We start from the raw sequence: 45000 nt of genomic DNA on the forward strand, positions 1-45000 counted from the left end.
AGGCTTTATTAACGTGAAAGTTAAAGGTGGTTTCTCAATTCGTGAGCTGGAATTATACAAGGAAGATGCTTAAACAAACATAAAATTTGTTCAAGCATGTTAAATTTTATTGAAAAATAGATTTTAGGGATAGATTTTCGTTAAAAATCAAGTCTTGCGTTCTTTTATTATATTTAAAAATAGTTACGTATTTGCCGCCGTTCTCTATAAATAGTCCGCCGTTTACGAGCATGGCATCTACCCCATCTTTTTCCTCTCCGCTACCGAATATAAACGCGCCAGGCGTCGTATCAAGCTCGATTTTACCGCTAAAATTTATAGCAGTCGGGATATTTTCGAGCAGATTTTGACTATCTATCCCGTCCGGATCGATAGAAATCTCAAAATTTGATATATAACTCTTGCCAGCTGCATTTTTAAAATTCAAATTTTCAAATGTAAGTTTCGGCGCTCTTTTTATAAGTTTATCAAGCGCTTGCATTATGGCCGTAAGTTGAGCTTCAGGCTCTCCCTTTGCGTTAATAACATCTTCAAACGCACCTTTATCTAAATTTGAAAATTTCGTTTTGATCAAAAAGTCTTTAAATTCATACTTTCCATATTTTATTTTCTCTATAGTGCTAGTATCATCCTGCGTTAAAGTATCGCTTAGTACCGTTAGTTTTGAGTCGCTCGTTATCTTTCCGATCTGTAGTAACTCGGCACCAGAGATCACATCTATCCCGCCAAGCTCAAATTTATAATTGCTATTTACGAGTGCTTTTGAGATCATTTTCGGCTCTATTGGCGTTTCATACTTCACGTCATAATCGATGTTTTTTATCTTTATAGCAATATCTTCTTTACTAGTAAAGTCAATGAAATCATTTGCAAGAGAGACTCCGGTTATTTTCTTTTCGCCGTTTATGTCAAAATTTAAAAACGATTTGGCGAGATTTAGCTTATTGCCGTCTTGTTCTTTTTGCACTCCGACTAGCTCAAAGACGAATTTTTTATCTCCGCCCGAAGCGCCGTCCGCGTGAAATTTGATAGGTCTAGTCGTATCAAATATCTCTTTTATGAAATTTTTATACGGGTCGTTTAAAAACTCCGCATCGCCCGCAAGCTCAAATTTGCCTAGCAAACTGTCAAAACCGTGCGAGATATTCATGTCGATTTTTATAGTTAGGTCCTCTGATGGTTTGTAGTCTTCGCCAAGAGAAATGATCTCGTCTATGTAACCTTTAGATAAAACTACATCGTAGTTTGCGTGCGACTTTAGTAGACCGCTCTCAAATACGCTGTTTTTGACCTCCATACCGTTTGCTTTGATTAGGTTCAAAGCCTCGTTATACTTTTCTTCTACCTTGTTTGCGTTAAATTTTAGCCCGCCAAAAACCACGGCTGCTATAATCACCAATGCAATCAGTAACTTTTTCATTCCGACCTTCCTTTCTTTTTTGTTGCTTCTTGTAGATATACCCAGATGAGCGTCAGTAGCGAAAACATCGTAACCGGCATCAGCCAGCCGTTTTCGCCCATAAAATCCCACGCCCGCTCAAACGCCTCGCCCGCCCAAAAGCTGCCAAGTCCGAGCAAAACCGCCCAAACTGCCGCGCTAATAACGTTTATGACGCTAAATTTAGCAAACGAATACTTCGTAAGCCCGATAGCAAGCGGAATAAGGGTTTTTAGTCCGTAGATAAATTTTTTGAAAAATATTATTTTATTTCCGTGCTGCTTGAATAAAATTTGAGAGAAGGCAAGTTTGCGTTTGTGTTTAGCAAGATACGGCATCACGGCAGCGCGGTTATATCTACTGACGTAAAAAAGCAGCGTATCGCCGATAGCGTTAGCGACAGCCGCCAGCACGATACTCACGGTTATGTCCATCTTGCCCAGATGAGCTAGCACGCCGGCCGCGATGATAGCGACCATGCCGCCTCCAAGCGAATATAAAAACACTATCACGTACCCGTAGGTCGATAGCGAGGTTAGCATCTCTTGCAAATTTGGCCTTTAGTATTTTGAAATAGCGCTCATTAGCGCATTATATCCGTAGCTATCCATCCTTAGAGGCGCGTCGTTAGTTTTAGCTAGCACCGCTCCGCCAAAGCTCGCCCCGGCAAAAAACCCGTCGTTGTCCGTATACGCGTAAATATCGCTCGTAAAGCTAAAATCGCTCACTCTGCCATAAAATTTGCCCGTATCGGCAAACGCAAACGATGCGTCAGCGTTTATCGTAATTTTGGCGTCTTTTATGTCGGCTACGAGGCTATCTTTCAGGATAAATAACACAAGCGAGCTATTTTCGTAACCAACCTGCAACCCGATACTGCCGCCGCTGATATCCACAACCATCATTTCGCTTGGCGCATACGGATTTCCCACGAGCATCACGCCCTTGCCGTGCATACCGCCCAGCACAAAGCCCACCTTGGTGATACTTGGAAAAACGACGACCGCTTTTGCATTTTGGAGCAAAGCCTTAACCGGTGCGTCCGAGTTTTTATGCATCGTCGTCGTAAAAGAATTTGATGCGTCTAGCACGAGTTCGTCGTTTGCCACGAGCGCTAAAACGCAAAAAATCGCTAGTAAAATTTCTCTCATTTTCTACCTGAATTTGACCTATTTAGCCATTTCTATGGCTCTAGTTTCTCGGATCACGTTTACTTTGATCTCGCCCGGATACTGCACCTTGCTCTCGATTTCTGCAGCGATTTCCTTAGCTACGAGAACCGCTTCGTCGTCGTTTATGAGCTTGGCGTTTGCGATGACGCGGATCTCTCGGCCCGCGTTTATCGCATAAGCCTGCTTGATGCCTTCTTTGCTTTTTGCGATGTTTTCTATCTCTTCGACACGTTTTAGGAAGCTCTCAAGCACCTCTCTACGAGCTCCCGGGCGAGCCGCGCTTAGAGCGTCCGCAGCGCAAACGGCGGCGCTTTCTACGCTAGTTGCCTCCTCATGTCCATGGTGGGCATAGATGGCGTTTATGACAACCGGATGCTCTTTATAGCGTTTGCAGATTTCAGCGCCCAGATCGACGTGGCTACCTTCAAATTCATGCGTCAAGGCCTTGCCGATGTCGTGTAGCAAGCCCGCTCTTTTGGCTAGCTTTTCATCCCCGCCCGTTTCGGCCGCGATGATGCCAGCAAGATGGGCTACCTCGAGGCTGTGAGCTAGGGCGTTTTGTCCGTAGCTGGCTCTAAATTTTAGCTTGCCGATTAGTTTCATTATCTCCGGATGGATTTTGCTAAGGCCTAGGTCGATGACGATATTTTCGCCCTCCTCTAGGATCGAGGCTTCAAATTCTTCGCATACTTTTTTGTGTAGATCTTCTATCCTCGCTGGCTGTATGCGGCCGTCTTGCACCAAAAGCTCTATCACGCGCGTCGCGATCGCCCTTCTATAGAGGTTAAAGCTGCTTAACGTGATAGCGTGCGGCATATCGTCGATGATGATATCTACGCCTAGCACCATTTCTAGGGTCTTGATATTGCGACCTTCTTTGCCGATTATGCGGCCTTTTAGCTCGTCATTTTTGATATCTACGACGTTTATCAGGCGCTCGGCGGCAAATTCTCCCGCAAACCTAGACGTAGCCTGCGCAAGGATATAATTCACACGCTTTTTAGCCTCGCGTTTAGCTTCCTCTTCGTGTTTTCGCACGATGTGAGCGATCTCGGCGCGGCTTTTTTCCTCTACTTTTTTTAGCACCTCTTCTCGCGCCTCTTCTTGCGTTAGGCCGGCGGCGTGCTCAAGCACCTTTAGCGCCTCTTGCAGCTTAGCTTGATAGCTTGCTTTTAGCCCAAGACCCTCTTCGTAGACGCTTTTTGCTTCGTTTCGGGATTTTTCTAACTCCGCCCTACTCTCGTTTAAAATTTCTTGCTCGTTTAGTAAGGTTTGCTCTTTTTTACCAATCTCTTCAAATTTTTGCGTGTATTCTTTTTGGAGTTTTACAGTTTTGTCGTCGTATTTTTTCTTGGCTTCAAATTCAGCCTCTTGGACTTGGATTTTAGCGTCTTTTAGCGTACGCTCAGCCTCAAATTCTATCGCTTTAGCCTTTGCTTTAGCCTGCTCTAAAAATATATTGTAGTTCGCGTCATTGATTTTTTTAGCGATGAGATAGCCTGCGCCAGCGCCCGCCGCACCTGCTCCTAAGCCGATTAAAATCTCTATCATAGATTCCTCTTTTTACGTAAATTTTGCTCGGGGTCAGGTAAAAATCACACGTAACATCGTGATCTTCGGATATGATTTCATTAGTAAAATTGTCTAAAATTTCAACGAATATCAAGGTAGGTCGGTAAGGCAAATTTGCAAAAAATCTATCGTAAAAACCTTTTCCGTGCCCTATTCGCGCCATATTTCCGTCCACCCCGAGAGTCGGAACTATAGCCACGTCTATACGCTTTTTAAATATCTTGGTACTTAGCGGCTCTTTTACGCCAAATTTCGTCCGAGATATAAGCGGTAGTCTAGATTTTACCATTTCTAAACTAATACCAAGCATAAACGGAACGAAAATTTCATACCTTTTGGCTAGCTCGCGCCTCAAAATGTAGCAATTTGGCTCATACAAAAGAGGATTAAATATCAAAATCCGTTTCGCTTTAAGCTCGGTTAGCAAATTTAAAAGCGGTTTAAACATCTTATAATGTTTTGCCCGCGCCGAAATTTGAACCTCTTTTTTCAAAATCCGTTTCGCATCGCGCCTGAACTCTTTTTTTATCAAATTTAACGCTCGTTTCATAAATTTTATGTATAATTTCTTCCAAATTTCAAAATAGGAAAAATATGAAAAAAACTCTTCTGATTATACCATTTTTGGCGCTACTTTTGGGCGGCTGCGGCGATGAAAATAAAAGCGACGCAAACAAAACTAGCGATGCGACGCCGACAACAACCACGTCCGCTCCGACTCAAAACCAAAGCGCAAGCGCAAGCATAGAAGCGCCGTTTGAGCTAACGCTAATGGACGAGAGCAAGATGACGCTGCAAAAATTTGACAAGGGCTTCAAAGTCGAGGGTAACGACGAGGCGATTTTGTTTAACTTTTTTGCCACTTGGTGTCCACCGTGCAAGGCAGAAATCCCGCACCTAAACAACCTAAGCGATAAATTTAAAGGCAAGCTAAAAATCGTAAGCGTACTAATGGAAGACAAGTCAAAAGACGAAATAGACGCCTTTATGAAGAAATTTAAAATAAATTTCGACATTAGCTACGGCGAAAACAACTTCCTCTTCGCAAAAGCCCTAGGCGGCGTCGTAGGCATCCCATACATGGTGCTTTATAAACCAAACGGCGAATACGCCACGCACTACGTCGGACTCGTGCCAGAAGAGATGCTAGAAAGCGATATAAATAAGGTAATCAACTAATGTTTGGCTTTTTAAAAAAGGGGCTTGATAAGACGCTCGCCGCGATCCGCTCGTCAAAACCAGCCGACAAAAAAATCTCAAAGGAAATTTTAGAAGAGATCCTGCTCGAAGCCGACATCGCCTACGAGATCGTCGAGGAGGTCCTCTACTACCTGCCGCCGCAAAACGAAGTAAAAAAAGACGACCTAAAGCGGCTTTTAAATACCTATTTCATATACGAAAGCGAGCGCGAGGCAAAAGTCGGAAAGCCTTTCGTGGAGCTGATTTTGGGCGTTAACGGAGCTGGTAAAACGACCACGATCGCAAAGCTTGCGAATTTATATAAAAATGAAGGCAAAAGCGTTATTTTAGGTGCTTGCGATACGTTTAGAGCCGGCGCCATCGAGCAGCTACGCCAGTGGGCGACCAGGACGGATGTCCCTATCGTCGCTACGCAGCAAGGCCATGATCCGTCCGCAGTCGCCTTTGATACGATCAGCTCAGCCGTCGCTAAAAATCTCGACAACGTCATCCTAGACACCGCAGGTCGCCTGCAAAATCAAACAAATTTAGCCAACGAGCTAAGCAAGATCGTACGCATCGCAGACAGAGCATACGCAGGCGCGCCGCACCGCAAGATCCTAATCCTTGACGGCACGCAGGGCAACGCAGGCCTCGCTCAAGCAAAGGCTTTTAACGACATCGTGAGCCTTGACGGCGTCATCATCACCAAGCTTGACGGCACCCCAAAAGGCGGAGCGCTTTTTGGGGTCGCGCGCGAGCTGGAGCTACCGATACTCTACATCGGCACCGGCGAGACGATGAACGATCTAGTGAAATTTGACCCGCACGATTTCGTAGATACTATCGTGGATGAAATTTACGCCTAAATTTTGGGCGTAAATTTTAGCTTTTTAAATTTATCCCTCCACTTAAATTTGCAAATTTTATATACAATAACCGCACTTAAGGCAATCTATTAAAAGGCAGAAAAATGACAACGCAAGAGTACGAGGCTAAATTTAGCGAGGATGATGCACCCGGCTGGGACGCGATAGCAGGCGCACTAGAAAAAATCTACGATCCCGCAAACGAGCGCCACTATGCGTCTTGGCTACATGCGAGTCTAGGCGGCGAGGACTACTTAGACGGCGTTAGTATATTTGACTCCGTCGAGGGCGTGCCGCACCGCCACCTCGTGAGCTTTGGCATGAGTAAGCTTTACTACGATCCGCAAAGTGCGCAGGAAGAATTTAGCTGCTGGGGATTTGAGTTGAGTATACGCGTCGCTCCGTTTGCGGATGATCCAAACTCAAAGTCTAGTGGCGGCAATATAGTCCCAAGCGAGCCTTTTTGGGCGATATCTCTTATGCAAAATCTCGCCAAATACGTCTACAACAGCAAAAAATGGTTCGAGGCTTATCATTTTTATACCGACTAATTCTCCTCTGCGCCTTAACACTGTTACGAAACTAGTAGGCGTCGCCTTCGCACCAGATCCAGTGCTAGGCGGCATAGACACGCCAAACGGCAGAGTAGAGTTTCTCCAGATGGTCGGTATCACGCAGCGCGAGCTAGACTGGCTACGCGAAGACCCGACTACGCAGCGCGTAGAGAGACTGATAAACATAATGCGCAAGGATAATCCTCTGCTAATCACAGATTTAAATCGTACGAAAGAATACGTTTGATTTAATAGCAATCAGATCGGCAAGGCAAATTTAGCCTTGGCAGTAAGTAATGGCCGGAAATTTGCTAGCCCTTGCCGGCTATTTTTATCTCTTTTGCTATTAATTTCTAATTTATACATCCGATTTCTCATAAAAATCAGTAAAATTTAACCGACTTAGCTTTGTCTAAAAATCTCATCTTGCACAAACAAGAAATGATTGGATTTGCAGCAATATATTTAGCTGATTTTTTGGTTATACGCAAATGCGCTCAAATTTATTGGTTAATTTATAAAAAGCAAATTTACTCACGTGCACTGCATAAAAAACGCGCTCACCCGCGTCCGCTCGCACCAAAACACATATAAAATCCCGCCGCTGCCGAAATATACCTCGCCGCCTTGCTCGCAGCTCGGAAGCTCGCTATCAAGCTGCATCAAAAACTCCATCTTTTCGCCGCATATCGGACACGTCGGCACCAAGGCACCCTGTATCCACGAGGGCTCGCCGCCGATGCGTGCGAGGTTTTGTCTGCTGTTTGACATCCCCCAGTCCTGAGCCGCCCAGTGCGCCGGCGTGGGCGCAAGTGTTACTTCGCACTCCTTTATCGGCTCGTCCTGCACGTATTCGACCTGCGTCCTTTCGCCGATACGCCGCGGCATACCTTGCGCGTCGTGCTCGTAAAAGACTATCTCGCCTTCGTAGCCCAGAGTGTCCTTTGGCAGCGTGCGGCCGTCCCTCCGCTCGCGCAGCAGGCTGTCCGCTAGCGCAAAATACGCCGCCGCATCACCTTGTAGCCGCCAAAACCGCTCGTATAAACCGGGCATACTAAAGCCGTCGCGTTCGAAATCTCGCGCTAAATTTAGCGCCTCATCCCGCTTGCCCATACTTATTTTCCTTTATAGTTTTATCGCAAATTTTACCAGAATTTTATCTTGCTTTTGCGCCAAATTTAAAGCCATCGGGTGTGGGAAAATTAAGCTTTAAGATAATTTAAGAATCATGCGGATTAGGCAATACGAAAAACTCAAATTTCATCTCGCAAAACCGTAAATCAAACCTGCCTAAATTCGATGCCTCAAAAGCAGGTTTGATTTACGGTTCAAAAACCGACCTTGCGCCGCCCTCTTAAATTTTCGTCGCGCTCCCGCCAAACTCCACGCGAAACTCCGTTAGCCCCTCGCCGCTTTTACACGAGGTTTTAAACCCTAGCTCTTTGCAAAAAGTTTTAACGATATGAAGCCCGATGCCAAAGCCGCCGTTTCGCTCGTCAAACCGCGTGTAAAGCTCGAAAATCCGCGGCAAATTTTCTTTCGCGATACCTGCGCCGCTGTTTGAAATCACGAGCGCAGCAGGGGTTAAATTTACGCTTACCGAGCCGTTTTCGTCGCAGTATTTTATGGCGTTACTTAGCAGATTGTCGATGATTTTTCGCGTTTTTTATAGGATGAGCGCAGCTGCACCTCGGCGATTTGCGTACTTAATTTTATATTTTTTTGCTCCAAATTTAGCCCAAAATACCCGATCCTCTCGCGCACCAACTCGCTCAAGCTAAAGCTCGTCACCGCGCCGTCCTCTTTGCCGCTAAGCTTTACTAGCGTGAGGTCCTCGTATAGCGTCGAGATCGTTTTGGAGGCGGTTTTTATGTTATTTAAGTATTTTTTCGGATCGGTTTCAAACATCTCGATACTCATCAAAATGACGCTAAGAGGCGTGTTTATCTCGTGCGTCGTATCCCTGATAAAGCCATTTAAAAAGTCGATGCGGCGGTAAAGCGGACGCAGCGAAAGACGGATGATAAAATAAGCTATAACTAAAATAGCAAGCAGTATCATAAACGAGAAAAATATTATCTTTAGTTTTAGCGTGAGAATCGCAAACTCGGGATCTGCGACCTTGACCGCGACGTAGTACTCCTCCTCGCCGAGGCGATTTTTGAGGTAAAACTGCACTACCGAGTTCGCCCCATCCTTGTATCTTTGCGGCATGCCCTCGCGCGGCTCAAAATCATCCTCGATCTCCTCGCCCGTTTTTAAATTTACGGCAAAAGCCTCGACGTCGTCGAAATCATCGTCTTCTATTTCGCCGTTTTTTTGTAGTTTATTTTGCAGGTGATGCTGTAAATCTCGCACGATAAATACGTCGCGATCGAGTATAAAATGCTTCTCGCGCTCGTAAAACATCTGCGCGAAAAAGACCAAAAATGCGGCGCTCGTGATGAAGTAAAGTAAAAATATAGGTAAAATTTGACGGTCCAAAAGTGCTGTAAAGGCTTTTTTAAGAGGTTTTAGCAAGGACATTTGCCGCCTTTTGAGTTAAATTTACTGGTATTTTGCGGATGTAAAATTTGAAGCTTAAAATCGCAAAGGATTTGCGTAAATTTGGATAAAATTTGAGACTCATCCCCTGCCCTTTGCCGCGCGGTAGTTGCAAAATTAGCGCCATTTTCGGCCAAAACCCAAACCTCCGAGCGACCGCAAAAAGCCTAAACATATTTATAGCCTAGCTTTGAGGCGCTAACGATACGCTCTTTACCTAAAATTTTACGCAGCTCTGCGATATAAACGCGCAGGCTAAGCTCGCTAGGGCTCTCGTCGTAGTCCCAAATTTGAGAATAGATCTCGTCTCTACTTAAAAATTTATCCTGATTTTTTAGCAAAAGCGCGAGCAATCTGGACTGCTTTTTAGGCATCGAGACAGCCTTGCCGCCACGAAATAGCAAGCCATGATTCATATCAAAGCCCAAATTTTCGCCCAGATTTACCAGCTCGTTTTTATTGTGCACAAAGGTGCGTTTTAGCAGATTTTGCACGCGCAGATGCAGCTCTTTTAGCTCAAACGGCTTTTTTATGTAGTCGTCACAGCCGCTAGTAAAGCCGCTTTGCACGTCATCAAGCGTATTTAGCGAGGTCGTAAATATACAAGGCGTGTTTTTGCCCGCGTTTCGCAGCTCCCGAAGGAGCGCAAAGCCGCTGCCTCCGATGATCTTGACGTCGAATATCCAAAGATCGAAGTTGCTTTCATAAGCCAAATTTAACGCGTCGTCGTAGCTTTTCGTGCCCGCAGTCTCGTAGCTCTGAGCCTGCAAATACGCGCACATCATCTCAAGCAACATATTTTCGTCCTCGACGATCAAAATTTTACTCATTTTCGCTCCGTTTTCGTTTGCTTTTGTCGTTTTGCGGCGTTTTATCTGCTTGATTTTTGTTTCATCTGTCGGCGCGGCTTTGCGCTAAATTTTTGCCCAACGTCTCAAATTTGCATTAAATTTACCCACATGCGTTCAAATTTAGCCACAAACAGATCTTGCGTAAATTTATCAAATTTCATCTAAATTTCAAGGTAAAATTTCATAAATCTACGTCGTCGCCAAAGTGCTTAAATTTGTAAAAAGCGGGGCAAATTCTCGCGCAAATTTAAACGAAAATCCGCCCCGCAAAAAGCCGAATTTACTCTTTATTTTGCGGCATATGCGGACCTTTGCCGTCTTTATCTTTTATAAACCCGCCCTTGAAATCTCGCTTAAATTTCTTGTGAAAAACATCGTCGTCATCGCCGTCTTTTAGCTCGATATCAAGCCTTTTTGCTTCCGCCACGCTTAGCGCGCCAACCTTGTCATTGTAGCTTTTGCGAAAATCCTGCATGAAATTTTGCCTATCGGCGACGCTCATGGCATCCATTTTCTTTATCATCTCGGCTTTTAGTCCGCGCTTAACCTCTTTTGCCTCGTATCTTAGTTTGCCCGCACGCTTGTCTATCTCAAACGCTACTTCGCTAAGCGTCTTAGCATCGGCATTTGCGACCATTTTATATAGCTCGTCGTTTGTGCTATTTTCAAGCGACGCGGCAAAAAGCCCGCCCGCAACCAGCATACTAATCAAAACTACTTTTTTCATTTTCTCTCCTTTAAAAAGATGAGCGAAGTTTAAAGAAAAGTCGTGAAAAAAATGTTAATTTAAAATTTCGTTGATTTTTTTGACGAAATTTAGCGGATTTACCTGCACGCCGCCCGCGATCACGCCAAAGTGCAGGTGCGGCCCGCTCACTCGCCCGCTAGCACCGCTAAGCGCGATGATATCGCCTTTTTTGACGCTTTGTCCGACTTTGACGTTTAGCGCGCTTAGATGATAGTACTGCGTGTAAATGCCCTCTCCGTGGTCTATAACTACAGATCCGCCCGCATAGTAGCGATCTTTTGCGATGACGACTACGCCGTCGTTTGCCGCGATAACGGACGTGCCGACCGCGGCCCTAAAGTCCGTGCCGCCGTGGTAGCTCTTTAGGGTACCGTTAAATACGCGCGCAGTACCGAACGGACTCGTAACCGACGAGCTCATCGGTAGGATAAATTTGGAGTTAAATTTTAGCCCGACATTAGTCGTGGCGTAGATTTTATTTGCCTCCTCGCGCTCCTCCTCGATACGCTTTAGAACCTCTTTTGGAGGCGTCACCTTACTACCCTCGACGGTTATTTTTTCTTTTTTATATTCGCCCTCCATGATCTTAAAAACTATCGTCTCGTCGCCGCTTTTAAGCCCGTTTATTAGCTTGATTTCGCCCTTTTGACGGTAGCTAGCAGCAACTACGGCAAATTTTAAATTTTCATCGCCAGGCACGCTAAGCCAGCGCTTTTTCTTGCCGTCGATGCTTAAATTTCCGGCAAATTTAGCCTCCACTTGCACTATCTCCACGTCGCCGTTTACGATCGTCTGAGTTTCGCTCGGCGCGCTGCCCTGCCCTTTTGCGCTTAAATTTAGGCAGATCAAAACGGCTAAAATAATCTTTTTCATTTACATCCTTTACGTAAATTTAATGAATAATTTTTAAATTTAATAAAAAAATACTATAATAGCGGGTGAATTTTACGAAAAAGGAAACGAAAATGAAAAGATTTTTAAAGCTTGCCGCTTGCGCACTTTTGCTCGGTCAGCTTGCTTATGCGGATTTTACACAAAATCAAAAAGTAAGAACATCATTTGATATCTTAAACGATCTAGGTTCTAGAAAACTGCTAAATTTAAAAGATACTAGCGAAATAAGAGGCATAATAGTCATACCAGAAGTAGTTAGCGGCGGGCTAGTCGTGACGACTCATACTGGAGACGGTATATTCGTCGGCAGAAATGATGAAAATGAATGGAGCAGTCCGATATTTATAAATTTTAAAGGCGGTGGCATAGGTCTGCAGGGCGGCTATAAATCAACCGACCTTGTTGTGCTTTTTAAATCAAGAAGATCGTATGCAGGACTAATAAACGGCAAAGGTCAAATCGATCTTAGCGCCGATGCCGTAGTACTGGGCGCGGGCGAAAAAGCCGGTGTAATGAGCGATCTGCCTGAAATTACGGCTTGGGCTACGTTAAGAGGCAAAAGCAGGGGCCTTTTTGCAGGCGTTAGCGTTAACACGTCTTTGGTCGTGGTAGACAAGCAGGCTACGTATGATTATTACGATAGAATGTATGATATGGAAGATATCTACAACAACTCCCCGAAAGACTCAAGATATACAAAAACGCTAAAAGAAGTATTAAATAAATATTTTAAATAATTAAGAAGAAAAACGGTTTGGCCTAGCGGCTAAACCGTATAAAGAGAGACGAATCTTTTTTTGTTGATCGGCGAAAACTGAGTCATATACTCAAACGCTTCTTCATAGTCTCCGTCGGTATATTTTGCGACCTCTTCGATAAGCTCGAAAAGCTCCTCGTCGTCAAGCGATTCAAAGTTGCCTCGGTTTTCCAAAACCTCCAGCAAAACCGCTTCAAGCTCTAGTTCATCGTACGTCATGGCTTCCCTTTTAAAATTTTTGCGGAATTATGCCAAAATAACCTTTATAACCGCTTAGTCAAAATCTCTATTTTTTGAGAATTGGTCTTAAATTTATCGCATTATCAGCTTTTTTTACTATAATAGAAAATAATTTTAATCGGCTGAAACGGTGGCAAAATGCACACTTTTGATAAATTTTATATGAAATTTTTAGAGCTTTTACGGGATTACGGATATAAAAATTCCGCCGCAAAAGAGCAAATTTTAAAAATTTTATTTTCCAGCGACGAGCACCTTGGTGCAAGCGAGATACAAACTAAGATCAAAAGTGAATTTAGACGAAATGTGAGCCTCACGGCGATCTATCAGTTTTTAAATTTTTTGCAGGATTTCGGGCTGGTTTTGAGTTTTGAAGAGAACGGGATAAATAAATTCGAGCTAAATTTAAAGTCGCATCACGATCATCTCGTCTGTACCAAGTGCGGCGCGACCGAGAATTTTTTCGATAAAGATATAGAAGAAAAACAAGAGCAAATTTGTAGAAATTCAGGCTTTAAACTCGAAGGCCATGCGATGATTTTATACGGAATTTGTCTAAAGTGCCAAAACAAATAGCCTATTTTGCGCCTCTTTATCAAAAATGATTTGATAACGATATGCAAAAAAGTTTCAGTTAAATTTAAGCGTAGCAAATAGATAATACGCCAAAAAACAAAGGAGAAACATGAGCGCAGCGCCACATATACCATCGGAGTTAGTCTTACGCATAGCTTCGTATTTTACGCCGATCCACCACGTCGCAGGCCGTTTAAGAGTCCGCGTCAGCAGCGATATCAAAAAAGAAGCGGACAGCTTGCCGTTAGAAAAAATAGATCAAACGATCAAGCAAATAGACGGCATAAAAAACGTCAAATTTAACAAACTAATCGGTTCTGCAACGATCGAGTACGACCACGAAGTTTTCCCGAAAAAGATGTGGGATGATCTGCTAAAAGGCGAAAATTTGCACGAAATCTCAGCCCTCATCAACAATCTAGCTCAAAAAGCTACCGGCGGCGCAAGATGAACGAGGAGCTAAAGCAAGCCGCAAATGCGGTATTTTTACTAGAGTCGCAAGGGATCAAATTTTACGAAAACGTCTGCAAAAAAGATGAAATTTTTGATCAAATTTTAGCCGTTAGGCAAAGCGGATTAGAGCTTTTAAAGCCTTATGCAGATCCTGCCGACCCGCAAGTTTTTTGCACTTTTGTGTGCGAGGATCTTGACGCCTGCTTTATAAAAGCCCTAAACTACGAGCTTGAGCTAAATGCGTTTTATGAAAATTTGACCGACAGCATAAACGATGAAAATTTTAAAGATATTTGTTTTAGGCTTTGGGCGACGTCAAATAACGAATACATCCCGGCCCTAAAAGCAAAACTGGCTCAAATTTTAGCCACGCAGTTTCAAGGTGCGGATAACGCAAGCCAAGAGGAGCAAGCGCAAACGGCTCAAAATCCGAGCGACAATATCTTAAACGCTTTTGATTCGGATGGCTTTAAGCAAATCAGCCAAACGCTGGAGCGCATAAGCTCCGGACAAGGCAGCAAAGAGGACGCGATCGCGCTTTTAAACAATCCGAATTTTTCATTTTTCGGCGGTTTGGCGCTTGGCGGACTAGCCAGCATGATGCTAAGTAAAAATTTAGATAAAAATAAAGATAAAGAATAAAATTTAACATAAAGGATAAAAAATGGCATTACCGTTTATCGCAGGTGCGGTTTTAGGAGGTTTAGCTGTCGCGGCTTTTGGCAATAAAGAAAAAATCAAATCGGCTCTTGAAAGCGGACTAGATAAAGGCAAAGAATTTGCCCAAAACGCAAAAGAATTTGCCGAGAAAAAAGTAGGCGAAGCAAAAGAGTACGCCGAGAAAAAATTTGCTAAAACAAGCGAAGAGGCAACCGAAACAAAAAAACGCACAAGACGCACTAGCGCCGAAGTAGCCGCTGAAAAAGAAGCCAAAAAAACAAAGTCTAAGAAAAAAAGCGCTCCAAGAGCTAAAAAAGCTCCGGCAAAAGCAGCCGAGCAAACCGAAAGTCTAGCCGAAGATATCGCAAATGCGCTTGAGCCGAATTTAGAAAAATAATAAAGGTATAGAATGAATTTAACATCAACAACCAGACTTCCAGCAGACCACTTAATAAGCGGCGCGCTAATCGGCGCAATGGCAGCCGGCGGCGTAGAAATACTAAACTATAAAAAAGGCAAGGTCAGCAAGACGCAGGCCGTAGCTAAAACGACTAAAATCGCTATCCAAGGCGGTATCGTCACGGCGTGCGCTATCAGCGCATCAAACAAACTAGTCTCGGCGCGCTATCTTGCGGCTGCGGCAACCGTTGCCGCCGGTATCGCCGGCGTAATCGCTACGGAAAAAATAATCAAAATTTTAGAGGAAGATAAATGAAAAACCCTTACATAAACGAAACGCAAACTATAAATCAATTAAACGAAGACGGTAGCATGACTACGACTACTACGACGGTAAAGACTACCGGCGCTCCAAGCGCGCTGGATAACAGCATAAATAATGCGCTAAAAGACTTTATCCCCGCAAATTTTAATGCCGCGGGCTTCATAAAAGGCGCGCTAATAGGCGGCGTCGCAGCCTACGTGCTAACTAATGAAAATGCCCAAAAGGCGATATTTTCCGCCATAGTAAAAGGCTCAAATTTGCTTCAAGCCGGATTTGAGGAGTTAAAAGAACGCTTTGAAGACGTAAAGGCTGAAATTGACTCCCAAAAATAACGTTCGCATCGCACATCTAATAAAAAATCGCGTTAGGTTTATCTGCGAACGTATCGGCGAGAACTGCGACGAGAGCCATTTGGAGGCGCAAATTTCCGAATTTAAATACGTAAAAAGCGTCAGAGTAAATAAAAAAGCTAAAAGCATCGTGGTCGGCTTTGAGTCAAATTTAGACGAGATTAAAGATTTTATCGAGAATTTACAGATTAAAAATTTAAGCAAGCGTAAAGAAGAGCCGAGCAAGGCTGAAATTTATAAAGCTGCAGCCGCTTTAGCTCTCACCCCGCTGATTGGTAGCAATGGCGTAAAGGCTGCAGTTAGCCTCGTCGCCGCAGCTCCGCTACTAAAAGAAGGCGCAAGCGAAGCCGTAAACGAGGGCGTAACCTCAAAGGCTCTTGAAGCAGCGGCCGTCGGCGTGAGTCTAGCCAGGCGCGACTTTTTGGCGGCAAATAGCACAAATCTCATGCTAACTATCGGCGAATACATGGAAGAAAGCGCCGTACATCGCAGCGACGACCTCATCAAAGAGCTAGCCCGCCCAAACATCGAAGAGGTCTGGATCGAGATAAATGATCACGGCAAAAAATCTCTCAAAAAAATCCCGACCGCAGACGTAAAAATAGGCGACATCGTAGTAGTCGGCGCAGGCGAAAGCATCGGCATCGACGGCTATATCGTCGAAGGCACCGCGAGCGTAAATCAAGTCTCGATGACGGGCGAAGCAGAGCCGGTCAAAAAAGAGCGCGGCGACCGCGTGATGAGCGGAACGGTCGTCGAGGACGGACGCATAAAAATTTGGGCCGAGAGTATAGCGGCCGAGAGCGCAACAGCGAGGATAAAATCCTACATCCAAAGCTCGCTAAACGAAAAATCGGCCGTCGGGTTAAAAGCCACGAGGCTAGCCGACAAGCTAGTGCCCGTGACGCTAAGCCTAGCCGGCGTTTCGTATCTGCTTAGCCGCGATATGACGCGCGTCGCTAGCGTCTTGCAGGCGGACTACTCCTGCGCGCTAAAGCTAGCCACACCCGTCGCCTTTAAATCAAGCATCTCAAAAGCAGGCCGCAACGGCGTGCTGATAAAGGGCGCTAAATCTATCGAAGCGCTAGCGAGCGCAGATACTTTCGTCTTTGATAAAACGGGCACATTAACGCACGGCAGCTTAAGCGTCGTGAAAGTTCACTCGTTTAAAAAAGAATTTACCGAGGCTCAGCTCTTAAATTTGACCGCAAGCGCAGAGGAGCACTACTTTCACCCCGTAGCCGAGGCTATCGTAAAGGCCGCTAGAGAGATAGGCTTTCATCATATCCACCACGACGAGGTCGAGTTTATCGTCGCTCACGGCGTGAAAACCTACGTAGGCGGCAAAGAGGTCGTGATCGGCTCGCGGCATTTTTTAGAGGACGACGAGCAAATTTCATTTAGCAAACACGAAGAAATCATAAAAAGCGAAGTAGATAGCGGACTTACGCTACTATACATAGGCTACGACAAAGAGCTTTTAGGTATCATCGCCATGCGCGACACTATGCGAGAAAACGCCGCGCAGACGCTGGCAAAACTGCGAAAACTAGGCGTAAAAGAGCTAATCATGCTAACGGGCGACGTGCAGTCTAAAGCTGATCAGGTAGCAAGCGAGCTAGGTATCGATAGAGTCTATGCAAACTGCCTACCTACCGATAAAGCAGGCATTATCGAGCAGCTAAAAGCCGAAGGTAAAAAAGTAGCCTTCGTCGGAGACGGCATCAACGACGCGCCAAGCCTCACCAAGGCGCACGTAGGCATCAGCATGCAAAGAGGTGCAGACATCGCAAAAGCTACCGCCGACATCAGCCTACTAAAAGACGACATCGGCTCGGTCGCCGTCGCAAAAGACATCGCAAATAAAACGATGAGGCTGATAAATACGAATTTTAACGCTACCGTCGGCATAAACTCGCTCATCCTAGCAGGTGCTACGTTTGGACTCTTTAACCCTATCGCCACGGCCGTTTTACACAACGGCACGACGATCGGACTGCTGGCAAATTCGATGAAAGGCGTCAAGATAGGCGCGAAGTAAATTTGAAGGAATGACGGTTGATAGATAAAATTTTAAAATTTATGAACGACGAGATGTCGCTAACCAACGACTTTTTATACGGCTATTTTTTGGTTATCGTGCTCGTTCTTACTGGTATTTATTTTAGCTATATCACTAGATTCGTGCAGTTTAGGATGTTTTTCGAGGCGTGCAAAGTGCTAGTCGAGAAAAAAGATAAATACAACAAGCACCACCTTACGCCCTTTCAAGCGCTTATGATCTCTACCGCCTCGCGCGTGGGCATCGGAAATATCGCCGGCATCTCCGCTGCTATCGTAGCCGGCGGTCCGGGCGCGCTATTTTGGATGTGTTTGATGGCGTTTTTGGGCGCGGCTTCGGCATTTGCCGAGAGTACGCTAGCTCAAATTTACAAAACCAAAGACGTATTCGGCTTTAAGGGCGGCCCGGCATACTACATCAAAAACGGTCTAGGCATTAAATGGCTAGCTACGCTTTTTGCAGTTATCCTCGTCATTACCTACGCTTACGGATTTAACGGCCTACAAAGCTACACCATGACCTCCGCCTTTCAAATTTACTACGACCAAAGCGCGGGCGCTACGAGCTTTAGCGATAGCGGCTTGCCGGTTGGTATCGGGCTCATCCTTACCGCATTTGCGGCGGTTATGTTTTTTAGCAAGAGCCATATTATCGGCAAGGTTAGCTCCTACATCGTGCCTTTTATGGCGCTTGCTTACATCCTGCTAGCCTTTATCGCGATCTGCTTAAATTTAGACAAGCTCCCGTCAGTATTTGATATGATTATAAAAAGCGCCTTTGATTTTAAGGCGATATTTGGCGGATTTGCCGGTAGCGTGATCGTCTACGGTATCAAGCGCGGACTATTTTCAAACGAAGCGGGCATGGGTTCTGCGCCAAACGCGGCCGCTGCTGCTCATACTAGCCACCCGGTTAAACAAGGACTCGTGCAGGCGATGGCGGTTTTTATAGATATGACGATCTGCGTGGCTTCTGGCATGATAGTGCTTTTCTCGCAGGCCTATATCACAAAGCAAACTGGCGCCAGCGGCGAGCTACTAACCGCGCTTCCTTTGGTGCAGGCTGCAATGCGCGAGTACTACGGCGAGATCGGCCTTCACTTTACGACGCTTGCGGTGGTGCTTTTTGCGATCACATCGCTGATCGGCAACTACTACTACGCGCAGGCAAATATCAAATACCTCACCAAAAACCACAAAATCGCCATGGCATTTAAGGTTACGGCGGTCGCAATGATATTCGTCGGAGCGCAGATGAACCTAACTATCGCCTGGAACATCGCCGATATCACGATGGCTGCGATGGCTACGATAAATATCGCGGCGATCTTTATGCTATCAAAAGTCATGATAAAAGCCCTAAAAGACTACGAATCGCAAAGAAAAGCTGGGCTAAATCCGGAATTTGACCCTGAGAGCATAGGTATCGCAAACACAACTTGCTGGAGAAAAAAATGAACATAAACGGACAACTTTTAAATTTACAAACCCATAGAAAAGTCGCCAAAGTCGGCATGAGCGTCACCTTAGCTACCGTTTGCCTAACAGCACTCGGGCTTAAGGGTAGAAACAAAAGCCGCTGCGCGAAGCTACACACGATAGCAGGTATCGCATTTGTGGGATTTTCGCTCTACCACGCGGGACTTTACGAAAACGGCTTTTTTAGAAATATGATCGTAAACGCAAATAAGAAAAACGCCGAGGCAAAAAGGCTAGCAAGCGATGATCAAGATAAGTGACGCCGAAATTTTAGCCTACATCGGCGAGGATCTGCCCTACTTTGATCTCACGACATCGCTTCAAGGCATCCGCAAAAATGCCGTTTTAACCATACTGCCGCGCGAGGACGTGACGGTTAGCTGCGTAGACGTAGCGGCCGATATCGCGCGTTTGCTTGGCTGCGAGGTTCAAATTTGCGTCCCAAACTCAGCCGTCGCGGCCGCAAAAAAGCCGATCGTAAAAATAAGCGGCAGTTACGACGACGTGCACAAAGCCTGGAAGCTAGCGCAAATTTGCCTAGAGTACGCCTGCCGGATCGCCACCTACGCAAGAGCGATGAACGAAGCCGCCAAAAGCGTAAATCCAAAATGCGAAATCCTAGCCACGCGCAAGAGCTTTCCGTTTGCTAAGAAATTTTGCCTAAAGGCCGTGCTTGAGGGCGGCTGCGGCGTGCATAGGCTAAATTTGAGCGATAGCGTGCTGTTTTTCAAAAATCATATAAAGGCCTACGACTCGTATGAGGAGTTTTTGGCCCAAATTCCAACCTTCAAAGCAAAATCTCCCGAGCGCAAAATCGCCGTCGAATGCGAAAATTTAGATGATTGCGAAGCGCTTTTAAAGGCGGGCGCCGACGTCGTGCAGTGTGATAAATTTATACCAGCAGCCGTAAAGCGAGCGGTAGGCTTGCGAGATAAAATCGCCCCAAACGCAGCCCTAGTCGCAAGCGGCGGGATAAATCTAAAAAACGTCATAGAATTCGCTGTCACCGGCGCGGACGCACTCGTTACGTCTGCTATGTACACGCAAGGCATGGCCGACATCACGGCGGTTTTAGAGATAGTATAATTTGCAAATTTGATGGACCGCTTGGCGAGCCAAATTTGCTTTTGCGTTTAGCGTATAGCTATATCAAACTCTCTTATTTCTATCATTTCTAAGTTGTCTCACTTTTGTAGCGCAGGCAAAATATTTCGTCAAACTCCAGCTCTAAATCGAGTAAAAATCAAGGCAACCAAACTACTGAGGCGTTATAATTCTGCCAGTTCAAAACCACATCTATTATCTCTAACATAATTTATATAGTTTTTTGCTATGCTAAAGATAAATGCGTGACTATAAGTATAAGTTTAGACAGGTTGAATGGCGTGTTGCGTATATTTAATACTTTAAAACCAAAACTTAAAAACGCTTACTACAAGTAAAGCGGCGATGTTTGCTCTCGCCGCTAGTTTTAAATTTTAGCCTAATTTGGCTTCAAATTTGACTACTTTGCCGCTACGCTTGCTCGCTCGTAGTGCGCTATGATTTTGTTATGGATTAGTAGCGAGATATAAATCACCGCACCGCCAAGGCATAGTCTTAGTATGTCCGCGTCTTTATGCCAAAATACTAAATTTACTATGATAGCAGCAGGTATTAGAGCGTTATTCATGATGGCTAGAGTACCGCTATCTACCTCGCATGCGCCTTTGTTCCATAAAAAGTATCCTAGACCGCTAGCTCCGATACCAAGCCACAGCAGTACGGCGCCTTGCGTGAGGTCGAGGTTGATTTTTTCCGCATTTCCAAACATAGCAAAGGCTACGCCCGTAACCGCCGCGGCTCCGACGAAAAAGTAGCCAAAAACCCCTCTTTGCTCGTTAAAATCACGCTTTTCTAGCAAAAATTTATACGCGCTCTGTCCGACACCAAAGCACAAATTCGCCCCCTGTACGAGCAAAAATCCGTGCCAAAAGCCACTATTTACGTTGCCGTACTTGATGATGAGCGCGCCCAAAACCGCCGTGCCGACGCTAAAAAGATACAGTAGCCTAAGCCTGCCTGCGAGCACGTCGTAAACCACGCTCACGTAAAACGGCGTAAATATCGTAAAGAGCGCAACCTCGGCGACGCTAAGGTATGCAAACGAGTTGTAATAAAAGATATACATCGCGCCGATCTGCACCGCGCCGATCGCGGCTACTTTGGCGTATAGAGCGAGGTTTTGCGCAGCAAAATCCTTAATCATAAATGGCAAAAACACGCCAAGCGCAAGCACGACGCGCGAAAATGCGGCGAAATAGCTATCCACTCGCCCCGCCAAAAACTCGCCGATGAGGCTAAAGCTAAACGCCCAAAGCACCGTAACAAAGATCAATTTTTTCACGCATTCTCCATTTGAGTTAAATTTCGTCTGAAATAGTAGCAAAATAGGCTTAAATTTGACGGATTTTACGGCGGAGGCTTGAGAATTTTACGCGAAGCAGAGATTTGCAAATTTAAGATGATTTTGTATTTTTGCGTATTAAATTTACTTGCCGCTACAGCTTGCCTTCTTTTGCCAAATCTAAACTTAAAGGCATAGTCGCCAAACCGCACCACTAAAATTTAGCTCAAAAATCCCCGCATCATATAGGCTCCTGCCGCACCCGCCTGCTTGATCTCGCTTAGATTTTCAAAATTTATCCCGCCGATAGCGTATGTTTTTATGCTTAAATTTTCGCAAATTTCTCGTAAAAATTTAAGCCCCCTGCCTCGCTCTAGCGCGTGAGAGGGCGTATCAAAAATATGCCCAGCCACGACGTAATAAGCGCCTAGCTCCTGCGCCGATAAAGCCTGCTGCAAAGAGTGCACCGAAACGCCGATTTTGAGTTTTTGCGTCAAATTTGACGCGAAAATGCCAGGGGCTTCGTCTTTATCCGAGCGTACGCCGTCAAATTTAACCAAATCTCTCAAATTTGTAGCCCTCTCGCCACTCGTAGAAGCAAATTTAGCAAAAGACAGATGTAGCTCGCTCACGCCAAGCCTGCTTGCAACGCTTGCGTGAGTATGTAAAATAAGCCGCGCGCCGGAATCGTACTCAGCGATGATCTCAAGCGTTTTGCGGGCTAAATTTTCGTACTCACACTCAGGCAGATCGCTCTCCCGAAGTAAAATTTTATCCGCCTTGCCGCTTTGCGCTACTCGCCTAACGTCAGCGAAAAAATCCTCGCTCAAGCGGCGGTTCGTCACCCAAACGAGCTCAAATTTACCAAAATCCATCGCCCTTTACCCCAAAAGCCAAATTTTACGCCCGCAAAATGCGCGACCGATAGCCAGCCGCCTCAAACGTAAATATGCTCGCTCATCACGGGCTGCAAATTTAGCCCACGCACGGCGAGCAGCATCTCCTCGACCGAGCGCACGTCGCTGATCTCAAACTGCTCGTCGCCCTTTTTGGCCTTATCCGAGTGCGTCCCCACACCCGTGCTAACGCCGGCCGAGATTTTGTTCGCAGCGACTGCGATGACGCCGTCACGAAAGCGCGCCGACTCGCGCGTAGAGATCGTGATGTTTGCATACGGTAAAAAAAGGCGGTACGCGCAGATGACCTGAAATAACGCTCTCTCATCGACGTCTCGCGGACCGACGTGAGCCTTGTTTATCGCTGGGCGCAGACGTGGGCAAGATAGCGCGATCTCAGCGTGCGGGTACTTTTGCTGTATAAAATGCGCGTGCAGCGCGGTGGATAGCGCGTCTTTTCTAAAGTCATCAAGCCCCAAAAGCGCGGCAAATCCGACGCTACGCATACCGCCCATGAGAGCGCGCTCCTGAGCGTGGAAGCGGTAGGCAAATGAGCGCTTGACACCGCCTAGGTGAAATCTAGCATACGCCGCCGGGTCGTAAGTCTCCTGAAAAACCACGACGTAGTCCGCGCCGCAACCGTGCAAAAACGCGTATTCGTCGGCATTTAGCGGATATATCTCGACGCCTACGTTGCTAAAAAACCTAGACGCTTCCTTGCAAACCTCTCCGATATAGCCCAGATCGCTTTTTTTCGCGCTTTCGCCGGTTAAGATCAGCACGTCTTTTAGCCCGCTTTTTGCGATATTTGCCAGCTCCGTCGCCGCCTCGTCCGCCTTTAGCCGCACGCGCGAGATCTTGTTTCGCGAGCTAAAACCGCAGTAGACGCAGTCGCTGTCGCAAAAATTTGAGATATAAAGTGGCGTAAAAAACTGTACCGAGTTGCCAAACTGCCTGCGCGTCCTATCTCGCGCCGCCTCCGCCATCTCGCCTAAAAATGCGCCGGCAGCCGGGCTTAGAAGCGCTTTTAGTCCCTCTGTGCTTAGATCTTCCTCGTTTAGAGCGCGCCTAACGTCGCTAGCGTCAAATTTCGCGTAGTCGTAGTCTTCGCGCGCGGCTAGCACCCGCCGCATCAGCGTTTCATCTATGCGCTGCGCGCCGTCGGCATACTCCATCACGTCTAGATTTTTCAAATATTTCTCCGTTTTTTATCTAAATTTCGGGCGTTAAATTTGATCGTTTTTAAAGGCTAGGAGCCGTAAATTTTACGCGCCTAGACCCGCGCCTTTTCGGCGCTAAATTAAAACCGCGCGAAATCGTCAAATTTAAAATTCGCAGTATTTAACGAGGCAATTTTCATCCTCGCCCGCATCAAATTTGACGCCGTTTTCATGCTGTCAAATTTAAAGCCAAATTTACTCCAAAAATCCCGTCAGCGGACTCGACGCCCGTGCGCTTTCGCTCACACCACCAAGCCCGGATAGATACGCTAGCCTGCCCGCATGAATCGCAAGCGCAAAGGCTCGCGCCATCGTTTTTACGTCGCCCGCAGTCGCTATCGCGGTGTTTGCCATCACGGCTGCGCAGCCCATCTGCATCGCCTCGCACGCCTGCGCGGGAGTGCCGATACCCGCATCCACGATCACTGGCAGGTCTATCTCGTCGAGTAAAATTTTTATAAATTCGCGCGTACAAAGGCCTTTATTCGTCCCGATCGGAGCGCCAAGCGGCATCACGCACGCAGCACCCGCCGACGCTAGATCGCGCGCTACGTTTAGGTCGGGGTACATATAGGGCATCACGACAAAGCCCATGTTTGCGAGCTTTTCGGTCGCTTTTATCGTTTCGTAGTTATCTGGTAGCAGGTATTTGCTGTCTCTGATGACCTCAACCTTCACGAGATCTCCGCAGCCAGCCTCGCGCGCTAGCTTTGCGATACGCGCGCACTCATCTGCGTTCCTGGCACCTGAGGTGTTTGGCAGTAGCGTCACGCCCTTTGGGATAAAGTCTAAGATATTTTCCAGCCCACCCTCGTTTACGCGCCGAAGCGCTAGCGTCACGATCTGTGCGCCCGCCTCGTGCACCGCTGCCTCCAAAAGAGGTAGCGAAAATTTACCCGATCCCAGGATAAAGCGCGAGCTAAATTTATGCCCGCCAAGCTCTAAAATATCGTTATTTTCATCAAATTTCATCTCAACCTCCGCCTACAAAATGCACTATCTCGGCCGAGTCGCCATCTCTTAGCGCCGTATCAAATTTATCTTTTGGCAAGATTTCGCCGTTTAGCTCGACCGCGATACGCTCAGGCTTTAGCCCCTTCGCCGCGAGGAGTTGCGCTACCGTTTTGCCGATAAACTCGCTCTCGTCTTTGCCGTTTATTTTTAGCATTTTCTTTCCGTTTTATTAAATTTAGCGCGCCCGTGCGGGTCAAATTTCGCGCTGCGTAAGCTCGCGATTATACCGCTTTTTACTAAATTTAAGCCAAATTTTTCATCGCAAGCGTGCATGCGGCAAGCCCGTAAAATGCGACGCAAAGGCTAACTGCGAGCCCAAAAACGCTAACTGCGGGCGTCTGGCTAAAACTAAGCGCGAAAAACGAGATAAAGCTCGTCACAAACGCGGCAAATATCCCAAAAACGCGCTCCCGCCGCGACAAGTCCTCATTTAGCGCAAAAATGAGATAATCTATCCCGACCGCGCTCGCCAAAATAAGCCCGAAAATCGCAAAAATATTTACGTGGGCGCCAAGCGCTGCAAAACCGCAAAGCACGGCCAGCACGCCAAGAGCGATGACGCTCATAACCAAAAGCGAGCGCGCCGCCCCGAAAAACGCCCACAAAAGCGCAAGCGCAACCAAAAACGCACCGCCCTTTAGCGCCGCAGCCCAGGCCTTGGCCTCGGTCAAATTTTGATTTAGCGCACCGACGAAATCGACGTTAAAAGCGCCATTTGCTTTTAAAATTTCATCCGTTTTTGCACCCCCAGTAAGCCCATCGGTATACACTGCGCTACTGTTTTGGCTCGGTAAAAATCGCGTCAAATTTTTTGCCGCGTCAAATTTTAAAATCTCGCTAACACCGATAGTTTGCGCGTTTGCAATCTTTTCTAGTTCTGACTTTACTAACTCGCTAGGCAATCCAAACTGTGCGTAAATTTTAAAGATCTCCTCGTCCTTTGCGGCCTCTTTAAAGATATTTTTTACACTTTCCTGCTCGGCTCGGCTTAGGATAAATTTAGAAATCGATGCGTAGTCTTTGACGAGATTTGCCTGCTTCAGCTCTCGCATCAGCCGCTTTTCATCGCCAATTAGATCGCTGCCGCCCTTTATCACGATGACGGAGTTTTGCGGCGCGGCGCCCGTTATCTCGCTGATCTTTTTAGACTGCTCCAGTAGTTCCGCAGGCGAGCTTGCGTAGTCTTTGATTTGCTCGGGTACGCTTAGACTTTTAAAATTTAGCACCAAAATTCCCACGCAAAGCGCAAACACGGCGAGTAAAGTTTTTAAATTTATCGCCCCCGCCGCACGCTCGCAAAGTCCCGCAAATTTATCAAAAAACCTTGAAAACAAGGCACTTTGCGAAAACGTCGCGCCCTCAAAGATAAAAGGTAAGCAAAAATATGTAAATAAAAACGCCCCAAGCAACGTAAATAGCGAAAATATCGCGGTTTGGCGCAGCAGCTCAAGCGACGAAAAGGCAAAAACGCCGTATCCGCTCATCGTGATGCAAAGCCCGAGCAAGAAAATTTTAAGCATCGGACGCACGCTCGCGGCTGCCACGGGCGCGTTTTGATTTTTACCCAGCCAGTGCAATGCAAAATCAAACATAAGGCCAACGAGACTCGTGCCGATAACCACGACCATAACGCTAAGGCTCTCGTAAATCAAAAGCGAGGCAGCAAGCCCACACGCAAAGCCGAAAATCGCGACGAAAACGACGCAAAAAATGCGCAAATTTTTAAACGCGAGCAGCAAAAAAATCGCGCAAAGACCAAGCGAAACCGCGCTCATAATGGCACTTTCCTTGTCGCCGCCCGCTTTGCCGTAGGCTCCGTATAGCGCGCCGCAGCTAGCGTAAGCCTGCACCGCGTCCTGCGCCGCGAGCTCGCGTACGCTTTCATAAAATTTGATCAAATTTCGCGGTTCGTAGCTGGGCTTTAGGCGCGCTTTTACGAGGTAAAATTTACCGCTCTCGCGTACGGCTTCTAGCATCAAATTTGACAAATTTAGACTGATTTTGGAACCGTCTAGGCTCATGTGCGAGCTTAGAGCAAAAAAATCATCCTTCGCGTTAAGCGGCTTAAAGGCGAATTGATTAAATAAATTTTGCGCGCTTTGTTTAAAAAACTCGTTTTTGTCTTTTACTAAAAGCTCATAGGTTTGCTCGTTTAAAAGCGCGATTTTTAGGGCGTTTAGCTGAGTTAGATAGGAGGTTAAATTTACGTCCTGCTTTGCGCGGTACTCCTCAAAAACTCCGCTTTGTGCGGCTAAATTTTCGCTTTTTTCTAAAAACTCGGGCGAATCTGAAGCTAGCAAAAACTCGCCCGAAGCGTTATCAAGCATCGATTTTAGAGCCGTTTGCTCGGCGGAGTTTTCAAAATTTACTAGAGAAAAAATATCCGCGTTTATCTTTTTGGCGTTTGTAAAACAAACGGCGAGCGCAGCTAAAAACGCCGCTAAAAAGATAAAAAAACGCGCGGATTTTTTCATTTTACGTTGTAAAAATCATTTACCGTTTTATCGCCGCTAACCTCGTTTAGCACGATTTTTTTGACGTATTTATCGCCTCCGACCAAGATACGCGTAAAGATTTGCTTTAGCAGCACGTTTTTGGGCGTTAGCTCGATTTTCCAGTTGTTTTTGTCGCCTGAGATTTTAAAGATAAATTCCTTCTCAAGCTCGGCCTTATCGAGCTTTATGATGGATAAAAAGAGCTTTTTATCAAAATTTTGATCGATTTTTATGAGCTGATTGCCGCTTTTTTGAAAGATACCGCGCTCATTTATGACGATGCTCACGGCGATCGGGCTTAGCGTGTCGTAGAGTAGCTCGCTTTGGCTGAGTTCAAATTTGCCGTAGCTTTTAAACTCCACGTTAAAGCCACTCAAAAACTTCGTCTGCGCGAAATCACCGCTGATATTTTGCGTTTTGATTTGAGATTTTATCTCGTTAAAATCAAGCCCCATCAGGCTCGCCGCCAAACTAAAAATTATTGCTATTTTTTTCATTTATATACCTTTTTATTGCATTTTGTAACTCTTGCGGGATCTCAAAGCACGTCTGCATCGCGCGCATATCGACGGCTGCTTGCGAGCTAGAGCCCGTGCACAGCGTCTCGCCGGTTTTTGCGCTTTTTACGACGTAGCCGATCTTTAGAAAGCACTCGCACTCCTTTAGCGTCGCCTCCACCTCAATCTCGTCGCCGAAAAATACGGGCTTTACGTATTTGGCCTCGATTTTTACGATCGGGTAGGCATATCCATCCGCTCTCATCGCCTCGTAGTCGTAGCCTATCTCCTCTAGTAGCGCGCATCTAGCCGTCTCGAAATACTTCACGTAGTTGCCGTGCCACACGACGTTCATGCTGTCCACGTCGTAAAACTGCGCCTTTAGCGCGATTGATTTTGATATCATATCATCTCATCTCCAAAAATCAAAAAAATTAAACCACTGCACGGGCGTTTGTTTGCAGCGATTTTCTAGCTCGCGGACGTAAATTTGCAGATATTCGCGCACTGCGGCGGCTTTGTCTCGCCCTAGCTTTACGGTGCTTGCTAGCGGCACTAGCTCGATCCTAAATTTACCCTCTATCTTCTGGCACCATAGCGAGCTTATCTTTACGCCTAATATCCCCGCGATCAGGTACGGACCGTAGTTAAAGTTCGCCTCCTTGCCAAGAAATTTGACGCGCGCGGCCTTATCTCCGCCAATAGGCGTTCTATCGCCCATTATGCCGATGTGCTCGCCGCTTTCGACGATATTTTTTAGCTCCAGCATCGCGGCTACGTCGAGCTCATTGACCAGCATCATGCGCACGCTGCCGTCGTTTTGGCTGATGCGCTTTAGCACCTCGTTAAACTCGCGCGAGTTTTTGTCGTAAGCCAAAATCACCATCCTAAAGCCATCGACCCGCGCGCCCAGAGCCTTGCAAATTTCTACGTTTCCAAGGTGTGCCGTGAGCAAAATTTGCCCTTTTTTCGCGCCGATTAGCTCGCTTTTGATACGCTCTAGGTCAATGATTTCTAGCTCGCTATCCTTGATCTTGCCTTTCCAGACTCTAAATTTATCGCAAATAGCGACGCCAAATGCCTCAAAATTGCTAAAAACGCTCGTACCTTTTAGCGTCTGCGAACCTGCGAAATCGCTCAAATTTCGCCTAAATTCCGCGATGTTTTCGCGCTCGTTTTTTGAAAATATATAATAAAACCAAACCACGATTTTAACGATAAGCTTTAGCGCAAACTCTGGAAAAATTTGCGCTAAAAATAGGCTAAGCCTCAAAAAAAATGCGCCGCCTCTTTCCTGCTTTTTCCACCAGAGATTTTGCTCGGAGTTTTCTTGCGGTTTTTTTAAATTTTGCGCGTCGTTTGCGCCATTCTTAAAATTTGCGCTTTTGCTTAAATTTAACCCACACGTTCGCCAAATTTTATCAAGCATAAATTTAGGCAAAGAAAAAAAGTATTTTGCATGCATGAGGCTGATTAGCGCGTTATCGCGTAGCATCTTAAAGTGCGAAACACCGCCCTTTTCGTAGTGCACATAGGTATCGATCCAGCGCATATCTACGCCCTGTCTAGCAGCATTTACGAGGATTTCTATGTCAAATTCCATTCTATTCGTCTTGCTTTTTGCCGCCGCTTTTTTAAGCTGCTCTAAAGGATAGACGCGAAAGCCGCACATAGCGTCTTTGATGCCAAGGCTTAGCGTATTTATCGCAACCCAAAAATTCGTGATTTTCCTACCGTGGACGCGTGATTTTGGCGCGTCATCGCCGTAGATAGGATTTGCGCAGACGATACTTTGCGGGTGTGCCTCGCTCTGCCTCAAAAACTCGCCGATGAGCGCCGCGTCGTGCTGAAAATCGGCGTCGATCTGCAAAACGTGGCTAAAGCCGCGCTCCGACGCAAATTTAAACCCGTCCTTCATCGCGATGCCCTTGCCGCCGTTTTGCGCACGCGTGAGCAGCAAGATCCCCTCTGTCCGCTCAAGCTCCGCCAAAATTTGCTTGCTCGCCTCGTCCGAGCCATCATCCACGACGACAACGGGCAGCTCGTAGGTTTTTAGCGCAGTGATAAGAGCTTTGATATTTTGCGGATGGTTGTAAAAGGGCACCAAAAATGCAAATTTATTCAAAGTGTAGCCCTTCCCGTCGAGCACTTTTTGCCGTTGCAAAACAGCTCAAAATAAAGCTTGCCGCCGCGTTTTTCAAAATAAATTCGAAGCAAATCGCCAGGTCTTACAAACTTCATAAATTTTAGATTTTCAACCGTGCTAGCGCCGCTAATGTCGACACCCACCATGCTAGCTAGCTCAAAGACGTAGTCAAGCTGCATGAATCCGGGCAGCAGCGGTAAATTTGGAAAATGGCTTTCAAAAATCTCAAGTCCCGCGTGCATGATAGCGCCAAATTCGTACTTTTGCGCGCCGTCAAGCCGATCGCCGCCCTCGTCAAATTTAACGCAGCTAGCATTTGTGTCACAGTTTAAAGCGCTCTCTAAATTTTGGCCGCTTCCATAACAAATTTTGCCCGCTTCATTTACGCGCCCGCCGCTCCAAACGGGTTTAGGGCTAGCAAACAGCGCATTTTCAAATTCGCTTTTTTCAAATTTACCCTGCTGGTTTCGCGGCATTTTTTCTACTATTTTAAAGTATCGGACGCTGTTTTTAAACTCGAGCTTCAAAAGCTCTTTTAGCTCGGCTACCACGCCTTTTTTGCCGATTTTTCTAAATTTTTTAAGCCCCTCGCCGTTTAGCTGTAAAAGCGCGGCGATGCGTTTAAATTTCGGATGCGGCGCGCAGTAGCAGTCCGCGAGCAGGCCGCTTTCTAGCAGCTTTGCCTCAATGCTCTCCAGACTCACGCGCTTGTCGTTTAGCTTCACGATGCGGTCTATCCTGCCTTGTAGCGCGAGGCGATCCTCGTCGATGCTGGCCGCGTCGTTAGTCTGAAAAAACTCACACCAAGGCGAGCTCACGCTTAGCGCGCCTCTATCGTCTAGCCCTGCGTCCACCGCGTCAAATAGCCTAAGTCCGCACCCATCGTCTTTTGCCACTATGCCAGTTTCCGTGCTGCCGTAGATCTCAATGATCCGCGCGTCACAGATTCGGCCTAGCTCGCTTCTTAGCTCCTTTTTTAGCGGCGAACCCGCACTTACGATCCCGCTTAGGCCTTTTAGCGCGATTGCGGCGGGACTTTGAGCTAGAGTTCTAAGTAGAACCGGACTAGCGATAAATACGTGATTTGCGAGACTTAAACCCAAAATCGCCTCCGGGTAGTTTAGCTCGTCAGCGATGACGCGCGCGCCCAGCGCCAGCGGCAAAAAGACCTTAAACGTAAGCCCAAACATGTGCCTATGCGAAACGCTCGAAAAAAAGGTGTTTTGGCTGCTAAAATTTAGCTCGTCCGCTAAATACTCGCTCTCTTTTATCATCTGCGCGAGCGACTTTTCTATCATCTTGCTTTTGCCGCTCGAGCCCGAAGTTTGCAGGTAAAATTTAGCCTGCGGATCAAATTTAAGCCCTTTTGCGGGCTCGTTTGCAAGAAAATTTAAAAAATTTTCGTCGTTTACGGCGGTCAAATTTGCCTCATAGATCGGCTTTGCCAGCACGCAAGGTGCGGTACCCGCCAAAAGCGAGCCGAAAAACGCGGCATAAAATTTAAACGCATCATCGATGTAAATTTGCAGCTCTTTTACGCCCCCTTTTTCTAAAAACGCGGCAAATCTAAGGCACGCGTCAAAGACGTCGCGAGAGTCGTCCGTAAATCTAAAATTTTTTAAATTTTCCTCAAAGCTCATTATTTTTTATAAATCTCTTTCTAAGTAAAATTTCCCCGAAAAATAGCGCCCCCATCAGCGCGTAAGAGACCGCGCCGCTATAAACGCTCCAGTAAAATTTATCTTTCATCAAGGCTAGCGCGAGCGAGAAGGCGGCGTTAAAAACAAAAAACGCGCACCAAATTTTGGTCAAATTTCGCGTATAAATCACGCCTTTTTCGTCCAAATTTGGCTCTTTTAGTTTTGCTATTTTGGTGATGACGGCCTCGTTTTTTAAGCTAAAAGCAAAAAACGCCAAAAACGCCAAACTCACCAAAACAGGGTAAAGATACGCTAAAAACCCGCCTCTAAAAATCATACAAACTATAAAAAAAACAGCGGCAAGGGTGCTAAGCCTCCTCTCAAAACCGCTTGAATACGCCGCGCGCGCTATCCACAGCGCGGCAAGCGCCCAAACGACCCAAAAGGCAAAATCGCCCGCGAAAAATAGCGCGAACGGGTAGATGACGCTAACTACGCTTAGGGCAATTTTAAGCTTACTCGTCAAATTTTTTAGCCACCGCGCTTACGATGTCTTCAAGCGTTTTTACGTTTTTAAAGTCTTCAGGCATCAATCGGTGTCCCGTTTTGCGTTTGATGTGATCGATAAGATCGATCGCGTCGATGCTATCTATCTGCAAATCCTCGTAAATGCGCGTTTGCGGCGTGATTTTAGCCTCGTCGATCTCAAAAAGCTGCACTAGCGCGGACTTTAAAATCTCAAAAATTTCTTCCTGCTTCATCGTTATTTCCTATTTTCAAAGATGTATTGCGCGAGGCTTTTTACGCTGTAAAAAATCTCTTTTAAATTTGCCGTTTTAGAGTCCAGTACTAGGCCGTAGTTTTTTTGTACCGCAAGGCCAAGCTCGAGCGCATCGACGCTATCAAGACCTAGCCCTTCGTTAAAAAGCGGCTCGTTCTCATCGATATCGCTTGGTTTCATATCCTCTAAATTTAAGCTCTTTATGATGAGCTCTTTTATCTCATCTATTAGTTCGTTCATTGTTTAAACTCCTTTGTGTAATTTTCGCTGATAAAAGCGTGCAGCTCTCTAGCCCTGATAGGGTTTGGCCTATGCGCGCAAAATCCGTCCAAATTTAGCCTAAAAAGCTCTTTGAGCTCGTATTTTATCATAACGCTCGGGGTTTTGTACCAAGGCTCGTTTTTTTTGAGGCTGGGCGGATCCATTTTGATAGCTATGGCGACTAGCTGCTTTGCCGCATTTACCGCGATATAGGCGGCTGCTTTGTGAAAGACTATCTCGCCCGCCGTGCGCGTACCCTCGGGAAATATTATCAAACTCTCGCCGCTCTTTAGTGCGTCCGCGCTTTTTTGCAAAAGCTCCTCGTTTGCAGTATTTAAGATATATCCGCATGATTTTATCGCGGGAGCTAAGAATATATTTTTAGCGAGGCTTGCTTTTACCACGCAGTTTGCGCGGCGGATGAAAGCTATCAAAAAGACGACGTCTAAAAGCGAAGGGTGATTTGCGATGATTATCTGCGAGGCGGAGCCAAGCCCCAAAGGAAGGTCAAATTTGGTGCGTTGATAGCCGGAAATTTGCGTAGAAAATATAAAAAATCTCCAAGCCAGACGCACCAAATCGCGGCAAAAATTTCGGATAAATTTAAATTTATAAAGCCCAAGAAGCGCAACCGGAACAAAGATCAAATTTCCAAGCGCGCAAATGAGTCCAAATAGCGCAAAATTCGCCCCTACGATAAAAATTTTAAACCAGTGACGAGGGCTCATAATCCCACCGCCAAGCGGAGTTTTTATCCGCGCTTTGCCAGGAGCATTTTTGCTTCGGATCAAAATTTTGAAGGAATTTAACGAGCAAATTTTCATCCGTTTTGCCGCTAATTTCGCCTTGCGATAGGCTCAAATTTTCGCCATCACTAACTAGCAAACAAACCATACAAGAGGGCGCAGACTCGTCAAAATACTCCTGCGAAATGCTCTCGTGATAGGCCAAAACCAGAGCGTTTTTGGCTCCGCTTTTTAGCATCAAATGCGCCTGCACTAAAGCGTACTCTAGCGGCGCGTATGCCGAAACGGCGGAGATTTCGCTGCGATTTTTAAAATTTATCGCTAAAAGCGAGGAAAGTGCGTTATGAACCGAGAGCGAAAACGAGGTCGGCGAGATGAGTTCGCCGTGAGCTAGCGTGTTTTGCAGCTCAAAACAGCGATTTATCTCCCCTTCGTACGAACTAAACACGATAGGCATATCAAGCGGCGCGATGTTTTTGGTTAGATCAAAGGCGCACTTTGCCGCGCGGCTAAGCCTGCGGCGCTCAAGCGGGGGCACGTGCGAGACGTCAAGCTCTCTCTCGTATGCCGCCAGCTTCGCGTCCTGCGCGCCGTTAAAAACAACTGCGTCAAAAAAATCGAGTTTAAAATTTAGCCTCATTCGCCTCTCTCGCCGTTATTTTGCGATATCGCCTTTTAGCGTTACGCCCGCCATCAAGGCGCCGGCTCCGCACTGAAACTGCGTTTTGGAGTCAAACGCCTTTTTCTTATAGTATCCGGTCAAATTTACCACCTTCGTGCCGCCCTCTTGCACCGCGCGCTCCTGAAAGGTCTTTACGGCTGACAAAAACGCCCACTGGCACGCCTCTTTGTCGCTTTTGTTAAAGGCGTTGGTTTTTTTGTTTGCCATTAGGCCGCTTTTGATGATGCCGCCTTTCGTACCAGAGCCGAAGCTTAGCTTGATGTTTGGATCAAGCACCTCTTTTGCCTTTGGCGAGCTTAGCGCCTCCTCGATCGAAAAACTAAGCACGTCGTCGCGCGCGCTTAAATTTAAAGCCAAGGCGCAGACGCCCGCTAAAACTAATAATTTTTTCATTTTGTTCCTTTATTTGGCTATGTCGCCCTGTAATCTTACCGTAAATTTATTAGTGTATAGGCATTGAAACTCTGTTTTAGAACTAAATTCTTTACCGTATAAAAAACTTACGATATTTACAGCCTTTGTTCCGCCCTCTCTTTGATTTCGTCTTTGAAAAGCATTGACTGCATCCAGGAAGGCTATTTGGCATTTTTCAACCTTTTCGCCAATATCGCCCCTTTGCTTTCTGCTAGCCGTAGCTCCGACAACTATCCTCTCGCCGTTATAACCGCTTCCAAATTCAACTTTAACGTTAGGCAAAATATACTTCTTTGCAGCCTCACTCTCTAGAGCGTCTTTAATGCTTAGATTAAAAATCTCTTCGGCATTTATACTAAAAGCCAACACAATTAAACAAAATATTTTTCTCATCTCCACCTTCCTTAAATTCTCTTAAATATCAGCGAGGTATTTACTCCGCCAAAAGCAAAGTTGTTGCTCATAACAAAGTCCGTATCTATCGCGGTTTGCTCGGTCAGATAAAAAAGCGGCGCGCAACTAGGATCGACGCTGGTTAAATTTATCGTAGGGAAAAATCTCTTCTCCCGCATCATCATCACGCTAAATATCGCCTCCAAACCGCCACAAGCTCCCAGAGTGTGGCCGAGGTAGCTTTTTAGCGAGCTGATAGCGATCTTGTCTCCGAAAAGCTCGTTTGTAGCGATACTCTCGGCGATATCGCCATGCTTAGTCGCCGTGGCGTGTGCGTTTATGTAACCGATCTTTTCTGGCGTTAAATTTGCGTCTTTTAAAGCTAAAACCATTGCGCCTTTCATTGTCGCGCTTTGCGGACGCGTGACGTGCGAACCGTCGCAGTTTGAGCCAAAGCCTACGACCTCGGCGTAAATTTTAGCCCCTCGCTTTACGGCGCTCTCTTCGCTCTCTAGTAAAAGTATCCCGGCACCCTCGCCTAGCACTAGCCCGTCGCGCCCCTCGTCAAACGGAGTCGGCGAAATTTCAGGCGAGCCGTTTTTCACGCTAGTGGCGTAGAGCATGTCAAACACATATGCCTCGCTCGGGCACAGCTCCTCTGCCCCGCCTGCTAGCATCATGTCGATCTTACCGCTTTTGATGCTTTCATAAGCGTATCCGATCGCATGCGAGCCGCTCGTACACGCCGATGATGTCGGGATGATGCGCCCTTTTAGCGAATAAAAAAGAGCGATATTTGCCGCCGTGGTGTGAGGCATCATCTTGATGTAGGTGTTGGCGTTACACTCGTTTTCGCCGCGCTCTAGCAGCTTTGCCATCGCTAGTATCGACTCGGTGCTACCCGTGGACGAACCGCATGCGACGCCTAGTCTGCCCTCTTGCACGCCAGGATCGAGGCTCACGGCGTCTAAATTTTCACCATGCATAAGTCCTGCGTCTCTTAGCGCCAGCCCCGCCGCCTCTACGCTGTACATCGAGACAGTGCCCAGGCTTCTTAGCTGCTTGCGGTCCCACGAGCCGGGACACTCGTAGCCATCTATGGGTGCAGCCAGGCGGGTATTTAGATCGGCGTATCTATCCCACTGAGGCATGTATCTCACGGCGTTTCGACCGAGCTCAAATTTAGCCCTTATCTCATCCCAGCTCTTGCCAAAGGCGCTCACCATGCCCATACCCGTTATAAAAACTCGCATCAGCAAAGCCCTCCGTTTACGCCGATAACCTGCCTCGTTATATAGGCTGCGCCCTCGCTTAGTAAAAACTCGACCAAGGGCGCGACCTCGTCTGCTTTGCCCGCTCTTTTAGCAGGTATGGCCTTTAAAATCTCCTCGATCGGCAAGCCGCCGTCCGTCATATTAGTCTCGATGAGTCCGGGGGCGATGCAGTTTACGGTGATGTTTCGCGAGGCAAGCTCGACTGCGAGGGACTTTGCTGCGCCGATGAGGCCAGCCTTGCTAGCTGCGTAGTTGCTCTGTCCGCGGTTGCCGACGACGCCTGAAACCGAGCTCATGACGACGATACGAGCCGGCTTTTTGGCGCGGATCATAGGCATGAGAGCAGGCTTTAGGACATTATAAAAGCTGTTTAAATTCGTATCAATAACGCTAAACCAATCCTCATCCTCGATGCCAACAAAGGTATTATCGCGCGTGATGCCGGCGTTTAGCACTACCGCGTAATAAGCTCCGTTTGCCTCTATATCGGCCTCGATCGCCGCCTTTGCCGCCTGCGTATCCGCGACGTCAAATTTTAAAGCAATCAAATTTAACTCGTTTTGTAAATTTAATAGCCGCTCGCTCGCGCTTTTACCGTGCAGCACGACCTCGTATCCAGCCGCTACCAGCCGTCTAGCTACCGCTTCGCCGATGCCGCGACTTGAGCCCGTTATCAGCACTCTTTTACTCATCTAGTATCCTTTTTACGTATTCCTCGTCCGGGCTTAGCACGTTTAGTGTCGCGCGCGCCCCAAGCTCGCCGTTTACATAAAGCTCACAGTCGTAAACACCAAAACCGCTTGCGTCTTGTATCGAGCAGGCCGCCTCGATGACGACCTCGTCTCCAGCCGCTAAAAACGGCTTAAATATCTCAAATTTTCTACTGCCCAGCAAAAAACCCAGTCCAAATTTCATCCCCTTTAGCTCGCGCATCTTTGAGTCGTAGATACCCAGCGACTGAGCCATCATCTCGACGGTTTTATGCATGGCGAATTTGCCGCCAAATAGAAATTTATTATCCTCTTTTATAACGCTTTTGGTTTTTATGCGTCCATCTTCAAATTTAAGCACCTCGTCGATAAAAATGATCGCCGTGCCGTGCGGGAGATAATCTCCAAGACTCATTTCGCCCTCCCAAATACGATCGCCGCGTTATCGCCGCCAAATGCAAACGACAGCGACATAGCTGAATTTACGACCGCTCTTTGGCCAAATTTCACCAAATTTACCCCCTCTATCTCATCATCGTAAACGCCGTCATATACGTGCGGCGGCAGTGCGGTTTCGCCCTTAGCGCAAAGCATAGCGCAAAGCGCGCTCTCGATAGCTCCTGCGGCTCCTAGCGTGTGGCCTATTAGAGGCTTAACGGAGCTCGCAAAAACGCTCGGCATGAGCGAATGCACGATCTTTGCCTCGATTTTATCGTTTGCCTGCGTGCCGGTACCGTGCAAATTTATATAATCCACGCTGCTTAAATTTGCCACCTGCAGCGCCTTTTGCACGCACTGAGTTTGCATCTGTCCGCTAAAATCAGGCTGCGTCATATGAAACGCGTCGCAGTTTGAGTGCTCGCCTGCGATAACTACGCTTGAGATTTCATCTCTGCTCGCCACGAAAAACGCCGCACCTTCGCCGATATTTATGCCGTCGCGATTTTTAGAAAACGGATTGGTCTCGCGCGCGCTTAGGATGCCTAGGCTATCAAAGCCGTTTATTGTTAGCGTATTTAAGCTGTCCACGCCGCCACAGATCACCGCGTCGCAGACGCCAGACTCCAGCAGCCTTTTTGCCGTTATTATCGCCTTGACTCCCGAGGTACAGGCGGTCGAGACGGAAAACGCAACCGAGCTAAGCCCGTAAAAATCGGCGATAAATTCGGACGGATTGGCTAGAGAGTTGCGACTGACGCCGAATTTTGATGCATCAAAAAATCCCGTCGCGGCAAAATCTTTAAACGTTTCGTAGTTTTCCTCCACGCCGCTAGTAGTCGTACCTACCACTACGCCGACTCGGTTTTTGCCGTATTTTTTGATGGCGTCTAGCACCTCTTTATCTATCTGCAAAAGCGCACTTAAAACTAGAGCGTTCGTGCGCGTTTGCAGGTGTTTTGGCGTATTTTGGCTAAATTTAGCCAGCTGCGCGCCGACTTTGCCGAGGATAAAGCATTTATCCGCCCTAAAGCCTTTGCAAAAGTTCAAAAATCTCTTCTCGCCGCATAAATTTGCAAAATTTTCCTCTGCGTCGGCTCCGGCTGCGCTGATGATGGCGGGCTTGCTAACGTATATCAAGAGATCTTACCTTAAAATTTTCGTTATTTACTACTATGACGGCCTCTTTTTGATTTGATTTTATGGCGCCTAGAATCTTTACAAAAAGCTCGTTGTAGGCGCTATTTGGCGGCAAAAAACCGACAGCCTCAAATTCGCCGTTTGGTCTTAAAACTCGCCTAGCTAACGGGGTTCCCATAGAGTTTATCATCGTAAAATAATAATCCTCTTTTTCGTGTGAAATATAGAGTAAATTTGAGCCGCTTTGCGAAGTCACTTCAAATTCGCGTTTATCAAAATTTACGATCTGCGGAACGTCAAATTTTGCCTTCGCCGCGCATCCGCTAAGCACAAACGTCGCCATAAAAACAGATAAAAAATTTAAAACTTTTTTAAATTTCACCCTTTGGTCGCCTTATTAAATTTCACCTATTTTAGAATAATGTGCAGATTATATCTTTTTAACCTTTAAAAACAACGCATAGCGCATAAATTGGCATCTAAAAATATGTTTTTAACTAAAATTGTTTGATTTTTACTTATAAATTTCTATCTAATTTTACTAGAAAGGGTTTATAAATATGCATTTTGTTATACGCAAAAGTCCAATCCGTAGTTTTTGCAATTATTAAATATAAAATATATTCATATTGGCTACGCGCGCATAAAAGCATTTAACTTTACTTCTTTAAATTTAGATTGATCGATTAATTCTAAGATATTTTATGTAGTTTTATCTGTATGGTTAGCGCAAGAATATCGCATAAATCCTTTATAGTTATTTGCTAAAAAAGGATTTATGCGGTTTGATTTATAAGACTAAAATTAAACAGGATAAATAATATTATTCTGATTTTTTCTTTGTTGATTTTTTGGCTTCGACTTCCTTGCCCACACTTTCTTCAACTTTTTTCTTTGAAGATTTTGCCTTAGTCTTAACATCATCGATGTCTTTTTCTATTTTATCTTCGCTAGATTTTGCTTTATTTTTGATGCTTTTAGAAGCCTTTTCCTCTATGTCGGTTTTAGCCTTATCCGCATCTTTTGCGGGCGTAGCTACCTTGTCTTCTATATCTTTTGTTTTTTTAGAGACTTCTTTTTTGCCATGCTTTACTTTATCAGTCATATCATTGACCTCTTTTGCCTTTTTCGATACTTTATCGCTTGCGGGTACTACGCTTGTACCGCTCGTAGATATCTCGCCTTTTAAATTTTCAAAAGTCTTATCGCCGATACCGTTTACGTTTTTAATATCCTCTATGCTCTCAAATTTATTTGTTTTTCTATATTCAATAATGGCATCGGCTTTCGCTGCACCAATGCCGTTTAAGCTCATAAGCTCTTCTTTTGTGGCTGTGTTTAAATTTATAGCTGCGAATACCATTGAGGCGCATGCCAACATTGAAAATACGAATTTGTTCATTGTTTTTCCTTTTTAAAAAATTATTTCACATTCTAGCAAAAAATAATTATAAGATTATTAAAAAATATTATTAATATAAACCAGTGCTGCAAATGTATTTAAGCAAATCAACTTCTAAATGAAAGTCAAAAAAAGCTTAATATTAGTGTAACTAAGGGCCACAAAAAACGCAGTGTGGGCAAAACACATTTTAATCTCACCATTTTCCCCTAAAAATACTTGAATAAGCTTGAGTATATTTTAAGACACCTGTCTCAAATTCTACTTTACTCTTTGGCTAGGCGCGATTTATAGTACAAATGAACTGAGGTATCAAGATTATTGTACTAGTTTACGTAAATCAAACCAACCAAACCGCATATAGTAGCCCTTGCTATCCTTGTGCAAAATTAAAAGCTTTATTGACTAGGCACCTAACAGCATTCTACTTTTTTGATTAACTCATTTCCCTGCGCCAGTTTAACCACTGTAGAAACAGAAAAAACCTTAGTAAGATTATTTAAAAACATAGTCTCATTACAAGCAATAAAGTTGCTTGAATTTATTCATTAAGTAAAACACAAATTTCTAAAACCAAAAGCAAAGCTACAAAAACAGACAACATATTACAAGAGTAACTGTAAAAATGGATTAAAAAAGGAATTAAAGCGAAGTTTAAATAGAAAAAGAATAAAAACAAAGCCCGCAACGACCTACTTTCCCGACATCCCAGTAAGGGAGAGTATCATCAGCCAGGACGAGCTTAGCTTCTTGGTTCGAGATGGAGCAAGGCGTTTCCTCGTCTGTATAGTCACGGGCAGTGTTAAAGAAATAAACTATATTAATTTACTTCTTTAACACTGCTATTTAATTGTTAAAAGTCAAATCTCATTTTAACTAAAACAAGATCTTGATAGGGTATAGATCAGATATTTTATTTCGGATTTTCGAAGTAAAATTACCCTTAACAAGGAAGTGATGCTTATTAAAAGATAAGCAGACGAGCTATTAGTACTGGTCAGCTAAAGGACTTTCATCCATTACACACCCAGCCTATCAAACTTATAGTCTATAAGAGCTCTTAAAAGAAGATTCATCTTGGAGTTGGCTTCCTGCTTAGATGCTTTCAGCGGTTATCACATCCCGACATAGCTACCCAGCGCTACCCTTGGCAGGATAACTGGTACACCAGTGGTCGGTTCAACCCGGTCCTCTCGTACTAGGGTCAACTCTCCTCAATCTTCTTGCGCCCACGGCAGATAGGGACCGAACTGTCTCACGACGTTCTGAACCCAGCTCGCGTACCGCTTTAAATGGCGAACAGCCATACCCTTGGGACCTGCTCCAGCCCCAGGATGCGATGAGCCGACATCGAGGTGCCAAACCTCCCCGTCGATGTGAGCTCTTGGGGGAGATCAGCCTGTTATCCCCGGGGTACCTTTTATCCTTTGAGCGATGGCCCTTCCACACAGAACCACCGGATCACTAAGACCGACTTTCGTCCCTGCTTGACATGTATGTCTCGCAGTTAAGCTGGCTTTTGCCTTTATACTCTGCGAACGATTTCCAACCGTTCTGAGCCAACCTTTGTAAGCCTCCGTTACATTTTGGGAGGCGACCGCCCCAGTCAAACTACCCACCAGACATTGTCCTACTTGAGGATAACTCAAGCTAGTTAGCTATCAGAATAAAAAAGAGTGGTATCTCAACAATGGCTCACCATAAACTGGCGTCTATGGATCAAAGCCTCCCACCTATCCTGCACATTTTTATCCCAATAGCAGTGTCAAGCTGTAGTAAAGGTCCACGGGGTCTTTCCGTCTTGCCGCGGGTAGGAGGAATTTTCACCTCCACTACAATTTCACTGGATCCCTCTTCGAGACAGCTCCCATCTCGTTACGCCATTCATGCAGGTCGATATTTAATCGACAAGGAATTTCGCTACCTTAGGACCGTTATAGTTACGGCCGCCGTTTACTCGGGCTTCGATCAAACGCTTCGCAGAGCTAACGTCATCAATTAACCTTCGAGCACCGGGCAGGCGTCACACCCTATACATCCTCTTACGAGTTAGCAGAGTGCTGTGTTTTTGGTAAACAGTCGGGAGGGACTCTTTGTTGTAACCTTCAATGCTTACGGAGTAAATCCTTCACAAAGTTAGGCACACCTTATACCGAAGATACGGTGCTATTTTGCAGAGTTCCTTGAAGAGAGTTCTTCCACGCGCCTTAGAATACTCATCCCACCCACCTGTGTCGGTTTACGGTACGGGCAACTATAACTAAACTTAGAAACTTTTCTTGGCTCGACAGTATCAGCAATTCGCTATCCATTCCGAAGAACTTCAAACGCCTGTGGGGTCTCGGCTTAAAAAGATCCGGATTTGCCTGGATCTTAACCTACACCTTTCGACTAGCACTACCATCCGCTAGCTTGCTTAACTCTAAGCGTCCTTCCATCGCACATTATAGTTGGCATTGGAATATTAACCAATTTTCCATCGCATACCCCTTTCGGACTTTGCTTAGGACCCGGCTAACCCTACGATGACGAGCATCGCGTAGGAAACCTTGGGTTTACGGCGTTGGGGATTCTCACCCCAATTATCGCTACTCATGCCTGCATGCTCACTTGCATTCGCTCCAGCGCTCCTTACCGGTACACCTTCGACGCTGAATGCAACGCTCTCCTACCACTTAGTAAAACTAAGTCTAAAGCTTCGGTACTCATTTTAGCCCCGTTATATTTTCCGCGCAGAATCACTAGACCAGTGAGCTATTACGCTTTCTTTAAAGGATGGCTGCTTCTAAGCCAACCTCCTGGTTGTTTAAGTAACTCCACATCGTTTTCCACTTAAATGAGATTTAGGGACCTTAGCTGTTAGTCTGGGTTGTTCCCCTCTCGACGACGGATTTTATCACTCGCCGCCTGACTGCCATGATTACACACTAGGTATTCGGAGTTTGATAGGGTTTGGTACATTGGTGTATGCCCTAGCCCATTCAGTGCTCTACCCCCCAGTGTTACTACATGACGCTATACCTAAATATATTTCGGAGAGAACCAGCTATCACGATGTTTGATTGACCTTTCACCCCTATCCACAAGTCATCCCATGGCTTTTCAACGCCAGCGGGTTGGGTCCTCCACCGGCTCTTACACCGGCTTCAACCTGCTCATGGATAGATCACATCGTTTCGGGTCTGCAGCATCTGACTAAACGCCCTATTAAGACTCGCTTTCGCTACGGCTCCGGGTTTCCTTAACCTCGCCAGACACCACAACTCGCAGGCTCATTATGCAAAAGGCAGTCCATCACACGTCATAAAGAATCGTGCTCTGAATGATTGTAAGTAAATGGTTTCAGGTTCTATTTCACTCTGATCACCTCAGTTCTTTTCACCTTTCCCTCACGGTACTTGTGCGCTATCGGTCTAGTAGTAGTATTTAGGGTTGGATCGTGGTCGACCCAGCTTCAGACAGAATATCACGTGTTCCGCCCTACTCAGGATACTGCTAAGTAAAACAAAGCTTTCATATACGGGAGTATCACCCTCTATGCTTAATCTTTCCAGATTATTCTATTAGCTAAGTTTAGTCTATATCGCAGTCCTACAACCCCGTTAGTAAACTAACGGTTTGCCCTCTTACGCGTTCGCTCGCCGCTACTAGCGTAATCTCTTTTGATTTCTTTTCCTGAGGGTACTAAGATGTTTCAATTCCCCTCGTTCGCTCCATATTAGGTAGTTAAGCTCACACTTAACTGGGTTGCCCCATTCAGAAATTCCCGGATCAAAGCCCCTTGACGGCTCCCCGAGACTTATCGCAGCCTGGCACGTCTTTCATCGCCTCTACTAGCCAAGGCATCCACCACTTACTCTTAGTAGCTTACCTTTTATTAGTATATAATATATTCTAATTCGCATCACTTCCTTGTTAAAGGTAACTATTAAATTTAAGATTTCATAACGAAGACTCAAATTTAAGATCTATTACGAAATTTAAATCTCTTACTTTTAAGACGGAAAGCATTGACTAATATCTAGGTAAGTTTTAAATCCTATGATATCTTGTGACGTCAAACTTCTGCATTAAGCAAATAAGCAAGATCTTTAAATCTTTAACAAGTCCTGTAAAATTGTTTTATTTATTAAAACTTGATTGTGACTTTTAACAATAATAAACTAAATAACGTTTAGACTTAAAGTCTAATTAGAAAGCTTAGGTAAAAAGTTCTCTAATTAAACTTTGTATGCTTTATGTTAAACTAATCATGGTGGAGAATAGCGGGATCGAACCGCTGACCTCCTGCGTGCAAAGCAGGCGCTCTCCCAGCTGAGCTAATTCCCCAATTAAATTCTCTGGTGGGCCTAACAAGACTTGAACTTGTGACCTCACCCTTATCAGGGGTGCACTCTAACCAGCTGAGCTATAGGCCCCTATAGGTTTGCGTCAATCTTTCAAAACTAAACAAGGTCGATTGAGTAGATTATCTATAGCGATAACCTAAATTTTCCTTTGACGAATATCTTGTGAGAGAATATTCGTTGTACTCTAGAAAGGAGGTGATCCAACCGCAGGTTCTCCTACGGTTACCTTGTTACGACTTCACCCCAGTCGCTGATTCCACTGTGGACCATAACCGGTTTGGTATTTGGGCTTCGAGTGAAATCAACTCCCATGGTGTGACGGGCGGTGAGTACAAGACCCGGGAACGTATTCACCGTAGCATGGCTGATCTACGATTACTAGCGATTCCGGCTTCATGGAGTCGAGTTGCAGACTCCAATCCGAACTGGGACATATTTTATAGATTTGCTCCATCTCGCGATATTGCTTCTCATTGTATATGCCATTGTAGCACGTGTGTCGCCCCGGACATAAGGGCCATGATGACTTGACGTCGTCCACACCTTCCTCCTCCTTGCGAAGGCAGTCTCATTAGAGTGCTCGGCCGAACCGTTAGCAACTAATGACGTGGGTTGCGCTCGTTGCGGGACTTAACCCAACATCTCACGACACGAGCTGACGACAGCCGTGCAGCACCTGTCTTAACATTTCTGCAAGCAGACACTCTTCCATCTCTGGATGATTTGTTAGATATCAAGTCCGGGTAAGGTTCTTCGCGTATCTTCGAATTAAACCACATGCTCCACCGCTTGTGCGGGTCCCCGTCTATTCCTTTGAGTTTTAATCTTGCGACCGTACTCCCCAGGCGGTATACTTAATCCGTTAGGTGCATTACTGCCTCGACTAGCGAAGCAACAACTAGTATACATCGTTTAGGGCGTGGACTACCAGGGTATCTAATCCTGTTTGCTCCCCACGCTTTCACGCATTAGCGTCAGTTAAGTTCCAGCAGATC

General features: G+C 45.9%; 51 protein-coding genes, 2 tRNA genes and 3 rRNA genes (1 of these 56 only partly in view). 15 read left to right on the top strand and 41 right to left on the bottom strand.

Annotation, left to right across the window (positions count from 1 at the left end; translation table 11 throughout):
• Positions 1-106: 106 nt before the first annotated feature.
• The 5 genes from CSUNSWCD_RS10190 to CSUNSWCD_RS10210 are packed head-to-tail and all read right to left on the bottom strand — an operon-like array spanning position 107 to position 4732.
• Positions 107-1420: a DUF945 family protein gene (locus CSUNSWCD_RS10190; RefSeq protein ID WP_009497024.1), complete on the bottom strand. Its 1314-nt coding sequence runs from the start codon at positions 1418-1420 to the stop codon at positions 107-109.
• Entirely contained in the window at positions 1417-1989 is a 573-nt protein-coding gene (locus tag CSUNSWCD_RS10195) for a DedA family protein (RefSeq protein ID WP_009497025.1), read from the bottom strand. Before CSUNSWCD_RS10195 ends, CSUNSWCD_RS10190 begins: the two co-directional genes overlap by 4 nt.
• 9 nt (positions 1990-1998) lie before the next feature.
• On the bottom strand, positions 1999-2589 hold the full coding sequence (locus tag CSUNSWCD_RS10200) for a lipid-binding SYLF domain-containing protein (RefSeq protein ID WP_009497026.1): 591 nt from the start codon (positions 2587-2589) through the stop codon (positions 1999-2001).
• An 18-nt stretch (positions 2590-2607) separates the two neighbouring features.
• Complete coding sequence (rny, locus tag CSUNSWCD_RS10205) at positions 2608-4161, bottom strand: ribonuclease Y (RefSeq protein WP_009497027.1); 1554 nt, start codon at positions 4159-4161, stop codon at positions 2608-2610.
• Positions 4094-4732 (bottom strand): 5-formyltetrahydrofolate cyclo-ligase, encoded by a 639-nt coding sequence (locus CSUNSWCD_RS10210; RefSeq protein WP_034964885.1) that lies wholly within the window; start codon positions 4730-4732, stop codon positions 4094-4096. The genes rny and CSUNSWCD_RS10210 overlap by 68 nt, the downstream gene beginning before the upstream one ends.
• A gap of 44 nt (positions 4733-4776) precedes the next feature.
• Here CSUNSWCD_RS10210 and CSUNSWCD_RS10215 point away from each other — a divergent pair, with 44 nt between their 5' ends.
• The 4 genes from CSUNSWCD_RS10215 (at position 4777) to CSUNSWCD_RS11930 (ending at position 7031) form a co-directional block, all read left to right on the top strand.
• Positions 4777-5361 carry a TlpA family protein disulfide reductase gene (locus CSUNSWCD_RS10215; protein WP_009497029.1) on the top strand — a complete coding sequence of 195 codons (585 nt, stop codon included), beginning with the start codon at positions 4777-4779 and terminating at the stop codon, positions 5359-5361.
• A complete protein-coding gene (gene ftsY / locus CSUNSWCD_RS10220) occupies positions 5361-6230 on the top strand; it encodes a signal recognition particle-docking protein FtsY (RefSeq protein ID WP_009497030.1) in 870 nt (289 codons plus the stop codon). Before CSUNSWCD_RS10215 ends, ftsY begins: the two co-directional genes overlap by 1 nt.
• A gap of 104 nt (positions 6231-6334) precedes the next feature.
• Positions 6335-6781 carry a suppressor of fused domain protein gene (locus tag CSUNSWCD_RS11925; RefSeq protein WP_009497031.1) on the top strand — a complete coding sequence of 149 codons (447 nt, stop codon included), beginning with the start codon at positions 6335-6337 and terminating at the stop codon, positions 6779-6781.
• Positions 6782-6788: 7 nt separating this feature from the next.
• Entirely contained in the window at positions 6789-7031 is a 243-nt protein-coding gene (locus CSUNSWCD_RS11930) for a suppressor of fused domain protein (protein ID WP_280101172.1), read from the top strand.
• Positions 7032-7318: 287 nt separating this feature from the next.
• Here the strand turns inward: CSUNSWCD_RS11930 and CSUNSWCD_RS10230 are convergent, their stop codons facing one another.
• From CSUNSWCD_RS10230 to pgp3, 7 genes are all read right to left on the bottom strand, one after another.
• Entirely contained in the window at positions 7319-7897 is a 579-nt protein-coding gene (locus CSUNSWCD_RS10230) for a hypothetical protein (RefSeq protein WP_009497033.1), read from the bottom strand.
• 241 nt (positions 7898-8138) lie between these two features.
• The gene (locus tag CSUNSWCD_RS11815) at positions 8139-8438 is read right to left on the bottom strand and encodes a sensor histidine kinase (protein ID WP_341871755.1); all 300 of its coding nucleotides are present in this window, start codon (positions 8436-8438) and stop codon (positions 8139-8141) included.
• Positions 8420-9310, bottom strand: coding sequence for a sensor histidine kinase (locus CSUNSWCD_RS10235; RefSeq protein ID WP_009497035.1), 891 nt, complete (start codon positions 9308-9310; stop codon positions 8420-8422). Before CSUNSWCD_RS10235 ends, CSUNSWCD_RS11815 begins: the two co-directional genes overlap by 19 nt.
• Complete coding sequence (locus CSUNSWCD_RS11490) at positions 9288-9455, bottom strand: hypothetical protein (RefSeq protein ID WP_163026387.1); 168 nt, start codon at positions 9453-9455, stop codon at positions 9288-9290. Before CSUNSWCD_RS11490 ends, CSUNSWCD_RS10235 begins: the two co-directional genes overlap by 23 nt.
• A 40-nt stretch (positions 9456-9495) precedes the next feature.
• A complete protein-coding gene (locus CSUNSWCD_RS10245; protein WP_009497037.1) occupies positions 9496-10158 on the bottom strand; it encodes a response regulator transcription factor in 663 nt (220 codons plus the stop codon).
• 301 nt (positions 10159-10459) lie between these two features.
• Positions 10460-10906 carry a DUF1104 domain-containing protein gene (locus CSUNSWCD_RS10250; protein WP_009497038.1) on the bottom strand — a complete coding sequence of 149 codons (447 nt, stop codon included), beginning with the start codon at positions 10904-10906 and terminating at the stop codon, positions 10460-10462.
• A 54-nt stretch (positions 10907-10960) separates the two neighbouring features.
• The gene (pgp3, locus tag CSUNSWCD_RS10255) at positions 10961-11800 is read right to left on the bottom strand and encodes a peptidoglycan metallopeptidase Pgp3 (protein WP_009497039.1); all 840 of its coding nucleotides are present in this window, start codon (positions 11798-11800) and stop codon (positions 10961-10963) included.
• Positions 11801-11892: 92 nt separating this feature from the next.
• On the opposite strand from pgp3, the gene CSUNSWCD_RS10260 reads away from it, so the two are divergent.
• A complete protein-coding gene (locus CSUNSWCD_RS10260; protein ID WP_009497040.1) occupies positions 11893-12558 on the top strand; it encodes a lipid-binding SYLF domain-containing protein in 666 nt (221 codons plus the stop codon).
• Positions 12559-12587: 29 nt separating this feature from the next.
• On the opposite strand, the gene CSUNSWCD_RS10265 is transcribed toward CSUNSWCD_RS10260, so the two are convergent.
• On the bottom strand, positions 12588-12797 hold the full coding sequence (locus CSUNSWCD_RS10265; RefSeq protein WP_002945385.1) for a hypothetical protein: 210 nt from the start codon (positions 12795-12797) through the stop codon (positions 12588-12590).
• 159 nt (positions 12798-12956) lie between these two features.
• Here CSUNSWCD_RS10265 and CSUNSWCD_RS10270 point away from each other — a divergent pair, with 159 nt between their 5' ends.
• The 10 genes from CSUNSWCD_RS10270 (at position 12957) to modD (ending at position 20207) form a co-directional block, all read left to right on the top strand.
• The gene (locus CSUNSWCD_RS10270; RefSeq protein ID WP_009497041.1) at positions 12957-13394 is read left to right on the top strand and encodes a Fur family transcriptional regulator; all 438 of its coding nucleotides are present in this window, start codon (positions 12957-12959) and stop codon (positions 13392-13394) included.
• A 109-nt stretch (positions 13395-13503) separates the two neighbouring features.
• The gene (locus CSUNSWCD_RS10275; RefSeq protein ID WP_002952126.1) at positions 13504-13845 is read left to right on the top strand and encodes an HMA2 domain-containing protein; all 342 of its coding nucleotides are present in this window, start codon (positions 13504-13506) and stop codon (positions 13843-13845) included.
• On the top strand, positions 13842-14489 hold the full coding sequence (locus CSUNSWCD_RS10280; protein WP_009497042.1) for a hypothetical protein: 648 nt from the start codon (positions 13842-13844) through the stop codon (positions 14487-14489). The genes CSUNSWCD_RS10275 and CSUNSWCD_RS10280 overlap by 4 nt, the downstream gene beginning before the upstream one ends.
• Positions 14490-14511: 22 nt before the next feature.
• Complete coding sequence (locus tag CSUNSWCD_RS10285; protein ID WP_009497043.1) at positions 14512-14904, top strand: hypothetical protein; 393 nt, start codon at positions 14512-14514, stop codon at positions 14902-14904.
• A gap of 12 nt (positions 14905-14916) precedes the next feature.
• Positions 14917-15222 (top strand): magnetosome protein MamC family protein, encoded by a 306-nt coding sequence (locus CSUNSWCD_RS10290; protein WP_009497044.1) that lies wholly within the window; start codon positions 14917-14919, stop codon positions 15220-15222.
• Positions 15219-15563 carry a hypothetical protein gene (locus CSUNSWCD_RS10295; protein WP_009497045.1) on the top strand — a complete coding sequence of 115 codons (345 nt, stop codon included), beginning with the start codon at positions 15219-15221 and terminating at the stop codon, positions 15561-15563. Before CSUNSWCD_RS10290 ends, CSUNSWCD_RS10295 begins: the two co-directional genes overlap by 4 nt.
• On the top strand, positions 15547-17622 hold the full coding sequence (locus CSUNSWCD_RS10300) for a heavy metal translocating P-type ATPase (RefSeq protein ID WP_009497046.1): 2076 nt from the start codon (positions 15547-15549) through the stop codon (positions 17620-17622). The genes CSUNSWCD_RS10295 and CSUNSWCD_RS10300 overlap by 17 nt, the downstream gene beginning before the upstream one ends.
• Positions 17623-17663: 41 nt before the next feature.
• Positions 17664-19100 carry an alanine/glycine:cation symporter family protein gene (locus tag CSUNSWCD_RS10305; RefSeq protein ID WP_241091562.1) on the top strand — a complete coding sequence of 479 codons (1437 nt, stop codon included), beginning with the start codon at positions 17664-17666 and terminating at the stop codon, positions 19098-19100.
• Positions 19097-19381: a hypothetical protein gene (locus tag CSUNSWCD_RS10310; RefSeq protein ID WP_034964887.1), complete on the top strand. Its 285-nt coding sequence runs from the start codon at positions 19097-19099 to the stop codon at positions 19379-19381. Before CSUNSWCD_RS10305 ends, CSUNSWCD_RS10310 begins: the two co-directional genes overlap by 4 nt.
• A complete protein-coding gene (gene modD, locus CSUNSWCD_RS10315) occupies positions 19365-20207 on the top strand; it encodes a ModD protein (RefSeq protein WP_009497049.1) in 843 nt (280 codons plus the stop codon). The genes CSUNSWCD_RS10310 and modD overlap by 17 nt, the downstream gene beginning before the upstream one ends.
• 418 nt (positions 20208-20625) lie before the next feature.
• On the opposite strand, the gene CSUNSWCD_RS10320 is transcribed toward modD, so the two are convergent.
• The 28 genes from CSUNSWCD_RS10320 to CSUNSWCD_RS10455 form a co-directional block, all read right to left on the bottom strand.
• Positions 20626-21507, bottom strand: coding sequence for an EamA/DMT transporter family protein (locus CSUNSWCD_RS10320; RefSeq protein ID WP_034964889.1), 882 nt, complete (start codon positions 21505-21507; stop codon positions 20626-20628).
• A gap of 221 nt (positions 21508-21728) precedes the next feature.
• On the bottom strand, positions 21729-22382 hold the full coding sequence (locus CSUNSWCD_RS10325; RefSeq protein WP_051990324.1) for a thiamine phosphate synthase: 654 nt from the start codon (positions 22380-22382) through the stop codon (positions 21729-21731).
• Between the two features lie 62 nt (positions 22383-22444).
• Complete coding sequence (gene thiH / locus CSUNSWCD_RS10330) at positions 22445-23578, bottom strand: 2-iminoacetate synthase ThiH (protein WP_034964897.1); 1134 nt, start codon at positions 23576-23578, stop codon at positions 22445-22447.
• A 240-nt stretch (positions 23579-23818) separates the two neighbouring features.
• Positions 23819-24595, bottom strand: a complete 777-nt coding sequence (locus CSUNSWCD_RS10335; protein ID WP_009497055.1) for a thiazole synthase — start codon at positions 24593-24595, stop codon at positions 23819-23821.
• Between the two features lies 1 nt (position 24596).
• Positions 24597-24791: a sulfur carrier protein ThiS gene (gene thiS, locus CSUNSWCD_RS10340; RefSeq protein ID WP_009497056.1), complete on the bottom strand. Its 195-nt coding sequence runs from the start codon at positions 24789-24791 to the stop codon at positions 24597-24599.
• Positions 24792-24879: 88 nt separating this feature from the next.
• Complete coding sequence (locus tag CSUNSWCD_RS10345; protein ID WP_009497058.1) at positions 24880-27111, bottom strand: MMPL family transporter; 2232 nt, start codon at positions 27109-27111, stop codon at positions 24880-24882.
• Positions 27108-27629 (bottom strand): LolA family protein, encoded by a 522-nt coding sequence (locus CSUNSWCD_RS10350; RefSeq protein ID WP_009497059.1) that lies wholly within the window; start codon positions 27627-27629, stop codon positions 27108-27110. The genes CSUNSWCD_RS10345 and CSUNSWCD_RS10350 overlap by 4 nt, the downstream gene beginning before the upstream one ends.
• Positions 27604-28035 (bottom strand): acyl-CoA thioesterase, encoded by a 432-nt coding sequence (locus tag CSUNSWCD_RS10355; protein ID WP_009497060.1) that lies wholly within the window; start codon positions 28033-28035, stop codon positions 27604-27606. Before CSUNSWCD_RS10355 ends, CSUNSWCD_RS10350 begins: the two co-directional genes overlap by 26 nt.
• Positions 28036-28041: 6 nt before the next feature.
• A complete protein-coding gene (locus tag CSUNSWCD_RS10360; RefSeq protein ID WP_009497061.1) occupies positions 28042-29754 on the bottom strand; it encodes a glycosyltransferase family 2 protein in 1713 nt (570 codons plus the stop codon).
• A complete protein-coding gene (locus tag CSUNSWCD_RS10365; RefSeq protein WP_009497062.1) occupies positions 29751-31415 on the bottom strand; it encodes an AMP-binding protein in 1665 nt (554 codons plus the stop codon). The genes CSUNSWCD_RS10360 and CSUNSWCD_RS10365 overlap by 4 nt, the downstream gene beginning before the upstream one ends.
• Complete coding sequence (locus CSUNSWCD_RS10370; protein WP_009497063.1) at positions 31405-31941, bottom strand: COG4648 family protein; 537 nt, start codon at positions 31939-31941, stop codon at positions 31405-31407. Before CSUNSWCD_RS10370 ends, CSUNSWCD_RS10365 begins: the two co-directional genes overlap by 11 nt.
• A complete protein-coding gene (locus CSUNSWCD_RS10375; protein WP_009497064.1) occupies positions 31931-32176 on the bottom strand; it encodes an acyl carrier protein in 246 nt (81 codons plus the stop codon). Before CSUNSWCD_RS10375 ends, CSUNSWCD_RS10370 begins: the two co-directional genes overlap by 11 nt.
• Before the next feature lie 2 nt (positions 32177-32178).
• Positions 32179-32436 carry a phosphopantetheine-binding protein gene (locus tag CSUNSWCD_RS10380; RefSeq protein ID WP_009497065.1) on the bottom strand — a complete coding sequence of 86 codons (258 nt, stop codon included), beginning with the start codon at positions 32434-32436 and terminating at the stop codon, positions 32179-32181.
• Entirely contained in the window at positions 32433-33185 is a 753-nt protein-coding gene (locus CSUNSWCD_RS10385; RefSeq protein ID WP_009497066.1) for a lysophospholipid acyltransferase family protein, read from the bottom strand. The genes CSUNSWCD_RS10380 and CSUNSWCD_RS10385 overlap by 4 nt, the downstream gene beginning before the upstream one ends.
• Complete coding sequence (locus CSUNSWCD_RS10390) at positions 33163-33843, bottom strand: beta-ketoacyl synthase chain length factor (protein ID WP_009497067.1); 681 nt, start codon at positions 33841-33843, stop codon at positions 33163-33165. Before CSUNSWCD_RS10390 ends, CSUNSWCD_RS10385 begins: the two co-directional genes overlap by 23 nt.
• A 15-nt stretch (positions 33844-33858) precedes the next feature.
• Positions 33859-34278 carry a hypothetical protein gene (locus CSUNSWCD_RS10395; protein ID WP_009497068.1) on the bottom strand — a complete coding sequence of 140 codons (420 nt, stop codon included), beginning with the start codon at positions 34276-34278 and terminating at the stop codon, positions 33859-33861.
• A 9-nt stretch (positions 34279-34287) separates the two neighbouring features.
• The gene (locus tag CSUNSWCD_RS10400; protein WP_009497069.1) at positions 34288-34692 is read right to left on the bottom strand and encodes a hypothetical protein; all 405 of its coding nucleotides are present in this window, start codon (positions 34690-34692) and stop codon (positions 34288-34290) included.
• An 11-nt stretch (positions 34693-34703) separates the two neighbouring features.
• The gene (locus tag CSUNSWCD_RS10405) at positions 34704-35945 is read right to left on the bottom strand and encodes a beta-ketoacyl-ACP synthase (RefSeq protein WP_009497070.1); all 1242 of its coding nucleotides are present in this window, start codon (positions 35943-35945) and stop codon (positions 34704-34706) included.
• A complete protein-coding gene (gene fabG / locus CSUNSWCD_RS10410) occupies positions 35945-36658 on the bottom strand; it encodes a 3-oxoacyl-ACP reductase FabG (protein ID WP_009497071.1) in 714 nt (237 codons plus the stop codon). Before fabG ends, CSUNSWCD_RS10405 begins: the two co-directional genes overlap by 1 nt.
• A complete protein-coding gene (locus CSUNSWCD_RS10415) occupies positions 36651-37091 on the bottom strand; it encodes a hotdog family protein (protein ID WP_009497072.1) in 441 nt (146 codons plus the stop codon). The genes fabG and CSUNSWCD_RS10415 overlap by 8 nt, the downstream gene beginning before the upstream one ends.
• Positions 37088-38254 (bottom strand): beta-ketoacyl synthase N-terminal-like domain-containing protein, encoded by a 1167-nt coding sequence (locus CSUNSWCD_RS10420; protein WP_009497073.1) that lies wholly within the window; start codon positions 38252-38254, stop codon positions 37088-37090. The genes CSUNSWCD_RS10415 and CSUNSWCD_RS10420 overlap by 4 nt, the downstream gene beginning before the upstream one ends.
• The gene (locus tag CSUNSWCD_RS10425) at positions 38241-38636 is read right to left on the bottom strand and encodes a hypothetical protein (RefSeq protein ID WP_009497074.1); all 396 of its coding nucleotides are present in this window, start codon (positions 38634-38636) and stop codon (positions 38241-38243) included. Before CSUNSWCD_RS10425 ends, CSUNSWCD_RS10420 begins: the two co-directional genes overlap by 14 nt.
• 441 nt (positions 38637-39077) lie before the next feature.
• Entirely contained in the window at positions 39078-39656 is a 579-nt protein-coding gene (locus tag CSUNSWCD_RS12045) for a helix-hairpin-helix domain-containing protein (protein ID WP_009497075.1), read from the bottom strand.
• A gap of 679 nt (positions 39657-40335) precedes the next feature.
• Positions 40336-40454: ribosomal RNA gene (gene rrf, locus CSUNSWCD_RS10435) — 5S ribosomal RNA — on the bottom strand.
• 169 nt (positions 40455-40623) lie between these two features.
• Positions 40624-43529 (bottom strand): 23S ribosomal RNA (locus tag CSUNSWCD_RS10440).
• 380 nt (positions 43530-43909) lie between these two features.
• A tRNA-Ala gene (locus CSUNSWCD_RS10445) sits at positions 43910-43985 on the bottom strand.
• Positions 43986-43997: 12 nt separating this feature from the next.
• Positions 43998-44074: transfer RNA gene (locus CSUNSWCD_RS10450), tRNA-Ile, on the bottom strand.
• Positions 44075-44193: 119 nt separating this feature from the next.
• A 16S ribosomal RNA gene (locus tag CSUNSWCD_RS10455) occupies positions 44194-45000 on the bottom strand; it runs 704 nt beyond the window's last position.
• Together the 16S, 23S and 5S rRNA genes with 2 tRNA genes alongside form the textbook arrangement of a ribosomal RNA operon.

It is taken from the genome of Campylobacter showae CSUNSWCD, assembly GCF_000313615.1.
GTDB classification, from domain to species: domain Bacteria; phylum Campylobacterota; class Campylobacteria; order Campylobacterales; family Campylobacteraceae; genus Campylobacter_A; species Campylobacter_A showae_A.

Coding starts and splice junctions, on each gene's coding strand:
- modD (WP_009497049.1), top strand. CDS start 19,365: ATGATCAAGATAAGTGACGCCGAAATTTTAGCCTACATCGGCGAGGAT.
- CSUNSWCD_RS10230 (WP_009497033.1), bottom strand. CDS start 7,897: ATGGGCAAGCGGGATGAGGCGCTAAATTTAGCGCGAGATTTCGAACGC.
- CSUNSWCD_RS10305 (WP_241091562.1), top strand. CDS start 17,664: ATGAACGACGAGATGTCGCTAACCAACGACTTTTTATACGGCTATTTT.
- CSUNSWCD_RS10365 (WP_009497062.1), bottom strand. CDS start 31,415: ATGAGCTTTGAGGAAAATTTAAAAAATTTTAGATTTACGGACGACTCT.
- CSUNSWCD_RS10235 (WP_009497035.1), bottom strand. CDS start 9,310: ATGTCCTTGCTAAAACCTCTTAAAAAAGCCTTTACAGCACTTTTGGAC.
- CSUNSWCD_RS10350 (WP_009497059.1), bottom strand. CDS start 27,629: ATGAAAAAAATAGCAATAATTTTTAGTTTGGCGGCGAGCCTGATGGGG.
- CSUNSWCD_RS10325 (WP_051990324.1), bottom strand. CDS start 22,382: ATGGATTTTGGTAAATTTGAGCTCGTTTGGGTGACGAACCGCCGCTTG.
- CSUNSWCD_RS10355 (WP_009497060.1), bottom strand. CDS start 28,035: ATGATATCAAAATCAATCGCGCTAAAGGCGCAGTTTTACGACGTGGAC.
- CSUNSWCD_RS10265 (WP_002945385.1), bottom strand. CDS start 12,797: ATGACGTACGATGAACTAGAGCTTGAAGCGGTTTTGCTGGAGGTTTTG.
- CSUNSWCD_RS10310 (WP_034964887.1), top strand. CDS start 19,097: ATGAACATAAACGGACAACTTTTAAATTTACAAACCCATAGAAAAGTC.
- CSUNSWCD_RS10400 (WP_009497069.1), bottom strand. CDS start 34,692: ATGAGAAAAATATTTTGTTTAATTGTGTTGGCTTTTAGTATAAATGCC.
- pgp3 (WP_009497039.1), bottom strand. CDS start 11,800: ATGAAAAAGATTATTTTAGCCGTTTTGATCTGCCTAAATTTAAGCGCA.
- thiH (WP_034964897.1), bottom strand. CDS start 23,578: ATGGAGTATGCCGACGGCGCGCAGCGCATAGATGAAACGCTGATGCGG.
- thiS (WP_009497056.1), bottom strand. CDS start 24,791: ATGCTAAAAATAAACGGCAAAGACGAGAGCGAGTTTATCGGCAAAACG.
- CSUNSWCD_RS10250 (WP_009497038.1), bottom strand. CDS start 10,906: ATGAAAAAAGTAGTTTTGATTAGTATGCTGGTTGCGGGCGGGCTTTTT.
- CSUNSWCD_RS10380 (WP_009497065.1), bottom strand. CDS start 32,436: ATGAACGAACTAATAGATGAGATAAAAGAGCTCATCATAAAGAGCTTA.
- CSUNSWCD_RS10395 (WP_009497068.1), bottom strand. CDS start 34,278: ATGAAAAAATTATTAGTTTTAGCGGGCGTCTGCGCCTTGGCTTTAAAT.
- ftsY (WP_009497030.1), top strand. CDS start 5,361: ATGTTTGGCTTTTTAAAAAAGGGGCTTGATAAGACGCTCGCCGCGATC.
- CSUNSWCD_RS10335 (WP_009497055.1), bottom strand. CDS start 24,595: ATGAAATTTGATGAAAATAACGATATTTTAGAGCTTGGCGGGCATAAA.
- CSUNSWCD_RS10270 (WP_009497041.1), top strand. CDS start 12,957: ATGCACACTTTTGATAAATTTTATATGAAATTTTTAGAGCTTTTACGG.
- CSUNSWCD_RS11490 (WP_163026387.1), bottom strand. CDS start 9,455: ATGGCGCTAATTTTGCAACTACCGCGCGGCAAAGGGCAGGGGATGAGT.
- CSUNSWCD_RS10190 (WP_009497024.1), bottom strand. CDS start 1,420: ATGAAAAAGTTACTGATTGCATTGGTGATTATAGCAGCCGTGGTTTTT.
- CSUNSWCD_RS10280 (WP_009497042.1), top strand. CDS start 13,842: ATGAACGAGGAGCTAAAGCAAGCCGCAAATGCGGTATTTTTACTAGAG.
- CSUNSWCD_RS10200 (WP_009497026.1), bottom strand. CDS start 2,589: ATGAGAGAAATTTTACTAGCGATTTTTTGCGTTTTAGCGCTCGTGGCA.
- CSUNSWCD_RS10375 (WP_009497064.1), bottom strand. CDS start 32,176: ATGAAGCAGGAAGAAATTTTTGAGATTTTAAAGTCCGCGCTAGTGCAG.
- CSUNSWCD_RS10405 (WP_009497070.1), bottom strand. CDS start 35,945: ATGCGAGTTTTTATAACGGGTATGGGCATGGTGAGCGCCTTTGGCAAG.
- CSUNSWCD_RS10260 (WP_009497040.1), top strand. CDS start 11,893: ATGAAAAGATTTTTAAAGCTTGCCGCTTGCGCACTTTTGCTCGGTCAG.
- fabG (WP_009497071.1), bottom strand. CDS start 36,658: ATGAGTAAAAGAGTGCTGATAACGGGCTCAAGTCGCGGCATCGGCGAA.
- CSUNSWCD_RS10285 (WP_009497043.1), top strand. CDS start 14,512: ATGGCATTACCGTTTATCGCAGGTGCGGTTTTAGGAGGTTTAGCTGTC.
- CSUNSWCD_RS10345 (WP_009497058.1), bottom strand. CDS start 27,111: ATGAAAAAATCCGCGCGTTTTTTTATCTTTTTAGCGGCGTTTTTAGCT.
- rny (WP_009497027.1), bottom strand. CDS start 4,161: ATGATAGAGATTTTAATCGGCTTAGGAGCAGGTGCGGCGGGCGCTGGC.
- CSUNSWCD_RS10210 (WP_034964885.1), bottom strand. CDS start 4,732: ATGAAACGAGCGTTAAATTTGATAAAAAAAGAGTTCAGGCGCGATGCG.
- CSUNSWCD_RS10215 (WP_009497029.1), top strand. CDS start 4,777: ATGAAAAAAACTCTTCTGATTATACCATTTTTGGCGCTACTTTTGGGC.
- CSUNSWCD_RS12045 (WP_009497075.1), bottom strand. CDS start 39,656: ATGAACAAATTCGTATTTTCAATGTTGGCATGCGCCTCAATGGTATTC.
- CSUNSWCD_RS10245 (WP_009497037.1), bottom strand. CDS start 10,158: ATGAGTAAAATTTTGATCGTCGAGGACGAAAATATGTTGCTTGAGATG.
- CSUNSWCD_RS10275 (WP_002952126.1), top strand. CDS start 13,504: ATGAGCGCAGCGCCACATATACCATCGGAGTTAGTCTTACGCATAGCT.
- CSUNSWCD_RS10295 (WP_009497045.1), top strand. CDS start 15,219: ATGAAAAACCCTTACATAAACGAAACGCAAACTATAAATCAATTAAAC.
- CSUNSWCD_RS11925 (WP_009497031.1), top strand. CDS start 6,335: ATGACAACGCAAGAGTACGAGGCTAAATTTAGCGAGGATGATGCACCC.
- CSUNSWCD_RS10415 (WP_009497072.1), bottom strand. CDS start 37,091: ATGAGTCTTGGAGATTATCTCCCGCACGGCACGGCGATCATTTTTATC.
- CSUNSWCD_RS10290 (WP_009497044.1), top strand. CDS start 14,917: ATGAATTTAACATCAACAACCAGACTTCCAGCAGACCACTTAATAAGC.
- CSUNSWCD_RS10390 (WP_009497067.1), bottom strand. CDS start 33,843: ATGAGGCTAAATTTTAAACTCGATTTTTTTGACGCAGTTGTTTTTAAC.
- CSUNSWCD_RS10385 (WP_009497066.1), bottom strand. CDS start 33,185: ATGAGCCCTCGTCACTGGTTTAAAATTTTTATCGTAGGGGCGAATTTT.